Raw genomic sequence first — 53,328 nt, forward strand, 5'->3', positions numbered from 1 at the left:
TTCCTGATGACTGTCACAAACGTGACCGCCATCAACAGGGACGTCACAGATGATACACGAACCCATTTGCTAAGAAAATACAGGGCCACCCTTTAACGGTTGTCGAAACGCGCTGGCGTGTTAGCCGACCAACGCGTCGACGACCGAGACGGCCGCGACGAACGCGCCGAAGCCGACCCCGAAAACGAACGCCGCAGGGATGATTCCAGCCAGCGTTGCTCGGAAGAGTGTGGTTCGGTGAACGACCGCCAGACCGAGTATCAACAGCCCCGTCGCGTACACGCCACAGATCGCTGCGACCCCTGGAACCGGTATCCATGCGAACACACACGGTGCGCTCGCGTAGCCGATGACCTGGACCGTCTCGCTGACACCGGCGCGGTCGTCGACGAGCAGCATCAACAACACCGTCTGGATGGCCGCGGCGAGATGAAGCGCAGCTGGCGCGGCGACGATCGCGGTCACCAAGAGAACGAAAATCACGGTCAGCGCCACACTTTCGCCCAACAGCGGAATCCGGTCGTCGCCGAGCAGTCGCGTCGGCTGGACCGCCAGCAGGCCACCGATGTAGATCAGGGCGACCAGAATCGCGAAACTCAGCCCCGGTGCCTGATCGCCCGGTGCGACCCCGTTGGCGAAAAACCGCCGGGGGCGGATGAGGACTTCTCCCCACGCGCGCACGAGCCCACTCGGTCCGCGATCACGGCCGCCGCGAGGCGTCTCAACCCACGTTGTCACGGTCGACTGGAGGGCCGGATGTCGTATCAGCGTTACTATCGACCGGCAATGGCCCCGTTACTCCGACTCACGATGCTGAGCGATTCGGTGCAGCGCGTCTGCAATCGCCTCGACGGCGGCGACGAACCGGTACAGGAAGTACAACAGCACAATCAGGAGCCCAAACCAGAGACCAAACAGGAGGTCCTGGGCGATAATCACCGCGTAGTTTAGCACGAGAACGTAAAAGACGCTGATTCCGAGAAGCCAGGTACGAGACAGCGGTTTGCGTGACCAACCGGGCATAGATGGGTATCCAATACTGTCAACAAAAATGTGTCTGTTATTCCAAGCCGAGAGTCCACGGATATTTACCTCGAGCTGGCTCCCGGTTCAGTATGGAGGAACAACTCCGTGCTGGGATTGCGATTTACAATGCCGGGGCCACTCATGCGGCTCACGATGCGTGGGAGGAGACGTGGCTCGACCGCCAGAAAGGCACCGATGACGAGCGGTTCCTCCACGGCTTGATCCAGTTTACCGCGGCCATCTACCACGCCCAGAATCGAAACTGGACGGGAGCGGTTGGCCTCGCTGACAGTGGTAGGAAGTATCTAACCGAGTTACCTTCGACCTACCGGGGCGTCGACCTCACGACCGTCCAAAGCTATCTCGAACGACTCGAAGTCGACCCCGAGCGCATCGAACGCGCCTCACCACCCGCACTCAGTTATGACGGGACACCGCTTGCAGCAGCCGATCTGGAACTCGCTGGAATCACCACGGCTGCGTCTGTACTCGCCGAGGAGTTCAAGGCCTACGACGAGGCAGTCATCGAGAATGCCATCACGTACGCCCTTGAGGAAGCGACCGAAAGTCAGACACAGTTTATTAGCCTGCTGACGACGTTCGTCGACGAGTCGACTCACCGCGCAATTGTCTACGACCGATTGGCTGCACAGATCGAGCGTCGACAGCAACAAGAACGCGACGTAGAAGGGCTGTTCGAGAAGCGAGATGATAGCTGAACGGTTGGAGCACCGATTGCGTCACCAATGGCACCAGTAGATATGGCTACTGGAAAGGAGAAAGGAACTACCTCAGTACTTCGGCTCCGCACCGGTCGTCTCGTAGATCGTCTCCATCAGCTCGTCGCGCTGGCGCTGCCACGTGTCGAGCGCAGCCGGTGTCGACGGATACCGCTCGTAATGCGCAATGAGCTTTTCGGCCAGCTGTTTGACTTTATAAAAGTCGAGAATCTGACGCCAGTAGCCGAACGAATCGATGGCGGTTCGCGCAGCCAGTAGCGGTCCCATCGACGTTTTTCCTGTGTATAGGGCCTCAGCCAATTTTTCGCCAGGCAGCGCGGCGAGCAAGCCCATCAGATCGTCGATGTCGACCGCGGTCGAGAGGATGTTGTAGACGTCGAGTCCCGCATATCGGGAACCGAAGTGGTCCATCACGCGCTCGTTGTAGTGCCAGAGCGCTTCCTCGCTTACGTCACCTTGTTCAATCGCTTTGACTGCTTGCTCGGCGGCATACTGTCCAGCATATGCGGCTCCAGCGATCCCGCCACCAGTAGTCGGATTGACGTGGGCGGCGGCGTCGCCAACGGCCATGTAGCCCGGAGCGACCGCCGAATCGTACACCCGGCGGGTCGGGAGGGCCGCGCCGAGTTTGTCGGTCACCTCGGCGTTCTCGAACTCTTCTCGATCTTTGAGGTCCTCCTTGAGATCTTCGATCATCTGCATCGGCTCTTCGTTCATCTGGAAGCCGAGCCCGGCGTTGATCGTCGTCGACGTGCGCGGGAAGTACCACAGATAGCCCGCCGCACGTTTGGTCGGTTTAAATACGAGCGCGTCGTCCCACTCGACTTCTTCGTCGACTTCGACGATCTCACGGTAGGCCGAACAGAACTGCGAGTACCGCACGTTGGTGTCGAAGGTCGTTCCCTCGAAGTCGACTTTGTCCTGCAACAGCGAGAGCGACCCCGCGCCGTCGATGACGATCTGAGCGTCGTACTCGACGTTCTCACCCTTCGATCTGCCAACCACACCGGTAACGGTGCCGTCGTCGTCCTGGATGACGTCCTGGACGACGGTGTCGTAGTGGAACTCGACGCCCGATTCCTCTGCGCCTTCGATGAGGAGTCGACCGTACTCCCAGCGGTCGATGACCGCGAGTTCGCCGGGAACCGGAATTTCGAGGACCGTGTCGTGGCTTGGGATCTCGAAGCGGCCGTGGTCGACGTCGGTGTTCGTGAACGCGGGCTCGATTTTGGATTTCGGGATCGCGCTCGGGAACTCGTTTGCCCCTTTAAGCGCGTCGCCGCAGGCGATGTGACCGGCTTCCTCGGCGTCCTTCCGCTCGATGATGACGACATCGAGGCCAGCGTTGGCGGCGGTCGCCGCGGCATAACAGCCGGACGTTCCCGCACCGACGACGGCGATGTCGTACTCGTGGGTAGTCATTGGTCGAATTCCATGCTCCGTGGCGAAAACTCTTTATCTCGAAATCAGTCGTCTCCTATCCGACGTATATCTGGTAGCGAACACACTGATTGCCGTGGGCTCCGTCCAGTCGGCATGGACCGCACCGAGCGACGACAGGCGTGGGAGGAACTGTCGGCGACGTACGCCGACCGGCGCGACCCGACCGGAACGGACGCCGACCTGATCGACGACCTGCTGGCGGCGCTACCACCGAAACCGGTAGTCCTCGATGTGGGGTGTGGCGACGGCGCGCGGACGCTGGCCAACCTCCCGGCCGGAAGCATCGGCCTCGATTTCGCCCGCCAGGGGCTCTTGCTAGCGGCCGAGACCGTCCCCGCGGCCCGGCTGGTGCAGGCCGATATGCTGTCGCTCCCACTCACCGAGGGGTCGGTCGACGGGATTACGGCCTACCACGCGGTGTTCCACGTGCCGCGGGACCGTCATCCGGCCGTCTACCGGGAGTTCGCTCGTGTCCTAGAGCCGGGCGGTAGGCTGCTGATGACGCTTCCGTCGGGGCGGTTTCAGACCGTCCGCCGTGGCTGGATGGGCGGGGAGATGTTCTTCTCCGCGCCGGGTCGACAGGAAACACTCGACCAACTCCACGAGGCCGGATTTGCCGACCTGCGGACCGAAACCGCAACCGATCCGCTGGGCTCCAGCAGCGAGTTCGTCTTTGCAACACTGGTCGAACCGAGATCCTAAGGGATTCCGCCCTCGATCGGTCCGAATCCGCTTTGCAGACCGGTCGACGTGATCCTCGATTCCACCGCGTTTGAGTTGGGACGGACAGCCAGTCGGCCGGCTCGAACATGTTTGTGTGAGTGTCTTTCGACAAGGTATTTAGTTCCAGTCACCCTAACGGGTAACTGCAAATGGTATCAACTGGAGACGCTGCCCCGGACATTTCGGCCACAGTCGGAACGAGCGACCACGAACCCTTCGAGCTCTCGGAGCACCTCGGCGACGGGCCGGTCGTGCTGGCGTTTTTCCCCGGCGCGTTCACCCCGCCGTGTTCCAACGAGATGATCGCCCTCGAAGACCACCTTGGGCGCTTCGAGGAGGCGGGTGCGACCGTCTTCGGCATCAGCGCCGACTCGCCGTTCTCCCAGGGCGCGTTCCGCGAGGAACACGGCCTCTCGTTCGATCTCGTCAGCGACATGGGTGGCGACGCCATCCGCGCCTACGACCTGGAAATGGAAATTCCCGACCTCGGGCTCTACGGCATCGCCAACCGGGCCGCGTTCGTCCTCGACGACGAGGGCACCGTGGTCTACAGTTGGGTCGCCGACGATCCCACGAACGAGCCGGACTACGACGAACTCGTCGAAGCGGCTCAGAACGCCTGAGGCCCCGTTCCGTTCTTTTTACACGCCGTCGACCGCCGACTCGATCGCGTCGGTCGCCACCTCGACCAGTCGGTCGACGTCCTCGCTTTCCGCATAGAGCCGGACGTACGGCTCGGTACCCGAAGGACGGACGAGCAGCCACGAGCCGTCGTCGAAGGCGAGCCGAACCCCGTGGTCGAGCGAGACGCTGGCCTCGGGGAACTGCTCGGGAAGCGACGTTTCGAGTTCGTCCATCGCGGTCCGTTTTCGGTCGTCCGGACAGTCGACGCTCACTTTGCGATAGGGCCGTTCGGTGATCGGCTCCCGAAGCCCCGACAGTCCCTCGGCGGCGGCCAGCCGTGTGAGGACCGCCGCGCTAGCGATGCCGTCGATCCAGCCGCCGAACGCGGGGTGGATGTGTTTCCAAGGCTCGGCGGCGAAGACTACGGGTGCCTCGGCCGCCGCGATCCTCTCGTGGAGGCTGCCGAGCCGCACACGTTTGACACGGCCACCCGCAGCCTGTACCTGCTCGTCGATCCGCGCCGAAGCGTTCGGCGTCGTCACCACGACCGGTTCGGTGTGATCGGCGTCCCTTTGGGTGGTGTATCGGCGGGTATAGTGGGCTGCAAGGATCGCGAGGACGGTATCCTCGTGGACGATTTCGCCGTCAGCGTCGACTATCACGATGCGGTCGGCGTCGCCGTCGTGGGCGATGCCGAGATCGAACGCGCCGTCGGCCAAAAGCGTCCGGAACTCCGCGAGCGTCTCGGGGGTCGGTTTGGACGGTCGGGCCGGGAAATGGCCGTCGACGGTCGCGTTGACAGCGACCACCGAGGCCCCCAACTCGCGGAGCACTTGCGGGGTCGCCACCGACGCCATGCCCGTCCCGCAGTCGACGGCCACCCGGAGGCCGTCGGGATCGGCTCCAACTCGTTGACTGTACTCGACGACCGCCTCGCGGTAGGTCGCAAGTGGGTGGCTCCGGGTCGGGGTCCTCCACTGGTCCCATGCTGTCGGCGGCGTGGGGTCCTCGACGTACTGTTCGATGATCGCCTCCTGTTCGCTGTCGAACTCCGAGCCGTCGGAAAAGAGCTTGATGCCGTTGTCGGTCGGTGGGTTGTGCGAGGCGGTGAGCATCACGCCGTGTCGACCGCGCGAGGCGAACGCCAGCGTTGGCGTTGGGACCTGTCCGATCCGAACGGGGGTACAGCCCGACGCGGCGACCCCGGCCTCGACGGCCGCTGCGAGTGCCGGGCCGCTGGTTCGGCCATCGCGGCCGACGACGATTTCCGGTGTCGACATCGATCGGGTTTCACTGACGAGTTGCCCGAGTGCCCGTCCGACCGCGAGTGCGACCGCGGGAGTGACGCGGTCGACGACGCTCCCCCGGATGCCCGCCGTTCCGAAACTAACCATACGCTACACAAGCGAGCGTCCCTTTAGAAACCGCTGGTCGACCGCACGCACCGGATCAGCGTGCTGATCGTTTATTTGGGAGGCGACCGAACCCGACAGCGATGACCGAGACCAACACCGAATTCGAGCGTGTCCGTGCACACGTGTTCGTCAGTGGCCGGGTTCAGGGAGTCTATTATCGCGCCAGTACGCGCGAGAAAGCCCGCGAAGTCGGCGTCGACGGGTGGGTGAAAAACCGATCGGACGGCCGGGTCGAAGCTGTCTTCGAGGGGGCCCAACAGGCCGTCGACGCCATGATCGAGTGGTGTCATACCGGTTCCAGTGCAGCCAACGTCGACTCTGTCGACGTGACGACCGAACCACCCGAGGATCTGGCAGGTTTCGAAATTCGACTCTAGCGATCGCTCGATGCTGTAACTGCGGGGATAACCAAAGAGGAGGGACGAAGTGACAGGGGGTGGGTGCCCAAAGGCGAGTCTGGTGTGTCGTGAACTGAACTGTCGACGTACGAACGTCACGCCTCTGGGCGGTCCATCCGGCCCACGAGCCACACAGAACGGATGGACCAGTGGATAGTGTAGACAGCCGTGACATGCGGATGTTGAATGTACGTCAAACCGAATCCGTCACTGCCCTATTCTCACCTCCGAAGTTGTCATTGTACGCCTCTATGGAGTAATGACACATATAGTTAATCCTAATATCCCACCTAGTGAGTGTTAAGAAATATATTTGTTAGTAAAGTGGTCGATTATTGATTTTTGAGACGAGTCGGCCACACGATTAGCACCACTCGCCGACGCAATAAGCGAAGCCAACAGAGAGACGGGAGCGACAACTGAACGCAGGTGGAAGATGCCGTGGCTCAGTTCGAGTTGATAAGACTAGAATGAACGAATGAACGAGTCGAGGTGGCCCCGAGACCTCGACCCGTCTCAATCAGGTCCGACCAGACCTGACAGCGAGTGGGATGGGCGCGGCAGTCTCTTGCCGACGGTGACGAGAAAAGCGTCCATGCGTCGGCATCTGGCATTAGTCGCTAAGAGGGATAAATGCACCGTCCACCGGCTGCCATCACCCACTTACTGCAGTCTCAAACACTGCTCACTCACGGCGGTCTTCGAGCGCCGGAAACCGCCCCCGAACCTCGTCGACCAGTTCAGGGTCGACGGTGGCGGTACACACCGCGGGTTCGGCGCCCGTGCTACAACAGGTGGTTCCCCACGGATCGTACACCGTCGACCGGCCACAGAGTGTCGACTCGGCGTCGGGGAACGTTCCCGACCCGTTCGTAGTCGCCACATAACAGAGGTTCTCGATGGCCCGCGCCCGCCCGAGCGTTTTCCAGTGTTCGACGCGCGGGTAGGGCCACGCGCTCGGAACGACGATCAGTTCGGCACCGCGGTCGACCAGCCGCCGGTAGAGTTCGGGAAACCGTAGATCGTAACAGGTCGTTATGCCGACGGTGAGTCCCTCGAAGTCGACCGTCGGAAGTCGCTCGCCGGGCTCCAACAGCCTGGACTCAGCCGAGTCGTAGCCGAACAGGTGGTGTTTCCGATACACCGCGCGCTGGCTGCCATCACGGTCAAAAAAGACGGCGGTGTTCGCATACCCCGTCTCGCTGGGAACCTCGTAGCCCGCGGCGGCGCTGGCCGCGAGGTCTTCAACGGTCGTTCCGGCGACCAGTCCCACGTCGTTGTTGGCGGCCAGCGAGGCGAGACGATCGAACAGCGGGTCGTCGAGTCCCACAGCGTGCGTCGCGTACTCGTCGAAGGCGAAAAAGCCGACTACGAACTGTTCGGGCAGAACGACCAGATCACTTCCCTCTGCGGCGGCCGCCGAAACGGCGGTTTCCGCCCGCGAGAGGTTTTCCTCGACTGCGCCGGGTTCGATCTCGATCTGGGCGAGCGCGAGTTTCATCTCAGGGGTCCGATTCGATATCCGCGCGGAGTGCGTCCTCGAGGTTGTCGATCTCGCGGTCGAGGTTTCGCTTGAAAAAGCGTTCGACGCCGGGCAGTCGACCGTCGACGATGAACTCGTTGGCCAGTGTACAGCCGCCATCGGTTTCCGTGATGGTGTGTTCTCCGGTTACGTTCAGTGCCTTCGAACGGCCCGAAAACTTCACGCGATGGGGCGGCTCTCGAACCACGTCTTGGGTTTTGACCTGAACCGTCGAGTTGACGAGTGGAATCGGCAGTTTGACGTGCCAGATCGCCCGGTTGTCACCGCGGAGCTCGTAGGAGTCGACGACGCTGATCGCGCCGGCTCGTTTTTCGGGGTCGGCAATGAACTCCCAGATGCGGTCGCCGGGAACATCGAACTCGAAGGTCCGTGAGACACGGACAGTCATTAGTACGGAATCGGCATGCAGAAGCAAAAAGGCCACCGAAGCAGGCGAACGCGAATCGTTACTGCGGTGTGACTCGCCACGTCGTCGACTTCGCGCGGCTCCACTTTTCGATCTGGACATCGTCGGACTTCTCTGCGAGCTGCGGCAGCCGGACACCGACCTGCTTTGCGGAGAGCCCAATGGCCTCGGCGATGGTTTTCGCCCGGAAGTAGCGCTCACCACGCGAGACGCTATCGCGGAGATACGCGACGATCCGCTGTTCCTCGTCGGTGTAGGTAGTCATTGGTCACGTATAGGGCTGTGACGGGCTTAACAATTGCGTCCCATGACTGCCGACAGAACAGTCTGCCCGCGAGACTGTCTACTCGTAAAGGTGAATCGCGACTACACAGAGGCTCGCCGTTATCATTGCGGCTGCAAAGCCCCACGCTCGAAGCAGCTGTGTCGAGCCTGCAAACATGACGAGCGCGCCCACGACTGCGAGCACGCCAACGGCCATCGAGATCCCGATCGCTTTGTCGGAGTCGACTGATCCGGTTTCCATGCAGGAGGGTTCGACGGTGGACACTTAATGGTATTCGTCCGCACGTGACGGTCGACGCGAGAGAAAACAAAAAAGTCGGTCGACTACCGGATTTCGACGTGTTCGGACTCCTCGTCGAGCGCGAGGTTGGCGGCGATCTCGGCGTTCCGCATGGCGTACTCGGCGGTCTGTTGGAGGCTGACGAGCACTTCGCGGATGCGAAGCAGTTCCGTGTTCGAGAGCTCGGGAAGGTCTTCGAGAATCTCCTGTTCGCGGTCGGCGATCTCGTAGAACATGTAGCGGCACTTGATCGTCAGATCGTAATCCCGCTCGACGACTGCCCGCACCGCCAGCGCTGTCATCTCGTCGACTTGGTCGGTGAACTCACGGATGCGGCGCATCGTCGAACTGTCGATGTCGAGTTCGTCACCGCCAGCATCGATGACGATCTCGGCGATATCCTCGGCGTTGTCCGCGGTGAGTTCGAGGTTTTTGGCGACCGACCGGTAGCCGATCAGTGGGAAACTCGAATCCAACCCCACCGCGCGACAGAGATTGGGGTTCTGGTAGGCCGTAAAGATCAGCCGAAGCAAGAGGACGAAGATCTTGTTCGCCTGTCGCTCGCGGTTGAGCGCCCGCTGGGCGAGGTCGGTGTTGCCGTGGGCCAAGGCCTTGATAGCTTCGCCGCGCATCGTGCTACCGGTGTTTTCGAGTCGTTCGAGCAGGTTGTCGAGCGTGAAATCCTCGGGGTCGACCGAACACCGGATCGCAATGGACTCGGGTGTTTCTTCGATCACGCCGAGGCCCATGAGTTGGGTTTCGGCTTTATATACCGCGTTGATGTGTTCGGAGTCGAGCGCGCCCGATTCCTTTCTGACGTGGATGACGCGTCGACCGAGCACGTACTGGGCAACGATCGCGCGTTCGAGCGCGCCAGCATCGAGGTTGTCGGCGTGGATGATCGCCTCGCTTTCCTCGGTGCTTGCGGACTCGGGCAGAACGGTGAGGGTGCCCTTCCCACCCATCCGAATCGATACCTCGTCACCCTTCTCGACGTTGTGTTCTTTGGCCCACTGGGCTGGCAGCGTCATCGCCAGCGTCGACGGACCCAACCGTTGGACTTTCCGCGTTTCCATACCCTTTCTGAGCTTCGTATCTCCTTAATCTTGTCTATACTCTTGGTATCTGTGTGGCAAAATGCAGAAGACATGTACATCTGTGAAATATCGGTATGTGATTGAGTACCGATAGCCGACACCCGAGCGCTACACGATTTTCATCATCCGCCGTTCGAACCGGCCGACCCTGACTTTTCGCCACCCGCGAAGTTCCTCGTCGAGTTCGGGGTCGTCGGTGTCGACACGAAGCACCGAAATTCCATCGAGTTTGGCGCGTGAAGCAACGATCTCGACCGAACAGCGGCGGATCACGGCGGGCGAGAGCTGTGGGTTCCCCCGGCCGAAAACGAACCCCTGGCCGCCGATCGGCGAGACGACAATGACGTTGTCGTCGCCCAGCGCGTCGAGAATCTCGGATTCGCTGGCGTCCAACGCCACCACCTCGCCATCGCGCCAGACGTCGACGCCGATCGGCGACCCATCGAACCCCAGCGCCGATTTGATCGCGCCGACCGTCGAGCCAGGGCCGAGCACGTACGTGCGAGACGGGTCGACGCCGTCGGCGATGCCCGCGGCCAGCGAGTCGACCGTGCCGCCGCCGAGCTGTTTCGACGACTGGAGCTCGTCGGTCACCGGCACCCACGCGACCGCCCGGAGCTCCGGACTGACTTCGCCCGCTCGGTAGTCGTCCTCGTCGATATCCATCACCTCGCGTCGCTCGGTTCGGTCGAACGAGACGACGATGTCGGCACAATCCTCGGGCGAAACGGCAAACACCGACGAGTAGACTTTGACGCCCGCGGGCACACCGAGCATCGGGATTTCGGTTCCGTCGAGCGCCTCGGCCACGTCGGCCGCAGTCCCATCGCCACCGACGAACACGACGAGGTCGACCGACTCGCTGCAGAACGTCTCGACGGCGACCATCGTATCGTCGGCTGTCGTGGTCGATCGTTCGTCCGGTTCATAAACAACAGTCGGCTCGAAGCCAGCGGCCCGAACCACCGAGTCACCCAGCGGTTCACCAGCGGTCAGGAGGTCAGTCTCGGGTGCGAGTTCGGCCAGTCGGTCGAGCGCGCGGCGAGCGCGGTCTGGGGCTCGCGGAGTCGCCCCGCGGCTGCGGGCTTCGTCGACCTTCCCGTCGGTGCCTTTGAGACCGACACGACCACCCATTCCGGCGATCGGGTTGACGACGAAACCGATTCGCATAGCTACTCACAGGTTCGGGGACGGAAAAACACGGCGACACGTTCGAGACGACGTTGGGCCGACTACTTGGGGCCGCCGTCAGTGAGGGTGCGTCGACGACTGAGGATATCGGTTGCGTAGCCTTCGACCTCGTCGACGTGTGGGCGGTTTCCGGACCGGATCTCGGAACAGAGCTGGTCGGCGAGGCGAGTCACGTCCAACCCGGTACCCTCGGTGGCGACCCGGCGGAACGTCGGCCTGTACATCGGTGCGACTCGTTCGCCCACCTGATCGAGCGAGGCGTTGGTGACACACTGGACCTGTTTGACGGCTTCTTCGGGACGCATACACAGTGGGCTACGATGGCCCTGTATAAGTATTTACTCGGATTCGAAACTGAGTAAATAATAGCAGTACTTGCGAGATCGTTGTCTGATTTTCACCGGGACAACCGAGGCCAATAGGGAATAATCGGGGGCTATAGGTGAAATCAGTGTTCACTACGTGTGTGACCACTACTAACGACCGACGGGTAGCCGTCGCCGAGCGCGCCGCAACCGCCGGCGCGGAGCTTGCCTTCGAGCAGTTTCGAACCGGAATCGCTGCCGAATCCAAGTCCTCGGAGACGGATCTCGTCACTGAGGCCGACCGAGAAGCGCAAAAACGCGTGATCGAGGTCATTCGGACCGAGTTCCCCGACGACACGATCGTCGGCGAGGAGGACGACGCCCGCAAAACCGTCCCCGAAGAGGGTGCTGTCTGGATTATCGACCCAATCGACGGCACCAACAATTTCGTCGACGGGATCCGCATCTGGGGGACTGCGGTCGCGGCCGTCGTCGACGCCACACCGATTGCCGCGGCGGTCGTCCTCCCGGCGCTCGGCGATACGTATACGGCCGACGAGAGTGCCGCCTACCGCAACGGCACCGAGATCAGCGTCAGCGAGACTAAAACGGCGAAGCTGTCGACGGTCGCGCCGACACTCTGGTGGGAGACCGACAACCGCGAGGCGTACGCCGCGGCGACCCGCGAGATCGTCCACCGGTTCGACGATATGCGACGGTTTGGCTCCGCACAGGCCACGCTGGCGCTGGTCGCCGACGGCTCAATCGACGGCGCGCTCAGCGATCTCGCGGCGTATCCGTGGGACAGCGTCGCCGGCGTCCACCTGGTCCGACAGGCCGGTGGCACCGTGACCGACGTCGACGGCGAGCGGTGGCGACACGATTCGACCGGGCTCGTGGTCTCGAACGGCGCGATTCACGAGGCCGTACAGGCGGCGACCGACGGCATCGTCGATCGGTAGCAGCGACCAGCCAGGAGACCGGAACGCTCAATTTGCCGACCACCACATGCAATAGCAATGGCAACCGTCTCCGAGCGGCTCGATACCTCCCCCGAACGGCTGTGGATCGGTAGCGTTGGCACCCTCATCTTCGCTACTGTCGTCGGCTCGCTACTGTTTCGTGACCTGGTCTACGGGCGGTTTCTTTGGCAGTATTTCTGGGGGCCGGTCGTCGCCGACGGCAACGGGGCGACCTGCGCGATCCGGTCGGGCGGTGCGGTCGAGTTCGGCGGAAGCGAAACTTGTGCCCAGGCCGAAGCCGCCGGCGAGATCGTCGCCTATCCGGGCTACACGGTCGTCTCCGAGATCGGCTACATCGTCATCCTGCTGTTCACACTGTTCGGCGTGCTTCTCCTGCTGCGTCGGCTCGATCTCGGGACCGACCGTAAGTTCTTTTACGCGCTGTTTCCGTTCATGCTGTTCGGCGGGGCGCTCCGGACGATCGAGGACGCCGGGGTTGCGGCGGTCCGAGCCGGTGCAGAGCCACTGGTCGCCTTTCCCGCCAGCGCGCTGATCATCAGCCCGTTCATCTATTTCACGATGTTCGGACTCACGCTGGCTGCCGTGCTCGTCAGCGTCCGACTCGAATCGGCGGGCTACGTCGACGGCTACGAGTATCCGCTCGCAGCAATCGGGACCGCGCTCGTCGTTGGCTCGGTGGGGTACCTCACGTATCTCGGAGCAACGACGGATTACGTTTCGATCTACCCGCAGGTGCTGGCTGTCACGCTCCTCGGAGCGACCCTCTCGGCGCTGGTCACCTGGAAACTCGTCGGCGCGAGCTACCCGGAACTCAACGTCGGAACCGGGGTTATCGGTGGCGTCGTCATCTGGGCGCACGCCGTCGACGGGATGGCGAACGTCGTCGGCCTCGACTGGATGCCGGCGCTTGGGGCGGGCAATAACCTCGTGCCAAAACACCCGGTCAACGGCGCGATCGTCGAGTACACCGGCCGGTGGCTTCCCGAATCGATTCTTGCGGTGACCGGCGACGCCTGGCCCTTCCTGGTGGTGAAACTCGCGGCGGCAACGTTTCTCGTCTGGATATTCAACGAAGAGCTGTTCGACGAGTCACCACGGTACACGATCCTGTTGCTCGTGGCAGTGGTCGCGGTCGGCCTCGGACCGGGAACCAGAGATATGCTGCGAGCAACGTTCGGTATATAACTAGTCGGTGACTACTCGTCGGTCTTGCCGTTCGAGTCGACCGTGATCACCGTACAGTCGAGTTTTTGACGGAGATACGAGCCGATGTCCGGATCCGACAGGAGTTTGCGGACCATTCGTTGCCACCTGGTGGCCTGTTTTGAGCCGATAACAACGACGTCTGCTTTTTCGGCGGCGATCTCTTCGAGAATGGTCTCTTCGACCAAAAACCCCTTGCGGACGACGTATCGGACCCCATCGAGCTGGCCGTATTCGGTTTCAATCGCGCGTTTGAGATCAGTTCGGCTGACGTGGTTGCTGTCATGATACAGGTCGACGTGGAGCACCGAGAGTTCGGCCCCGCGGTCGTTGCTGATGCGGATCGCTTCGGAGAGTGTCGCCTTCGAGTGAGCGGTGAGTGGATAGCGGACCGGGACCACGACAAGGGTCATCGAATTCAATTCACCTGGCGGCGGCAAAGAGGCTATCGTTCTGTACGCACAGGAAGTCAAATCGATATAACACGGAGATCGAGGTCACCGAAAACTCGGGTTACAGCGATCGTATTAACGACCTATTCGAGCTCGAAGGCGACTTCGACTTCCGCCTGATACTCTCGGTCGTCGACGGTCGCGAGCTCAACACCGAGCTCTTCGACTTCGATCCAGTGGACGTTATCGAGTGTCGCTTCGGCGCGGTCGATCGCGTTGTCTACGGCGCTATCGAAACTCTCGGTGCTTTTGCCGATCAGGGTTACCTTCTTATGTACCATCGCACCTCTCGGTTCGACGTACTCCCTCAAAAAACGACCGCCAGGAGGAGTCGACGAGTCGGGTGGCCTACGCTGACGCGAGCGTGGTATCGGGGTGGACGACCTCAAACTCGTTGTTGTCGTCGTCCTCGATACCGATAATCGCCCAGTCGTACGGCGGTTTGGTTGACCGAAGATACTCACGTAACGCCCCTGTACACGGCATCCACGTGACGAAACATCGAAGCTGCGGGCCGTCGTCGGATTCGTCTCCGAGAATAGCCTCGGGCTCGGTGGCGTCGTCTGCACACAGCGGTGTCACACGGACTCGCCGCCACTTTCGTTCGGCGATGAACTCAGTTCCCTCTTCACTGAGGGCGTAGCCGAGCCGTCTGAACACGGTTCTGGCCTCTTCGGTCGGTGGTATGGTAACAGGGGCCATCCGGTTGAGCGTACGTCATCACCCATGATAAATGTTGCCACACTATAACACTAAAAAGGGGTTACTCGTGGGCTGCGTCCCATTCATCGGGTTTGCGGACGTTCGGACACTGATTGCAGACGATCCGGCCCATCGTGTCCATCGCGTTGTCGACCGTCCCACAGACGCTACAGTAGTACCCCCAGCGTTCGGTCGCTTCCTGGTTCGCGTAGACGGCATAAAACGGGCCTTCGGCCCCCCGTTCGGTGTCGCTCCGGTCGACATAGAGCGTTCCGTCCGACTCGACAGTCAATGGTTCGAGATCCATACTAGCCGAACGGCCGCAGATGGTAAATGTGTGGTCCCTACGTCCGGAAACTCTCGCCACAGCCGCATTCGGAGACGATGTTCGGGTTTTCGACGTGGAACCCGGCGGCTTGGAGGCCGTCTTCGTATTCGAGTCGACTGCCGCCGATGTAGTTGATACTTGCAGGGTCGACGAACACGCGAAGCCCGTGATGGACCGTCACCGTGTCGTCGGCTTCGGGTTCGGTGTCAAACCGCATTCCATACGACAGTCCCGCACAGCCGCCTTGTTGGACGAACAGCCGAAGCCCACCAATGTCTTGATCCATTCCTTCGCTGTCCATTAGCGCGAGCGCCTTTTGTGCGGCCAGCTCGGAAACCTCTACGGCGGGCTCCGGTCGTCCGTCGACGGTTTCCGTACTCATACGTGCATCTCTGTCGTGGAGCTTGTTAACTGTGACGACGAGATGTAATCAAAACCAGTTCCAATCTGGGAATACAGAGAGAGGTAGTCGACCCCTACTCGTTTGAGAGTCATTGCTTTAGACAGTAGTCGACTCCTACTCTGATGAGAACCGTCGCCGAACACTTTCGGCGTGGGCCTCCAACCCCTCGGCGTCGGCGAGCGTCGTGATCGTCTTCGAGAGATCCTCGAGACTCGCCTCGTCGAGCCGTTGGACCGTCGTCGACCGGACGAATGAGTCGACTGAGAGGCCGCCAAAGCGCTTGGCCCCGCCGTTCGTCGGCAGGACGTGGTTCGTGCCCGAGGCGTAATCGCCTGCGGCGACCGGCGTGTACGGACCCAAAAAGACGCTTCCCGCGGAGTCGATCCGATCGAGCAGCGCCTCGTCGTCGGCAGCCTGAATCGAGAGATGTTCGGCGGCGTACTCCTCGGCGAACAGCACTGCTTCGGACATCGATCGCGCGAGTAGGACACCACTAGCGTCGTTAGTCAATGCCTTCTCGATAGTGTCACTTCGCTCGCGGTCCTCGATCTGCTGGTCGACGGCCGCGCTGATCGCCTCGGCGGTCGCCTCGTCGTCGGTCACCGCAACGACCGAGGAACTGGGGTCGTGTTCGGCCTGTGCGACGAGATCGCTGGCAACGAACGCAGGATCGGCCGTCTCGTCACAGACGACCAGCACCTCGCTCGGACCGGCCAGAAAGTCGATTTCAACCGTACCCTGGACAGTGGCTTTGGCTGCAGTCACCCACTTATTGCCCGGCCCGACGATCTTGTCGACCGAGTTGACCGTCTCGGTTCCGTAGGCCAACGCGGCGACTGCCTGTGCGCCACCGACCGCATAGATGGCGTCCGCACCTGCTTCGTGGGCGGCCGCAAGCGTGACAGGATTCATTGGATCCGCCGGCGGGGTAGCGACCGCGACGTGGTCGACGCCCGCGATTTTGGCGGGAATCACGCCCATTAGGACGCTCGATGGATAGGCCGCAGTGCCGCCGGGAGCGTAGACGCCGACGCGCTCGATCGGGCGGTAGCGTCGGCCCAACTCGCGGCCGTCGAACGACTGTCGCCAGTCGTCGGGGATTTGGTGTTCGTGAAACTCGCGGATGTTGTTGGCGGCCGTTTCGATCGCGGCGATAATCTCGTCGTCGACCTCCTCGTGGGCACGCTCGGCGAGATCGGTTACGTCGAGATTGCCGACCTCGACGTTGTCGAACTCGGCTGATAGCTGGCGGAGGGCGACATCTCCTTCCTCGCGGACACGGCCGATGATCTGCTCGGCATCGCTTCTGGCCGACTCGATCCCCGCGTCGCGCTCGAAGAAAGCGACGCGCTCGTCGGGCGAGAGATCCGCAATAACTCGGTAGCTCATGGCTCGGCTTCGACTGGCTGGTGAAAAACCGTTTCCATCCGGGTGGCAGTAGCTGATTCCTTAGGCGCTGTAGCCCTCGCCGTCGACCGGGCCCGCGAACGTGGTGTAGAGGAACTTGAAGTACCACAACACGAGCAGCAAGACGGGAAGTCCCAAGATCGTGGTGAGGTTGAGCGCGAGCGGTGAGACGATGGCGGCCTCGATGGTCAGCCCGCTCGCGGGGTAGATCGTCGGGTACAGCAGCGTAGCGACGAGCCCGACCAAGAGGAACGAGAGCCCGAACGTCGACCCGAACCACAGGTGGTGTCGACCCGTTCGGGCGGCCGCGATTCCGCCGACGCCGAAGACGACACTGGCGAGAACAATCGCGACTGCCGGTATCGTCACCAGGAGTGTGCGAACATCCGTGGGATTGAGCCAGTAAACGACACCGAGAAGTACGACAACGCCACCGAGATAGGCGATTGTCGAGATCGTACCGTATCGGACCATGTCGTCGGCCAGCGAGCCGCTCGTTTTGCCGGCGATAAACGCCGCCCCGCTCGTCAGACAGAGTGCAACCAGTCCGACGCCGGTCAGGAGGCTTGGAAGGCTGAGAACGGCCGTTCCGAAGGTCCAACTGCCGACGAGCATCCCGAGCAGCAGTGGGGTGACCGTACTTCCGAAAACGAACAGTTGGTCACAGCGCCGGTGCCACTCGGGTTCCTCGCGCTGTTCACGAAGTTCGGGAGCAACCCCTCGAAGGAGCAGCACCATCACGATCGCAATAGCCAACAGATACCGCTCGCTCAACAGCCGTGAGTAGATCGCAGGGAACGCCGCCAACAGGGTGGTCCCGAAGGCGACGAGCCACACCTCGTTGGCGTCCCAGATCGGCCCGAACGCCGACAGAAGCGTTTCGCGGTCGTGTTCGTCGCGAGTCGCGTACAGCATGCCAATCCCGAAATCCATCCCATCGAGCGCGACGTACATCGCCAGCGTGAACATGACAACCCCGAACCAGACGGTCGGCAGCGAGTCGACCAAATAGCTATCGACCGGAATGAGGAGCGGCTCAGTCATCGCCGCCCACCCATGGGATCTGCGGTCGACCGGACTCCTCGCGCTCGCGGACACCCATCCGTTCGAGCTCGCCCTCGATCATCCACTTGAGAACGAAGCCGAAGGCGATCATGAGGACGATGTAGAGAACGACGAATGCGACGAGCGTTCCCGTCGCTTCAGCACCCGTAAGGGTCGTCGAAACCGCATCACTGGTTTTGAGCTCGTCTTGGATCACCCAAGGCTGTCGACCGATCTCGGTGACGTACCAGCCGGTCAACAGGGCCACGAATCCGAGTGGGCTCGCGAGCATCATCGCCTGTAAATGGCGGGTACTCTCGCCGAGTTTGCCCTTTCGCAGGAGGTTCCCACCCCAGAAGGCGAGGCCGATAAAGAGGAATCCAAGACCGACCATCGCGCGGAACGACCAGAAAACCAACGCGACGGGTGGGTTCTCGTCGTACTCGTGTAAGCCGGTGACTTCCGCGTTGAAATCACCGCCGCTCGCGAGGAACGAGCCAACAGCCGGAAGGCTGATCGTAAACAGGTTGTCCGTCCGTGGATCGGTCAACGCATCGAAACTTTTCGGGATCGCAATCAGGTGGAGGTCGGCCTGGCCGGTATCGTAGTGGGCCTCCATCGCGGCGAATTTTTGTTCTTGCGTTTCGGCAACGTGTCGACCGTAGGCGTCACCGTGGATCGCCTGAAACGGAGCCGTAACGAGCAGTAGCACGACCGCGACACGCAGCGCCGTGTTCCATGCCTCCGACTCACGGTTTCGCCATACGAAGTAGGCCGCGATGCCAGCGACCATGAGCGTGACAGAGATCACCGAGGCGTTAATCATGTGGACGTACATCCACGGCATCCGTGGTGTGAGAAAGGCAGCAACCGGATCGGTTAGTTGAGCGATCTCCATGCCGTTTCGCTCGATCATCTCGTAGCCCTGGGGCGTCTGCATCCAGCCGTTGACGACGAGAATCCAAAAGCCCGAGAGCCACGCGCCTGCACCGGTGAGTATCGACGAGAGGATGTACGTTCGGTCGGAGACCTTCTCACGACCGAACAGCAGCACGCCGAGGAAAACCGCTTCGAGGAAGAAGGCCATTTTGGCCTCGAACGCCAGCGGCCCACCGATTAGCTCGCCAGCGACCTCGGAGAACACCGGGAAGTTCGTCCCGAACTGAAAACTCATCGGAATGCCAGTGACCGTCCCCATCACGAAGCCGACCGCGAACACCTTGATCCAAAACTCTCTGAGTTTGGTGTACTCGGGATTGTCACTGGTGACGTCTTTCCACGTGAAGTAGGCAATAAACGGTGCCAGCCCGATCGAGAGCGCTGCAAACAGGATGTGAACCGTTATCGTCCAACCGAACTGGACCCTGCTTGCCAGCTCTGGTGACAACATCAGACCGGTTTGTGCGACCTCGAACACGTTTGTGACGAGAACATCAGGGACAGGAATCATATAGTTCTGTACTCATCACGAATATGGGTTCTTCAGCCATATAGATTTAGATCCGATTCCCATAAACTGAGAATAGTTGTGGGTGAAAAATGATACACTATCAGTAATTGAAATGGAGAACACCGCGCTCGCAGTCGGCGTGCGATGTGACTGTGGTACCGATGAGTATCTCCAGGAAGGTACTGCGTTTTCAAACGAATTCTCGCGGCGGTCAACTCCGAAACCGAGACGGTTTATCTCTGACACTCAGTCGTCGCTTCCGATCTCCGTGTCCGCGTTACCGTCGACGCTGGTGTCGACGCTGACTGGATCGGCCAGGCCGTGGACGAGTGCGGTTTCGGTTTCGGTATCGAACAGGTGGAGCTGCGATTTATCGAACACGACCGAGAGAGCCTCGTTTTCGGCCACCTCTGTGCCCGGGTCGACGTTCATCAGGATCTGGCCGCTGGCACTGGGGTCTTCCATATCGACCGTTTCACCCTTGCTGGTGACGAGATAGACGAAGATCTCGTTGCCCATCGGCTCGATGACGTCGGTGTAGGCCTCGATCGTCCGAGTCACGTCGCCAACGGCCTCGTCGACCGGAATCACGTGTTCCGGTCGCACGCCGAGTATCACCTCTTGGCCGGGTGAGACCCCAATCAACTCGGGGTCGAACTCGACGTCGCCGTGGCCCGAGTCCGAGCGGAATCCATCCGAAGTTATTTCGCCCCGAATGAAGTTCATCGCGGGCGACCCGATGAACCCAGCCACAAAGCGGTTGGCTGGCTCGTGGTAACACTCCAGTGGGGGGTCGATCTGTTGGAGTCTGCCGTCGTTGAGGACGGTGATCCGATCCGACATCGTCATCGCCTGGGCCTGGTCGTGGGTGACGTAGACGATTGTGGTGTCCAGCTTGTTGTGGATGCGCTGGAGTTGGGTCCGCATGTGGACCCGTAGCTCGGCGTCGAGATTCGCAAGCGGTTCGTCCATCAGGAACACGTCGGGTTCTCGGACGATGGCGCGGGCGATCGCAACGCGCTGGCGCTGGCCGCCGGACATCTCGGTGGGCATCCGGTCGAGCATCCCCGAAAGCTGGACGGTGTCGGCGGCCTCCTCGACGCGCCGATCCATTTCGTCTTTGTCGACCTTGCGCAGCTGGAGGCCGAACGAGATGTTGTCGTAGACGTTCTTGTGGGGGAACAGCGCGATGTTTTGGAACACCATCGCGATTCCCCGATCCTTCGGCGGGAGGTTGGTTACGTCGCGACCGCCGATCTCGACAGTGCCACTGGTAGGTTTTGTCAACCCTGCGATCATCTCGATCGTGGTCGACTTCCCGCAGCCCGAGGGGCCGACGAGCGTGACGAACTCGCCGTCTCGGATCTTGAGGTTCATGTTTTCTACCGCTACATCGCTGCCGTACTCTTTTCTAATTGCATCTAGTGTGATGGTTGCCATTATTCTTTCAGTGCTCCGGAAGTGAGTCCGCTGACGATCTTTTCTTGGGCGATGACGACCAGGATCGCCACGGGAACGACCGCGACGATGCTAGCCGCCGCCATCAGGTCGTACCGGACCTGGAACTGCGACTGGTAGGAGATGATGCCGTCGACGATCGGGGCCCAGTCGCGGGCCTCGGTGCCGGTCATCAAAAACGAGAAGAAGAACTCGTTGTAGACCGCAATGAACGTCAAAATTCCTGCCGTGGCAACACCCGGCGCCGAAAGCGGGACGATGACGCGGAACAGCGCGCCGAGCCGCGTGGTGCCCTCGATCCGGGCGGCGTCTTCGAGGCCGTCGGGGATCTGGCTGTAGAACGTCGTCAGGATGAAGATCGCCAGCGGCATGAAGATCGCACTCAGCGGGATGACGACGCCGCCGGGGGTGCTGTAGAGTTCCGGCGGCGTGAGTCCCAGGAAGGCGATCTGCTCGGTGAAGAGCTGGAACAGTGGGATGAAGAAGGCCGCCGGTGGGAAGAAGCTGATCACCAGGACGGTCAACAGCAGCGTCCGCTTGCCCCGGAACTCGAGTCGACCGAAGGCGTAGCCCGCGAGACTGGCGATCAGGAGGACGAAGACCGTCGTCAGCGTCGCAAACACGAAGCTGTTGAACAGGTAGAGATGCAGGGGGATCTGCTGGAAGATCTCGACGAACGAACTGGGGTCGAAGCCGGTCGGAAGCAAGCCGACGCCCTCGGTAACCCGGCCGCTGTCGGAGAGGGCGATCATCAACAGCCAGTAGAGCGGGAACAAGGTGGTAAACAGGAAGAAGATCACCACCACGAAGAACATCGCGCGGTAGACCTTCTTCGGGTTCTCGATGGCGCTGTCGACCCAGTCTGTCAGCGGGCCACGCCGTTCGTCTTTCTGTTGGGATTGTTGACTCATTGGTAACTCCCCTTCGGACTGAGTTTGAGGGCGACAAGATAGACCAGAATCACGAGCGCGATGATCGTCGCCGTGAGGAACGCGACTGTCGCGGCCGAGGCGTAGGCCTGCGTGATACCGAACATGGTGTCGACCACGAGACACGAGAGTGACGGAACCGTGCCACAGCCCGCTCCTGAGGCTTCGATGATCCCGTAGATCCGCATCGCGTCGATGGTGCGGAACAGCATGGCGACCATCAGCGCCGGAAAAATGAGGGGCAAGGTGATGTGGCGGAACCGTTGCCACGGCGTCGCGCCCGCGACTTCGGCGACGTCGTAGAGGCTCTTGTCGATGCTCTGCATCCCCGCGAGGATCAACAGCGCCATGAACGCCGAGGTCTTCCAGATGTCGGCGACCGTGACGATGGCGAACGCGTCGGTGCTGCTGGTCAGCGGGTTCGAACTGAACAGGCCGATCGACTGCAGCGGTTCGGACAGGAAGCCGACCGAGGGGTTGAACAGCAGGAAAAACAGCATTCCCTGAATGACGATGGGGATCGCCCACGGGAGGATGATCGCCACGCGAACCCAGCGTCGACCGCGGTACTCCTTGGACATGATGTAGGCCTGTCCGAAGCCGATCAGCGTCTCGAAGACGACGCTGATCACCGCGAACGCCAGTGTGACCAGCAGTGCCTGCCGGAAGAACGGGGTGCCACCAGTGAAATCGATCAGCGGTCGGGAGAGCAGGGGGTTCTGGTTGGTGAGAACGTCGACGTAGTTGGCGAGGCCGACGAACTCGCCGGTTTTGGCCGCCTCGAAGAGGTTGTCGGCGTACAGCGACACCCGGAACGTGCGCCACAGCGGCCACAGCGCGATCGCCGTCAACACCAGAAACGCCGGTGTAAGCAGGAGGTAGGCGTAGGCCTGCTCGCTGAGGCCTTCCATCCAGTTGAGGGTGCGGGAAATCGGGTTCCAGTCGACTCCCTGCTGTTGCTGTTGCTGTTGTTGTTCAGTCGCCATGGTCGACTCCTGTGGAATCCGGGGGATGTGTGGTATGGTGGGTTATCATGGTTAGATCGTCTCCAGATCGATGAACGCGGTTTCCAGCTCCGCCATCGCGTCTTCGGGCTCTTTTCGGCCCTGGAGGGCGTCGTTGATCTCTTGGTAGGCCTGCTGGGACTGCTGGGACCACACCGGCGTCACCGGGCGGGCGACGGCGGAGTCGCCAGCCAGTCGCAGCGTCTCGGTGAACTCGCCGTACGAGGGGTGGTCACCGGCCAGGCTCTCGACGTAGTCGGGTTCGTGGGGGAGAAACCCCGGCCCGTTGAGCTGTTCGGCCTGGACCGGTTCGGAGTGGAAGGCCCGCACGACTTCCAGGGTCGACTCCATGTCGGCAGTGTTGGGGTTGACGCCGACGAGCCAGCCGCCCAGCGCGGCGATGGAGCCGCCGAGTTCGGGGTAGGCGGCCTCCTCCTCGGGAACGCCGTAGGGCATCGGCATCACGCCCAACTCCTGGTCATCGCTGAACCCATCTGCGGCCAGCCCGATGGTGTACACCCAGTTTCGCATCGCCACGGCGTTGGAGTCGCCGACGAACGCGCCGTCGGTCTGCTGTTCGGTCCAGCCGAACACCTCGGTGGGCGAACACTGGGTGATGTCCTGGCTCGCCGCGTCGCTGCCGGTAACCAGATCCCGGCCGACGTTGAGCGCCTCGATCACCGGCTCCTCGCTGACGGTCACCGGCCGGTCGCCGACGGGGCCGAACAGGGTGTCCAATCCCCCAAAATAGGCCCCGCCGTAGCCGGACATGAGTTCGTTGAACGTACAACACGACAGCCCGGAGTAGCTGTCTGCCTGCCAAACGTAGCCGTACTCGACATCCGACTGCTCGTGGACCTCGGCGACCGCGGCGCTCCAGGTCTCCCAGGAGGGCGGGTCGGTCGACCAGCGGTCGAACTCGCTGTCGGAGTAGCCCGCCTCCCGGAACAGGTCCTTGCGGTACTGCATCGTCGGGAAGTCCGGGAAGAAGGGCAACGCCCACATCTCGCCGGTGTCGGGGTGGCTGCCGGTTTCGACGAGCATCTCGAAGCTGTCCGAGCGAACTTGGTCGATAAACGAGCTGTCGAGTTCGGCTTCGAGGTTGACGATGCTCTCGCGGACGATAAACGGAATCGTCCACCCGTTGTCCATCACGAAGATGTCCGGGGAATCTTGTTGAGCATCGAGCAGCGTGACGATCTCTTCGGCCCGTGCGCCCGTTTCCTCAGGCCCGGCAGTGATTTCAATACTGATCTCCTCAGGAACGCCAGCGTCATGGAACGCCGCCGGGTCGAAGGTCTGTGCGATGGCCTGGTTGCCGAGAATCTCGACACCCGCCGTTTCGCCCGACGCATAACAGCCCGCCAGTGAAGCCATCCCGGCCGTTCCGGCTGCCTGGATGAATCGGCGTCGGGATACTGACCTCGTAGGTGACGTTCGGCCATTTATTTTTTCCTTTACCATTGTGAATAGATGTCTAGCATGATTAATAATAAAAATTATTGCTGTCAGTTTCACAGTCGTCTCTCATTCTATGGTCATCGGGACAGTCATCCCATTTTCGACCGGTTCAGCAGATATCAACGAACACGACAAGAGCCGCACACGACCGCTATCGAATCGAAGAGTGAGACCGATACGGCGAGGAATACACACCGAAAACAGTACGATATGTCAGCTGCCGACGAACGGGTGAGGCGGCGGCCCACCAGCGAGGCCAGCAATTAGTTCTCGGCACTCACAGGCTGGTCTGTCGGTGTGTCGTATTTCGTCCGGAACTCACCGATAAGCTGACCCATTTTGGCGTACCAATCGTTGAGCATGCGCTGCATATCGTCGGCGATCTCGTCAGGGTCGGTCGGTCGGAACACGTGGTAGTAGCCACCCTGCTCGTAGTTGACCTGTTCTTTCTGGACGAAACCGCTGGTGATCAGCCGCTGGATCGAGCGGTAGGCCGTCGACCGTTCGCGGTCGACTTTCTCGGCGATCTCGTCGACCGTCAGCGGCTCGCTCGCTTCGGTGAGAACGCCGAAGATCTCCTTATCGAGGTTCTTTAAGCCATGAATACACTCCAAGAGCCCTTCGCACTTCATGTCCTGTTTGAGATACTCGCTCATCGAGTCTGCCATGATATAGACTCTTACTCCGCCACGAAACAAAAGTGTTTGTAAGATGTGTACAATACTGCCCCAACCGGACGGGTCGGTCTCGAAAACGGGGCGTCAGTCGGCAGTGGTGGACTGTCGACGCTTCGTCGCGCGCAAGGAAACAAGCGTCGTGTAGAGGATGGCTCCCGCGACGACGACAGCCGCACCGATGACGAGGACGAGTCCGACCGTTTCGAGCAGTTCGCTCCCAATCGCCGAGCCGATCTCGCCGACGGCGACCGCGACTGCGCCGGCCAGGAGCATCCCGCCGAAGTAGATCTTGATCCCGTCGCTGTCGACGATGGCGGTCGCCGCGGAGCCGATCCGTGCGCCCAGCGCGCTCCCAAAGAGGAGCGGGGCGACGATTCCGAGGTCGACGCCGCCGCCCTGTCCGTAGAGGTAGCTGCCGATGCCACCCGAGAAGACGATCTCGAACAGATCGGTCCCGACGGCGACGGGGACCGGGACGCCGATAGCGTAGATCATCGCGGGCATGCGGATGAAGCCGCCGCCGACGCCGAGAAAGCCCGACAGCAGGCCGGTCGAGAAGGCGACCGCAGTGATCACCCACAGCGAGACCTTGACGTCGCCGCGGAGGGTGACCATCGGAGGGATACGAACGGTCTGCTGGATGGTTCTGGCGATCTCAGGAATCTCGTACTCGCTGAGGTCTTTGTCGACAGCTTCGTGGTCGATTCCGCCGCCGTCGCCCGACAGGGCTTCACGAGTCACCAGCAGGCCGATCGCGCCGAGCAGGAAGACGTAGGCGACGCTGATGACGCCGCCCGCGAGCCCGAGGTCTTCGAGGTAGTAGACGCTCACTCGGCCGACCTCGATACCGACGGTGGTCCCGGCGATCATGATCGCGCCGAGTTTGTAGTCGACCTGCCCCAGATCGTGGTGTTTCAGCGTGGCGATGACGGCGGTCCCGAAGACGAACGCCATCCCGGAGCCGACCGCGACCGAGGCGTCGTAGCCCAGCATCAACAGCGCGGGCGTCACGAGGAACGACCCACCCATCCCGAAGAAGCCGAACAGCACCCCGACGACGAGCCCGAAGCCGACGAACAGCGCGACCAACTCGGGTGAGGTGCCGAGAAACGCGAGACTACTGGCCGACACGTGTTTCACCTCCGACAAGGAGTTTCATCAGGCGAGGGCCCACCAGTTGTTCGACCCAGCCATAGCCGACATACAGAGCGATCGCTTCGAAGAGAATCGCCCCGATCAAGAGAGCAGTCTGTGGGTCCCAGGTTGGAACTTCTAACCCAACCATTGTCCAGTGCTCCTTGTACCGAGGGTAGTATTTCGTTGAGTACACATTTTTGTTCAGTTGTATCTAGCACTGATGAGCGTATAACGGTTTTGTCTATATTGCACAATACTATATTTCCGTAACCCCCCGACAACCATGGATAACCTATCGGTTGGTTTCGACGGATAGATCCGCCAATATAACGCTGATCAGGTCTTTGTTCGACAGAAGGTCGACTACGCATGGGGAATGATTACGCGACGTTGGTCACTGACCAGACACGAGAAGGGGCAACTAATATACCCACTACCACACAAGACTATACTATGCGACTCCTGTATGCGACCGATCTGTCGGCGGCCAGTGAGGCAGCGATCCACGACGAGACCTGTCTGGCGTGTCTGGGTCGGATCGGCGTCGACGAGATTCAGCTGGTGACGGTCGTCCCCTCGAACGTCCACGCGGGAATGCCGGGTTTCGACTACGAGAAACGCCGGAGACGAGCGCTTGCGGGGTACGAGCGCGTGCTCACGGAGGCGGGGTTCGACGTCGACTCCCACGTGGTCCGGGGGACGCCACACCGGCGGATCAACGGGATCGCCGAGACGATTCAGGCCGACATGGTGATGGTTGGCTCCCGGGGCAAGAGCCCACTGGAAAACCGGCTGGTCGGCTCGACGGCCCGCAATCTCGCACGCTCGGCGAACCGTCCCCTGCTTGTCAACCGGATCGAACGCGAGGTCGCCGACCCCGATCCGACCCGGAGCCACCTCTTTCGGCGCGTACTGTACGCGACCGACTTCTCCGAGAACGCCGACCGGGCCTTCGAGTCGTTTTCGTATCTCCGGGGAGCCACCCACGCGGCGACGCTCGTCCACGTCCGAAAACCCAAAGGCGAGGAACTCGGCGAGCCACCGGCGGAGGTTCAAGATCGCCTCGACGAACTGGTCGACCAGCTCGAAGCGTGGGATATCGAAACCCAAGTCGACGTTCGCAGCGGCGATCCCGCGACCGAGATTCTGGACGCCGAGGCGAAACACGAACCGACGACGATCCTGCTGGGCTCCCGTGGCAAGAGTCGCCTCCGTCGACTCCTGCTCGGCAGCGTCTCCGAGCGGATCGTCGCCGAGGCCGCCGGAAACGTGCTATTGGTCCCGCCCACGAACTACCGATAGCGGAATCGAGTTTGGACAGTATTGCGCATACTACCCAAACCTATTTGCCCCTCCGGACCCTACCGGATGGTGATGAGTAGTCAATCCGAGGCCGTTCCGGCCGAACCGATCCAACTGGGCAACGTGGCTGAGTTCGACGAGGTTGTCGAAACCTACGACGTGGTGCTCGTCGACTTCTATGCCGACTGGTGTGGGCCGTGTCAGATGATGGAGCCGACGATCGACGCGCTGGCTGCCGAAACCGATGCCGCAGTCCTCAAAGTCGACGTCGACCGGTTTCAGGGGCTTGCAGGCGAGTATCAGGTTCAGGGAATCCCGACGCTGTTGGTGTTCGTCGACGGCGAACTCGCCGAGCGGATGGTCGGCGCACAAACCGGTGAGACGCTCTCGAAAACGATCAGTGCCTACCAATAAGTAGCGTTAGTACCGATGTCTCTGTGTTCAGCCCGACGAGCAAGCCAGTGTACCCTATGAAACCACGAGATCTACGGGCAGATGTTCCGGCGTTCGAGGAGTCGAGCTATCTGAACTTTGGGGCCCACGGCCCTAGCCCACGGCACGTCGTCGAGGCCGCCGCGTCGGCGCTCGCCGACCACGAGTACAGTTCTGGAGTCGACGACCCCTACACGACGGCGTTCGATGCAGCCGATCGCGCACGCGAAACGATCGCCGAGTTCATCGGCGCGAACGCCGACGAGATCGCGCTGACCGAGTCGACGACTGACGGTATTAATCGGATTGCAGGCGCGGTCGACTGGCAGCCCGGTGACGTGGTAGTCAGAACGGATCTCGAACACCCTGCCGGGATCTTGCCGTGGAAACGGCTCGAACGCGAGGGAATCGAGGTCCGTGTTCTCGAAACCCGAACGGGAAGAATCGATCTCGACGAGTTTGCCGACGCCGTTGCAGACGCACGCCTCGTCTGTTTCAGCGCACTTACCTGGACACACGGTACCCGGGTGCCAGTGAGCCAACTGGTCGACATCGCCGCCGACGCGGGGGCGTTGACCTTGGTCGACGCGGTTCAAGTGCCGGGCCAGCAGGCGATGGACGTCCACGCGTGGGGTGCTGACGCGGTCGCGGCGGCGAGCCACAAGTGGCTTTTGGGGCCGTGGGGCGCGGGCTTCCTGTATGTGAGCAGTGAGGCCGCCGCGGACCTGCGGCCGCGATCGGTCGGCTACCGGAGCGTCGAGGAGCCGACGGCTGACGAGATCACATATAAACCGGGCGCGCGGCGGTTCGAGATCGGCACCACGTCGCCGGCACCGCACGCCGGACTGGAGGCAGCTATCGAAACCATCGAGAAGATCGGCCTCGACGCTATCGAAACGCGAATCGAACGGCTCACTGATCGGCTCAAGACGGGCGTCGACGATGATCGACTTCTGAGCCCGCAGAGATACGAGTCGGGACTCGTCACCATCGCGGTCGACGATCCCGAATCGGTGGTCGAGCGGTTCGCCAACGACCGAATCGTCATCCGATCACTCCCGTACCCCGAGGCGATCCGCGTGTCGGTACACGCAGTCTCGACCGAGGCCGAAATCAATTCGGTCGTCGACCGACTGGAGGGCCAGTATGAGTGAACAAGTCCGCGTCTGGCTGGTCGAACGCACGTACTCGGACGACGAGCAGAACCTCATCATCCTCACGTACGCGAGTCCGGATGGCACGCGGGACCTCCGCAAAGAACGGGCGCTGACGAGTTTCGGTGATCACCGCGAGACACAGGTCAGCCTCACCGTCGACGAGTCTGACCTCGGGTTCGTCGACGACCCCGAGATACGCGAGCGGTACGCGGCCGAAACCGAACGGATGCGGGCCGAACACGATCCGGACGACAGCCTATAACGAACTACTACAGACAGCAATGGGATTTCATACATTTGACGCAGACAAGGCAGGACGACTCGAAGATGCAGCCAGACGCTACCAGTCGGTTTCGCGGGAGGAATTCCTCGGTGCGATCGCGCCGACCGGTGAGGAGTCCCTCGCGGATCTCGGCAGCGGGACAGGATTTTATACCGACGACGTTGCCCCTTACGTTGAGCGGGTGTACGCCGTCGACATTCAACCCGAGATGCACGAGTTCTACCGTGACAAGGGCGTTCCCTCGAACGTCGACCTCGTGACGGCTGGAATCGACGACCTTCCCTTCGAGAACGGCGAACTCGACGGCGCGTTTTCGACGATGACCTATCACGAGTTCGCAGGTGACGACGCCCTCGCGGAACTGGCACGGGTGATCCGGCAGGGTGGGCGGCTCGTGATCTTCGACTGGGCGGGGGACGGCGAAGGGCGGCGTGGGCCACCGGTCGACGAACGATACACCGCATCAGAGGCGTCGACCGCGCTTGAAGCCGCAGGGTTTGAGATCGTCGAAAAACGAACCAGACCCGATACGTTCGTGATCGTGGCTCGGCGGGAGTAGTCGCCGACTACTTTTATCTCAGTTATATACTCAGTCGACCGACCGAAGCGTTGAGTTCAGAACGACCAGGAGGCTGCTCGTGGCCATTGCGACGGCTGCGAAAAGTGGATTCAAGAGTCCAGTGGCCGCCAGCGGGATCGCAACCCCGTTGTAAACGAACGCCCACGCGAGGTTCTGTCTGATTCGACTCCGGGTCTTGGTGGCGATCCGGAAGATGGTCGGGACGGCCGCGAGGTCGCCGTCGACAACAATCACATCGCCCGCGTCGGTCGCCAGTTTCGTTCCGGTGGCCAGCGCAATCCCGAGATCCGCCGCGGCCAGCGCGGGGGCGTCGTTGCTGCCGTCGCCGACCATCGCTACGCGCCCCTTCGACTGGAGCCGCCGGATTGTCTCGGCTTTTGCTTCGGGCGGCACGCCAGCGAAGACGTGGTCGACACTCGAGTGGGCCTCGAACCGGCGGGTCGCCTCGCTGTCGTCGCCCGTCAGCACGACGATCTCGCGGTCGGCGTCCGCAAGGGCCTCGACGGTCGACTCCCAGTCGGCCTTGGGCTGGTCGCCGACGCCGATCACACCCCGAATCTCCTCGTTCCAGCCCACCACGACCGCCACCTCGCCCACATCCGTCAGTCGGTCGACCGATGGGCGGTGGTCGGCGGGATCGTCCCACCCCTCGAACAACGATGGATGGCCGACGAGCACCTCGCGGCCGTCGACCGTGCCGCGAACGCCCCGGTCGAGGGTGTCGACGGCGTCGACCGACGCGGCAGGCTGCAGTTGGCCGCCGTCGGTCAGTCCGTCGGCTGATCCGCCGTCGGTCGACGCCGTGGCGACGATGGCGTCGGCGATCGGATGCGCCGAGGCGCGTTCGACCGCCGCGGCCGTCGACAGCAGGTCGTCCGGATCGTCGGCTGCGACCTCAGTGACCCGCATCTCGCCGGTAGTCAGCGTCCCCGTCTTGTCGAGGGCGATCACGTCGACGTCGCCGCCGGTCTCGAAGAGGTCGTTCGAAGCGACGACTAGCCCGTGTTTGGCGGCCGTTCCGATCCCCTGGGCGACTGCCAGCGGCGTCGCCAACCCCAGCGCGCAGGGACAGGAGGCGATCACGACTGTCAGCCCGACCAGGAGGGCAGCGGTTGGCGAGCCGCCCGAAACGAGCGTCCAGGACGCCGCCGCCGCGCCGACTGTCAGGACCAGCGGGACGAAGATCGTCGCCAGCTTGTCGGCAAACCGCTGGGCTCCGGGCGAGCCGCTCTGGATCTCCCACAGCAGGTCGACGATCCGGTCGAGGGTGCTTTCGGCCGCCTCTCCGGCCCGAATCGTCAGCGGCTGGTCGGTGACCACGGTTCCGCCCCGGACCGCGTCGCCCGGCCGCTTGGTTCGAGGCAGCGATTCGCCGGTCACCAGCGCCTCGTCGACCGCGGCGACGCCCGAGGCGACCGCGCCGTCGACCGGGATTCGCTCGCCCGGCCGCACGAGCAACACGTCGCCCGGTTCGATCTCCGAGACCGAGATCACCGAACCGTCGGGCCGTCGGGCGTCGTCGACCTGAATCGCGGTCAGATCCGACAGCAGATCCGACGCCCGGCGCTTGATCGTCGACTCGTAGTAGGTCCCGACCGTGACGACGAGGACGATGGCGACGGTCACGTCGAAATAGAGGTCCGTTCGGCCGAGCAGCATAGCCAGCGTGCTGTAGCTGTAGGAGCCGAGCGCCGCCACCGAGACGAGCAGGTCCATGTTGGGTTGGCCCGCCCGGAGGCTGACGTAGGCCCCCCGGAGGATCGGATACCCCGTATAAAAGAGCACAATGGAAGTCAACAACCAGATCTGTGCGAAGAGATAGAGGCCATCGAGGCCGCCGAGGTCGACCAGCGGCTCGATGTCGAAGTACGTAGGGTATAAAAACAGGACGTACCACAGCATCGTCATCATGCCGAACAGCCCGCCGCCGATCAGGAATTTGACGACCTCGGTGTCCGCGGACGCCGGCTCCTCGTTGACCCCCCGCTCGGTGGCCTCGTAACCATAGCCCGAGACGATGTCGGGCAACGACTCGGGGGCGACGACTTCGGGATCGTAGTGAATCCGCATGGTGTCGGTCGCGTAGCTCGCCTCGACCGCGGCGATCCCCTCGTGGTTCGTGGCCGTCGACTCCAGGAAGGCTTCGCAGGTCGCACAGTGCATCCCCGAGACGTCCAGATACTGCTGGTCGCAGCCCGCCAGATCGGCCTCGGCGGGAGACTCCGAGCGAAGACGGTCGGCAGCCGCCTCGACGTCGAGTTCGTCGACGGCAGTCTCGTCGAGGGTTCGGGCGACTTCCAGACAGCCCCGACAGCAGTAGACGCCGTCGACGTGATCGTCGGTTATCGGTGGTGAGGGTGTGGGGAGATCACAGAGCGTGCAGTCGGTCATCAGTATGGTCCGTAATGTCGACGGCGGCTCATCCCGTCAGGCGTGGCTCGAATGACCATGACCAGCGTCGTCGACCGGGCTGAAGGCGAGATACAGCGAGGTGGCGATGATGACGACGTTGAGCAACGAGACACTTACGATCGGGTCCAAAACCAGCGCGTAGTAGCCTACTGCCGGGAGCGCGCCTAGACTCAGGAGGCTCGCAGTACGTGGTGATACCATTTGGTCGAAATACGTCAGTCATCCGCTTAGTATCTCGTTCGGATTCCCAGCCAGTGGGAATCCACGGGCTGATTTTATCATATGTGTACCAATTGCAGCCAACAATGTCCGGAGAGAACACAGTACGGGAAATCGGACACGAAGAGTTCGATCCGAAAGGAACGCTGGCGTTGATACTGATTTACTTCGGGATCCTCACCGTGATGTGGATCTTCATGTACTTCGTCGAGTTCCTCGGCAACGACCTGACGGTACTCGCCTAATCCTACTTCCGCGGTTTAGCAGATCGGCGTTCTGGGCTTGTTTTCGCCTGTTACAGAGAGAAGGTCTCTCCGTGGCGTCAGTGGCGTTTCAACAAAGGTAGGTTCCCACACTGGCTTTACGATGAAGTGAGTCCACTCGGTAACATCTCCCTGGTTTGTCGATGGAAACCGGGAGACTGCACCGCTCTCTAAAGAAACCGTGCTACTCGTTCAGGCTGAACCGCGGAAGTAGGACTAAGATGAACATTCACAGCTACGAGAAGCTCTGGCTGGTGTTGGGGATGGTAATGATCATCGGCTTCATCAGTACGGTCGTCTACGGGGCGACCGCGGTCGGCGTCGAGATGGTCAACGACGAGGGCGGGACGATCGACTCCACCGCCCTCGACGAGGACGACCGGTTCAACGAGCCGCGAGTCGAGGAAGTCGGCGAGAACGAGTACGAAGCCTACGTCATCGCCCGGCAGTTCAACTTCGAGCCCGATCCGATCGAGGTTCCGGCCAACAGCACGCTTACCATCTACGTGACCGCGCCGGATGTGATCCACGGCTTCGAGGTCGTCGGCACGAACGCCAACACGATGGTGATCCCCGGCGAGGTCTCAAAGCTCACCGTCGAGCTGAACGAACCGAAAGAGTACGGCATCGTCTGCAACGAGTACTGCGGCAACGGCCACCACACGATGGAGGGCAAACTGGAGGTCGTCCCGGAAGACGAGTTCGAGGAGGGTGACGAGGATGAGTGAGCAACTGACGGGCGCGCCGACGTTCCTCGATGAGTATCCACAGGAGGCTGCGGTGGTCCGGGCGGCGCTCTGGAGTTCGTTTATCGCACTCGCACTAGGTGCGGTCTTCGGGGTGATTCAGGCGCTCCACCGCACAGACATCTTACGAGTGATCGAGTCGGCGGACTACTACACCGTGTTGACCGCCCACGGCGTGCTAATGGTGGTTTCCTTTACGATCTTCTTCCTCGTCGGCCTCTTTACGTGGGCGATCGTCCGGAGCTTCGACCGGAGCGTCGAGTCCATCCGCTACACGTGGACGTGGTACGGGCTGATGGTCGTCGGGACGCTGATGGCAGTCGTCGCCATCCTCGGCGGCTTCGTCGAGAGCAGCGACATCAGCGCCGACGTGCTGTTTACGTTCTACGCGCCGATGCAGGCCCACCCGCTGTTCTACGGCGGGCTGGCGATCTTCGTCATCGGGACGTGGCTCGCGGGGGCCGACTGGTTCTGGTCGTGGCGCGCCTGGAAGGCAGAGAATCCCGACGAGCGCATTCCACTGCAGGCGTTCATGGTACTGACGACGATGCTGATGTGGTACATCGCCACGATCGGCATCGCCATCGCGGTCGTCGGCTTCCTCCTGCCGTGGTCGCTGGGGATATTCGACGAGATCAACCCACTGCTGACCCGGACGCTGTTTTGGTTCTGGGGCCACCCAGTCGTCTACTTCTGGCTCATGCCTGCCTACCTGCTGTGGTACACCGTCCTGCCGACAGTCGCTGGCGGTCGACTGTTCAGCGACCCCCTCGCACGGGTCGTCTTCGTCCTCTTTTTGCTGCTTTCGACGCCGGTCGGCATCCACCACCAGTACGTCGACCCCGGTATCTCGGAAGGGTTCAAGGCGATTGCGATGACCAACACGATGTTCCTGCTGCTGCCGAGCCTGCTGACGGCCTTTACGGTCGTCGCCAGCGTCGAACACGGTGCACGACAGCGCGGCGGTACTGGGTTGTTTGGCTGGCTGCGAGCGCTGCCGTGGCGTGATCCCGCCTTTACTGGGATGATGCTGGCAGGACTGATGTTCGCCGCCGGAGGATTCAGCGGAATGATCAACGCCGGGATGAACATCAACTACCTCATCCACAACACGCTGTGGGTGCCGGGGCACTTCCATCTCACCGTCGGCACCGCGGTCGCGCTGACGATGATGGCGGGGACCTACTGGCTGTGGCCCCAGCTCACAAACCGGCAACTGTACAGTCGACCGATCGGCCTGGCGCAGGTCGTCATCTGGTTCGTCGGCATGGGCCTGATGTCGAACACGATGCACGTCCAGGGGCTGTTCGGCGTCCCGCGGCGGACCGCCGAACCCCAGTACGAGGGCTTCGAGTTCGTCGCCTCCTTCGGCTCGATCACCGAACTCAACGTTCAGCTCGCCCTTGGCGGCACGCTACTGTTCATCTCGACGCTGCTGTTCGTCTCGAACATCGCGCTCAGCGAGGGCACGCCCAAACTGAGCGGTATTGGCACGCACCTCTCGGAGCCACTGTCGGGACCACAGGACTCTCCGGAGATCCTCGACAACCTGAAACTCTGGTTCGCTATCGCCTTCGTGCTCGTGATTCTGGCCTACATGCTGCCGCTGGCGAGCATCGTCGACCGCGGCGGGGTTCTCGGGCCGGGCGTCGAACCCGTCCCCATGCTCGTCGAGCCGCTACGGGTCGCCGCCCAGCCGCTTGTCGTCGCCGTCGAGCCGACGGCCCACCGAATCGTCGCCGCAGTCGGGAGCGTGATACTATGAAACGCGCCACGCAGGGCGGCATCCTAGTCGGCTGCGGCGTGCTGTTCGTCATCGTCTGGGAGATCCGCAGCGCGCTGGGGCTGCTGGCGGGAGTAGACACTAATCCCGGTGTCTACATGCTGCTAACGCTTGGCGTCGTCGGACTCACCGCGTTCGCCCTCGCCATCGGACTGATTGGCCTGCGTCCCGACCCGTCGACGGACGAAGACGCCTCATGAGCCACTCGCTCATCATCGGGGCTTCGACCATGCTCCGAGAGCAGCTCGACGGCTCGACGTCGACGGTCGCCCTCGTGGGTGCTGGTCTCGTCGTCGGAATCTACGCAGTGGCCACGAGCGCGTATCTCGCTGCCAGTCAGCCGATCATCACCGACCTCCGGGCGTTCGTCTACCCGCCGGTTTGGATGGCGGTGGCCGTGGGCGCGGCGCTCTGGGTCGACCGGACGGTTCGCCACCGACCGCGGCCGTGGCTCGGGCGGACGGTCGGGGTCGCCTACGTCCTCGGCCTCTCGTGGCTCGGCGGGCTGGTCGGTGTCAGTTCGGGGATGACCGCCGCCCGCGTGGTGTGGACGCTACCCGGCTGGGGACCGATCGTTGTCTACGACAACGGACTGCTCAGCCTCTCGGTCGTCCCGTTCGAACTCGTCGCCTACCTCGCGCTGGGCCACATCGTCGCGGTGCTGGTCGCCGCCTCCAGCCGCTCGGCGGGCCTCGCGGCCCTCGGGGTGGCCTCGTGTGTGAGCTGTACGGCTCCGCTGTTGGTGGCCGTCGGCGGCCTGCTTGGCGGCACGCAGGTGACGTCGATGGCGGCCTCGGCCGGCTACGACATCGCTACCGTCGTCTTAGTCGCTACCTTCGGCCTGCTCGTCCGGGCGGCGAGTCGATTCGCATCCGTCAAGGGAAGTCGAAGCCCACAATCCACCGACACCCAACCGAGGAACTAGCCGTGAGCCTCGGCGTCTTTTTCCTGATCGGGCTGCTCGGCGGCGCACACTGTCTCGGTATGTGTGGCCCGCTGGTGTCGACGTACGCCGAGCGCATGAGCGCCCAGTCGGGGACGCGCGAGGACCGACTCTCGATGTGGATGGTCCGCCAACACGGGCTGTTCAACCTCGGCCGGATGGTGAGCTACGCGCTCATCGGCGGACTGTTCGGACTGGCCGGATCGCTGGTCTTCATTTCGGTCCAGCAGGTGTCGACGTTCTACCGCGAACTCAACGTGATCGTTGGTTTCACCGTCGGAGTGCTCATCATCGCTGCTGGCCTCTCCTACCTCTTTCGTGGCCACGTTCCCTCGCTGCCGGGTGAATCCGTCTTCGGGCGGGTGACACGCGGGGTCCAGCGTCGACTCACCGCGCGGGTCGACGCCTACGTTGGCGGACCGAAGATCGTGGGGCTCGGCGCGATCCACGGCCTGCTGCCGTGTCCGTTGCTGTATCCCGCCTTTCTCTACGCGTTCGCCCAGGCCTCACCGGTTGATGGCGTCGTCTCGCTGGCTGCCCTCGGAGTCGGTACCGTCCCCTCGCTGTTCGTCTACGGGACGCTGTTTCAGTCGCTGTCGACACGAACACGGGTACGGGTCCACCGCGTGCTCGGGCTCGTGTTCATCCTGCTGGGCTACATTCCCCTCCAACATGCGCTGATGTTGCTGGGGATTCACCTGCCGCATCCACCGATTCCGTTCTATCAGCCGCTGTAACCTAGGGGATTCCCATGCAGTGAAAACGCCCATCCACTGATATATGATCTGAAGTAGACGCTCCGTGTATGACACAGGAGATCGAACCCGAAACGGAAGCCGCAGAGTCTTCGGAGACCGTCTTCGTCGTCATCGGACTCGCATTGGTCGCGCTGTCGGCAGTCGTCGCTGCTGTGGTCGTCTGGTACATGGTCGACGTGGCGGCACTGATCGATGCTGTGAACCCGGCAGCGATCGCCACCCTCGTCTTTTCGCTGGTTGTAGCCGTCGCCGCCAGCCGTAGCTCACGGTTCACCACTCGATTAATGAAGAAAAACCGGTCGGGCCAGTGATCAGTCTTTCCCGGACTGCGTCCGGCCGAGGGCCTTAGCGATCGCCAACAGATAGCCGAGGCCGCGGCGGAGCTCGGGATCGAAGATCGCTTTTATCAGGCCAACTGGTCCGACCGCGACCGTCTCCGAGCGTTCGGCGGCGGCGACACTGTCGAGCAGCGCGAGCAGACCGTCGCGGGTGTCCTCCTTGGCCGCGGTATCGGCCACCTCACCGAGCGCCGAGCCGGTTTCGGCCATCGACCGCACCATCTCGTCGGTCATCGCGCTCGTCCCGAGGTCGACCACATCGAGCAGTTCATTGACCGCGTCGAGTCGCCGGACGAACGCCGCGACCGCCTCGGGATTCTCCGCGATGGCGGCTTCGAGATCGGTGCTGTCGGCCATTTCTGTGGCTTCGCCGTCGACGACGTTTTCGCTGTCGGTCATCTCAGATCAACCCCCGTGCGGTGAGCCAGTAGGACTCGTTGTAGGCCAGTTTCGACCAGTGGAGCAGCCGCGAGGGTGTCGCGGGCGACGGTGGATTCTCGTAGTCGAACTCCACGAACGAGCCCGCGTCCATCCCGGTCTCGATGAAGCAGATGGTTTTGCCGTCGTAGGCCGCCGTCGGGGTCTGGCCGCGGATCTCGCTGGCGAGCCTCTGGCCCACAACTGCCGCCTGGTAGTGGGCGACGCTGCCCGCCTTCGGCACGCCAGTCGATGCGGCATCGCCCAGCGCGTAGACGTGCTCGGCAGCCTCGGCTTCGAGGCTGTGTTTGTCCACGTCGACCCAGCCCCGATCGCCGAGGCCAGCATCTTCTATCAGGTCGACCCCGCGGTGTGGCGGGATCGACACGAGCAGGTCGTAGTCGAGTTCGGCCCCCTCCATCGAGGTGAGGGTTTTGGCGTCGGGGTCGACCGAATCGGGGTTGAAGAACGTCTCGACGGCGATCTCGCGCTCGTCGAGCAGCGGCTGGGCCCACTCGGCGATGTTCGGATTGCCGTGGACGCGGTTGATCGGGTAGGTATAGGTGATCTCGATGTCGTCTCGGAGCCCTCGGTTGCGGAACCAGTCGTCGGCCATGAAGACGAACTCCAGGGGCGCGGCCGGACACATGTGCGGGCTGCCGATCACGCTGAGGACGAGGTGACCTTCGGTGAATTCGAGGAGCTCCTCGCGGAGTGCCAGCGAGCCCGCCTCGCTGTAGTAGTCGTGGCCGCCCTCGGCGAGGCCGGGGACCTCCTCAGGCGCGAGCGTCGACCCCGTCGCCACCACGAGGTAGTCGTAGCGCAGCGGCGTCGATCGCCCGCGTGTCCGAAGCTGCTGGGCGTCGGTGTCGATCCCGGTGACGCGATCCTCGTGGATCTCGATACGATTGTCGACCAGCTCTCGAAGGGGCCGTCGACCGTCTTCGGGCTCCCGCAGGCCGAAGGGAACGTAGAGCCACACCGGTTTGTAGACCTGGTCCGGCCCGTCGTTGATCAACGTGACCCGTACCTCGCCGCTGTCGATCTCCTCGTCGAGCCGGTCGGCCAGATCGTTCGCCAGCACCGAGCCGCCAGTGCCGCCGCCGACGATGATGATCTCCTCGGTCATGTTTTCTCCACGTAGATCTCGTGGTGCTCGTCGCCCTCTTCGACTGCAACGAGGTCGTTTCCGGCTTGGTCGACCCACTCGGGAACATCCGTGAGCGAGCGGTCGCTGTCGCTCAACAACAGGACCACGTCACCGGGGTCGACATCCCGAATCGCGCCGATAAGGTCCATCAGCGGCCCCGGGCAGGCCGACCCGCGTGCGTCGACCGTCTTCGTTGGCTCGATATCTAGTTGGGTCATGGGTACAGATAGATATTCGTACACCAAGGCATTAATATTGTGTGTCAGTTCCAATATTATGAGAACACATAGTTCGGCAACTGAATATCCGGCCGTGTCCTCTTTGTCGACATATACGGATTTCTCACCGATATCCGATCCAACTCCGCTAATAGTAGTGTACTTAAAATACATAACTATGCAAATCTTTTTGGGTTCAGCCGGTAATATTCGGGTATGGAATCAAATGTCGGTGGTCTCGACCGAACTGCACGCCTCGTCGGCGGGCTACTGGTGGCTCTCGTCGGGCTGGCGTCGCTTGCTGGCCTCGTCCCGCTGGGGTCGGCAGTGGGCGCTGGCCTCGCCGTCGTCGGCGCGATCCTGCTCGGGACCGGCCTCTCCCGGCAGTGTCTGGCCTACCGGCTATTCGGCGTCGACACCTGCAAACGGGCGTAGCTGAACGGTCGCAGTCGGCTTTTTATAAATATAGAGGAACGGTCGGTCGACTAGTGTCCTACCCATCAAATCGGCTCCGACCTACGGCACGAGGCGCATCACGCCGTAGCCGAGGACGAACGCGAGGGCGAACGAGCCGATCCACGCACCGAGTGTGAGGCCTATTTTCCGTCGGCTGATCGCGTCGCTCCCGCCGACGGCCGCGCCCGCGCCGACGATCGCGCTGACCATGATCTGATTGAACGAGACCGGGATTCCGTAGAGGACGGCGATCTGGGCGAGCACGAACGAAGGGAACAGCGCGGCGATCGACCGCCGCGGACCCAGCGAGGCGTAGTCCTGTGAGACGGCCTTGATCATCTGGGAGGCCCCGGTCCAAGAGCCGACCAACAGCCCCACGCCGCCGCCCACCGCCAGCGCCGAGACCCCGATCGCCGTCCCCTCGACCAGCGGGACCAGCGGGCCGACCGCCAGCCCAACCTGACTTGCCCCTGCCGAGAACGCGACCAGCCCGCCGAGGACGAGCAGAAAGCGCCGGAGGCCGCCCAGCCCGTTGCGGGCGATGTCGACCCGGACCGCCAACCCGACGATGACTGCGGCGACGAGCGAGATGCCCAGTTCACTGGCGAGGCCTGGAGCGAACCGTTCGGCGAGGACGGTCGACACAGAGGCCAGCCGGTCGCCCGATGCGAGCAGCGCGAACTCGATGTTGACGACGATCGCGCCGACAGCCGCGGCAAGGATCGGGACGCTGTCGCGTTCGTCGACCGACTGCCGGGGCAGCACACTCGCGATCCCATAGGCGACACCGCTGCCGACGAACGGCGTCAGGAGCCACATCGTTCCGATCTCGGTGTACTTCGCCCACGCGGGGTCGCCGCCGAGCGCGAGCCCCGCGCCGATGACCGTCCCGGTGACGGTGAAGGCCGTCGCAATGGGGTAGCCGGTAACGATGCCGATCGCCATCAGTCCGGCGGCGGTCACCAGCACCACGATCACCGCGGCGGTAGGCAAGGTGAGCCCGACAACGAGATCGCTGCCGACGGCCTCCGAGACGCTCGCGCCCTGTAGGGCAGCTCCCAAAAACCCGAGAATTCCGACGATGAACGCTGCCCGCATCACCGAGATGGCGTTCGCGCCGACCGCCGGGGCGAAGGGTGTCGCACCGCTCGACCCTGCGCCGATCGCCCACGCCATGAACGCGCTGGCCAGCAGGGCGGCACCGAACGGGAGCCAAAACTCGATCACGACGTGTACTCTGCAACGACCGCGGGCAAGCGCTCGTAGACGGCGGCGTTCCAGTCGAGGGCCTGCACCGTCGTGTACTCGTCGACCGCGTGGACCGTGTCGGTCCCGAAGGCGAACTCGACGGTCGGAATCCCGGCGTGCCGGAATTTTTTCGCGTCGCCGCCGCCGGTCGCGCTTCGCCGGTAAATCCAGTCGTCGGCCACTTCGGCGGCCGTTTCGGTGACTGCCCGGACCAGCGGACTGTCGACCGGCTCGTAGCTACCGACTGACCACCGAACGTTGGCGATCGAAACCGCCGGGTGGTCGTCGAGACACTCACGGATGTCCGCGAGAACGGTTGCGGTGTCGACGCCCGCCGTCAGCCGGATATCGAGTTCGGCCCGTGCCGCACTCGGAACCGTGTTGACCGCCTCGCCGCCCTCGATTCGTCCGAGATTGATCGTCGGATAGACGAAGAGGCTCTCGGCTTCCGACTGCCCCAGCGTCGGCTCGTAGTAGTCGGCCGACTCGGCGATGATCGGCCGCAACGCCTCGTCGACCGGCAACTCTCGAAGCGAGAGCCGCCGCCGAAGGTATTCGATGGCCGCCCAGAGCCGGTCGATCGCGTTCTTCCCGGCCATCGGCCGCGAGCCGTGGGCGGCGACCCCCTCGGCCGCCAGCGTGAGCCAGATACTGCCGCGGTCGGCGACCGTGACCGAATGCTGGCCCGCCGAGCAGGTCGTCTCGCCGATCACACAGGCCGCAGGGTCGAACTCGTCGAGGACGCCGCTGTCGACGAGGGTCGAAACGCCAGCCGCACCGCCGGTTTCCTCGTCGCTCACGATGGCGAACACGACCGTGACCGGCGGCTCGCGGTCGGCGGTGGCGAACCGCTCGGCAGTGTAGAGAATCGCCGCCAGCGGCCCCTTCATGTCGGTCGCCCCGCGGCCGTAGAGCCGGTCGTCGACGCGCTCGCCGAGCGGATCGTACGTCCACTCGGCGGGGTCGAACGGCACGGTGTCCATGTGACCGTTGTACATGAGCGTCCGGTCACGCTCGCCGGGTATCGTCGCCACGAGGTTCGGCTTGGCCGGATCGGTCGTGACCCGACGGACCTCGATACCGTGATCCAGAAAGGACGTCTCGATCCATGCGGCCAACTCGCGGGTGTCGCCCGGCGGGTTCTGGGTGTCGACCGCCAGCAACTCGCCGGCGATGTCGAGCAGCCGGTCGGTCGACGGGTCGCCGGTGGATGACTCGTAATTCATGGGAGGGTGCCTCAAATGGAGTGGTCAGTCGTCGCTCGGGACAGCTGCGGGTTCGCTCGCGGACTCGCTGCGCCAGAGACCCTGTGCGTACGCGCCGAGGAACATGCCCGCCAGCGCATACAGGATAGGCCAGTTGCCGACCCCGAGGCTGGCGTAGGCCGCCCCCGGACAGATGCCAGAGAGCCCCCAGCCGACGCCGAAGATCGACCCACCGAGCAGGACGTTTCTGTCGAAGGACTTGAGTCGACGCGCGTAGCGTCGACCCGTCAAGGGTGCGCTCCCACCGGTGGCCGATAGCGACCAGAACGCCAGCCCGGCGACGATCGAGCCGCCGAACATGACGAACAGCAGGCCGAAATCCTCAAACGTGAGAAAATCGATGACGACCTCCGGCCGCGCCATGTGGCTGAAGCCAAGGCCGAAGCCGAAGATCAGCCCGCCGACAGCGATCAGCGGCATGAACAACGGGTGTCGATTCACGGCGTCACCCCCAGTGCGGCGACGATGTTGGCGGTGACGATGGCGACAAGCAGGAACGTCACCACGCCCACCAGCGAGGTACGGGAGACCGAGCCGACCCCACAGATCCCGTGGCCGGAGGTACAGCCCTTGCCGATCCGGGTGCCGATCCCGACGAGAACCCCGCCGACGAACAGTCGCCACGGTGCGACCTCGGTGATCCATACTCCGCCCTGATAGATCAGCGCGTAGATCGCCGCGCCAGCGACGATGCTAAGCGTGAAGACGACCCGCCAGTCACGGGAGGCCCGATACTGCTGGAAGCGCGAGCGGTCAGACACGTAGGAGAGCGTCGACTCCAGGAACGTGCTCGCGCCCGCCGTGATCCCGGTGCCGAGGTAAATGACGGCCGTTCCCAGGCCAACGAGTAGCCCGCCGATCGCATACCGGGAGATCCCGTTGGGAAACAGCGTCTCGATCGTTCCGGCTCCGAGGAGGTCGGTGATCATTGGGAGTTCTTAGTCACCGCTAGTCAAGGCGTTTTGGCTGGCCGCGCAGTTGTTCGGGCCGAGTTCAAGCGTGAACGCCTCCTCGTCGTCGGGGTCCTGAAGCCCCAGATTCGTTTCGATGATGTCGACGTAGTTGGCCGGTCGGGGCGGCATGTCGGCGAGGATGGTCTCAACGAAGTCGGCTTCGTTCATCGAGAGGGCGTCCATTCGGTCGACCAAGTCGCCGAGCGGCGCGGTGTAGGTCCCGTCGGCTGCTGGCTCGGCTGCGTCGCTGTAGTGGGCTCCACCGATCAGCGTCTCGTCGTCCTGTTCGAGGACGCGGTACTGCAGCGAGTCGTAGAGCACACGGGCGGCCTCCGGCGCGCCCTCGTCGCCGTCTTCGAGATCCGGCCGGGCAACGCTCTCGATGAACAGGCCGTCGCCCGTGGCAAGCAGCGAGCCGTCGACCAGATACGAGGTCATGCCCGTGGTGTGGCCCGGCGTGAACACCGTCTCGATGGTCGCCGAGCCCACGTGGAACTCGTCGCCATCCTCGGCCAGCGTCATCTCGTCGGCGTAGGTGACCCCGCGGTCGACTGCGGCCTTGGGAATCACACCCTCGACGCCCTCGGCGGCGAGTTCGCGGAGGCCGCTGATGTGGTCGGCGTGGATGTGGGTGTCGAGCGCGTATTTCAGGTCGACGCCCAGCTCGGCGGCGTCGTCGAGGTAGCGGTCGGTAAAGGCCCGTAGTGGGTCGATGATCGCGGCCTCGCCGTCGTCGTAGACGAAGTAGCCCAGACAGCCCGAGGAGGGTCGCTGGTACTGGATGAGCGTCCCCGTGCCCGCGTACTCGGTGACCTCGTGGGCCTCGTAGATGGAGGCCCAGCCGTTCATCCCGTCTTCGAGGTGGTCGACGTCGTAGCCGCGGTCGGCGAGTGCGCCCGCGACGTACTCGCTGGCTCCGCCTTTGGCACAGAGCACGGTGATGTGTTCATCGTCCGGGATTTTGGCGAGCACCGTGTCGTCGATCTCCTCGTCGAGGAACTCGAAGTACGGAATGTTGATTGTCTCGACGCGCTCGCCGTCGACGCGCCACTCCTCGTAGTCGCTTTCCATCCGTGAATCGAGGATCGTCACCGACTCACCCGCGTCGATTCGGGCTTTCAGCGACTCCGGGGAAATCGATTCGACGTCTGATTCGGGGGTCGGGAACCCCATTTCATCTGCGTCCATATACACCCCCATTTTACCACGGAATCGACTTAAGAGTTTGCATAGTAATTCTAAATTTGTGCAATACTATATCGGTCCTTGAGGTTGAAAACTCGATATTGCCTTGTGAAGCTGGTATTTAGAGCCCACACACGTCAGCGCCCGGTCGAGAGTAGTTCACTTCGACCACAACAATAAACACACTTATATTGATTGGCCCTATATTGTGTAGTAGGCCCAATACAGGGAACCAGATCATGAGCACGGAAACACCAACCACGACGGTCGATGTGAAAGGACAGAACTGCCCGATGCCAGTCATCAAGACGAAGGGAGCCTTCGACGGGCTCGCAGCTGGCGAGACCCTCGTGGTCGTCGCTACCGACTCCGGCAGCCTCAGCGACATCAAGGGGTGGGCCGAGTCGACGACCGACGCCGAACTCCTCGATCAGGAGGAGGCGACCGAGGGCGGCGAGGACATCTACAAACACTACATCAAAAAGGTCGAGTAAGATGAGTACGGACGTCACCGCCGGATCGGACGCCGACCCCTCGCCGGACGACGTGGCCGAGCTGCAGGTCCGTATCGAAGCGCTCGAAACCGAGCTCTCCGAGCTACGCAATGCGGTCGAAAACGGCCCGAAAAAGATGGTCATCATCGCCACCAAGGGGACGCTGGATATGGCCTACCCGCCGCTGATTCTGGCGTCGACCGCCGCCGCTTTCGGCTACGACGTGACGGTGTTTCACACGTTCTGGGGGCTCGAAATCCTCCACGAAGAAAAGTCGAAGCACCTCAAGCTGAGTTCGGTCGGCAATCCGAACATGCCAGTTCCCAACGTCATCGCAGCCCTGCCGGGGATGGACCGCATGACCACCCGGATGATGCGCAACAAAATCGCCGACAACGAAGTCGCCTCAATCGAAGAGCTGATCCAGGTGTCGCTCGACAGCGGCGTCGACCTGCAGGCTTGCCAGATGACGATCGACCTGCTGGGCTACGACGAATCGGAGTTCTATGACGGCGTCACCACTGGGGTCGGTGCGGCCTCAGCGTTCCAAGAGATGGTCGAAGCGGACATTCAGCTGCTCGTCTGAGCAGCAGGACGGTATCACGCGTAACGGTCCCTTTTGTCGATTCCTGTAGCCATCTCCGTGCCCAACAGGATACTGTCGACGTGAGTCATCCTCGCGACGAAATAGAGCTATTGAACTCGCAACCGACATCGTTGCCATGTCATCAACCACAACACTGCTCCGGCGGCTTCTCATCGTGGGTCTTGCACTTGTTCTCGTTCCGTTCGCGATGATGCTCCTTATGGGCCCGATCGTCGGTATCTGGGGTGGAAGCCATATGTGGACCGGTGGGATGCTCCCCGGGACAGGGCCGAACTGGGTGTGGCCGTTGCTGTGGTTGGTTCTTGTCGGCGGCATTGGCTACCTGCTATACACCCTTCTCCGCGGCTCCGACGACCAGCCGGATTCGGCTAACGAGGAGTTGCGTGCGGCCTACGCCCGGGGTGAGCTTTCGGACGAGGAGTTCGAGCGTCGACGGGAGCGACTGCGACGAGATGATTGAGGAGGGGATCAAGCCAGCAACAGAACCGCCAGCGCCATCGCCACGAGCGCAACCAACACGAACACACTGCGGCTGATCCCCAACCGGAGTTGGACTGGTTGGTCGTCGCTCCCGTAGCCGAACCGCTGGACGGTCGACTGTGGATCAGTCCCGACTCGTTTGGCCGCCGCGACCGTTCGCATGACCGCGCGGTCGACCGCCGCCCAAAGTTCGGTGACACCCACGACGAGCCCACGGCCGCCGTAGAACATCGCCGGGTTGTAGATCGCGTCGATATCGGGCATCCGACCCAGTTTCGACAGCGGCTTTTTGACGAGCGCAAAGCCGATCAGTCCGAGCACACCAAGGATCACGCCCTCGACGACGTGGGAGACGGTGTAGGTCGTATAGACCTCCTCGACGACCTCGGGGTCGGTGACGTCGAACGGCAGCAGGGCGAACAGCGAGGCGTCGGAGATGCCGTAGAAGACACAGAGCACCGCGACGAGCACCATCGCGATGGTCTGGCCCGCGTTGGCGTCGTCGACCTCCCGGTCGGATGGCCCGTGGAAGAAGGCGTAGTAGCCGAACTTGATGAACGACATGAACGTCCCGATCCCCCCGAGCAGCAACATCCATTCGAGCGTGTGGAACTCACCGATCGGCAGCGGACCCGCTCCGAAGGTGTAGTGTGCGCCGTCGATGATGATCCCCTTGCTCACGAAGCCGTTGAAGTAGGGAAAGCCAGCAATCGACAGCGCGGCCACCGTGAACGCCACGGCCGTAATCGGCATCTGGCGGGCCAGCCCGCCGAGCTTTTTGAGGTTCTCCTCGCCGGTCCGGTAGACGATGACGCCCGCGGTCATGAACAGCAATCCCTTGTAGAGAATGTTGTTGAAGACGTGGGCAAACGCCCCTGCTTGGGCGAGGCTCGTCCCGATCCCGACCCCGGCGATCATGTAGCCGACCTGCGACTGAATGTGATACGACAGCAGTCGACGCATGTCGTTCTGTAACAGCGCGTAGGTCGCCCCGAAGATGGCCATCGCCCCGCCCATGTAGGCGATGGCCATATGGCCGTCAGGGAACGCCCGGTACATGCCGTAGACGCCGGTTTTGGTCGTAAAGACACAGAGGAAGACGCTGGCGGCGATGTGCGGCCGTGGGTAGGTATCCGGTAACCACGTGTGGAGGCCAATAAAGCCGACATTAACGCCGATCCCGATTGCGGCGAGCGCGGCGGGCAGCCCAGCCGAGATTCCGGCTACCTCGGGGCCACCAGGGACCGAGGCAAACAGGAAGGTGCCTTTGTCGACGAACGTCTGGAGGATCGCGGCCATCAGCAGCGTGCCGCCGATCCCGTGGAAGATCGCATAGCGGTAGCCTGCCCGCACCGCCTTCCCGCGGTAGTGCCAGACTAACAGCGTGCTGGTGACCGCCATCAGCTCCCAAAAGAAGATCAGCGTCAGCCAATCACCCGCGAAGACAGCCCCGAAGCTTGTTGCGACGTACGATAGCGCGAAGCCGGTCTGGACGCTCTCAGCTTCGCTCGCGTACGAGTAGAGGACCGCAACGACGCCAGTCACGGCGAAGATGATCCCCATCAGGCGGGAGAACTCGTCGACGTTGAACAGGACGGCATCGAAGCCGAGGAACGCGGTTTCCAGATGTGCTCCATCCGGAACGAGCCACATCCACGCCAGCGTCACCGCCGACGCACCGATACCGAGGGCGTGGCCCGCTTTTCGCGGCAGTAGCGCAACGAGAACCGCGACCGCCAACAGGGCGACCCCCGGCGGGATCGCGGTCAGTGTCGTCGTCATCAGATCATCACCCCCGGCAGGTTACCGACGATCGTCTCGACGATCTGCAGGAAAACGACCGTGTGGGGGACGATCCCCAACAACAGCGAGAGAACCGCCGCGGTCAGGATGGGCCCGAGCATGAACCACGTGCTCTCGCCGCCGCGCCAGTCGCGTGTCTCCCAGCCACCTGGCGGCGGTCCGCCGTGGTGGTGGGTCTCATCGTGGCGCTTGTCGACGTGATCGACGTGCGAGGGATCGGGAATCCGTTTGACGGCCTGTTTCGGCCCCTCACTATCGGTTTCTTTTGAGGGGTTCGTCGAGTCACCGTCGACGCTCGAATCCGTGTCCTCACGCCGCCCGCCGTCGGCTCGGAGGCTCTCGCGGCCGCCGAACGGCCCTTCGAGCAGCGGTTTTTGATCGTGGTCTTTCGCCGACTCGAAAAAGGCCTGGTAGACGATGGGCCAGAAGTAGGCGATGTTGAGGACGCCCGAGACCAGCAGGACGGCGGCGAAGACGCCGTTGCCGCCGTCGAACGCGCCGATGACGATGTACCACTTGCTGACGAAGCCAGCGACGAGCGGAATGCCAGCCATCCCCGCGGCGGCAACACCGAAGGCGGTCATGGTGAGCGGCATCCGTCGACCGATGCCGGCCATGTCGCTGATATTGTCGGTGTGGGTCTCGACGTGGATGATTCCCGCACAGAAGAACAGCGTGAGCTTCATAAAGGCGTGGGCAGGGATGTGGAGCAGCCCTCCTATGAGGGCGTTACCCTCCAGCAGTGCGAGTCCGAGCACGATATACGAGAGCTGGCTGATCGTTGAGTAGGCCAGCCTACGCTTGAGGTTGTCCTGTCGCAGGGCGATAATACTCGCAACCGTCAATGTGATCGCGGCGATGATCGCGATCGGCAGGGCCATCCCGAGGTCGCCGAACGCCGCCGGGCCGAGATCGGCCAGCGTCGTAGGGCCGAACACGTCGAGGATGACGCGAGCGACCCCGAAGACGCCGCTTTTGACGACCGCGACCGCGTGGAGCAGCCCCGAGACCGGCGTCGGAGCGACCATCGCCGACGGCAGCCACTGGTGGAGCGGCATCAGTCCGGCCTTGACGCCGAAGCCGAGCGCCAGCACGATGAACGCCACCGAGGCGAGCGACGGATCGGCGTTTGCGAGTGCCGGAATGCCGCCCGCAGTGAAGTCGACGGTTGCGCTGTCGGCTCCGGGTGCCAGACTCGTCAGCCAGTATACCAGTACCGTCCCTGCAAGGACCAGCACGCCGCCACCGAAGAAGGTGTAGGCGAGGTACTTCCGGCCTGCGGCGCGGGCCTCCGGCGTCTCGTCGTGGGCGACAAGCGGGTAGGTCGCTACCGAGAGGACTTCGTAGAAGACGAAGATCGTCAGCAGGTTCCCCGAGAAGGCGATGCCGACCGCCGAGGCGACCGAGACAGCAAACGAGGCGAAGTATCTGGTCTGGTTATGCTCCTCAAGGCCGCGCATATAACCGATGCTGTAGAAGCTGGTAACGATCCACAGCAGGCTGGCGAGGGACGCAAACAGGACCCCGAGGGGATCAGCGCGGAGGACGAAGTCGACGCCCGGCAGCACGGTCCCGAGATTGGTAACGTACACGTCGCCAGCAAGCACGCCAGGCACCATGCTGGCGATAAAGCCGAACATCGAGACCGACGCGAGGATCGTCCAAGCTTCGCGGATGTTGGGTCGGCGCCCCGAGGCTAGAATGAGCGCGGCGGCGACGAACGAGACGGCGACGGCGGCCAGCGGACGAATAGCTGTGATTTCACTCATTGGAAGACCCTCCCGAAGACAGGGTCAAGCATCGCACCGAACAGGTCGACCGAGGCGAACAGTGCGACCGTCGAGACCGCGAGCACGGCGACGACCACGATTCGCTCGACGGCGACCGGGCCGCCCCGCCGGCCGTCGAACCGATCATCAGTGGCACGGCCCTCGTCGGCAGGAGGGTCGTCGTCAGCACCACGGCGGCTGTCGGCATCATGGCCACCGTCATCAGCATCGCGGCCACCGTCGGCAACGGGCGGTTCGGTGGCCACCTGCTCGTCTGCCTCGGAGGCCGACTCGTGTTCGTGGGTCGGGTCGGTCGACGAGTAGAAGTAGAGCCGCTCGATGAGTCGGGCGACGTAGGTCAGCGTCAGCAGCGTACTAACGAGGATCACGACCGCAACGGCCCACGAGCCCTCTTGGACCGCGCCGAGCGCGATGAACCACTTGCCGAGAATGCCGACCGACGGCGGAATGCCGACCAGCGCGAGACCGGCGACCGCCATCGCACCGGCGGTGACCGGCGCACGTTTGGCGAGTCCGGCGTAGTCATCTATTGTCCGCGCGCCGTAGGCTGTCGACAGGATGCCGGCCGACATGAACAGGGTCGCTTTCAGCAGGCCGTGGCCGACCAGATGGATGACCGCCCCGAAAAGGGCCGTCTGGCTAGTCAGACCGATGGCGGCGACAACCATCCCGAACTGGGCGACCGACGAGTAGGCGAACACGCGCTTGATCTCGGTCTGCATCGCTGCCAAAAGGCTGCCAACGACGATACTGATCGAGGCGAGAATCACCACGCCCTCCGAAATCAGCGGATTCGCCGCGAAGAAGTCAACCGTGTAGACGTCGAACGAGATGCGGATCAGTGCGTACGCGGCGGTCGTCGAGACGAGCGCCGAGATGTAGGCGCTCACCGTGTCCGGCGCGTGGGTGTAGGCGTCGGGCTGCCAGGTATGCAGCGGGAACAATGCGATCTTGAGCATGAAGCCGACGAGCATGAAGCCGAACGAGGCCTGGACAAGCGGATCAGTGTAGCCCACCTCGGCGAGCGTCGACTGGAGATCGAGCATGTTCAGCGTGCCCGTCGCCACGAGCGCGTAGCCAACGCCGATCAGGTACAAGGAGGCTCCCACGGTCCCCAAAAAGAGGTATTTCAGTGCGCCGTAGGCCGCCTCGCCGGTGTGGTCGCTGGCGACCAGCGCGTAGGTAATGAGCCCGACGATCTCGAGAAACACGAACAGGTTGAACAGGTCGCCGGTGAGCGCCATCCCGAACAGCCCACCCATGAGCAGGAGCAGCCCGCTGTAGAAGGCGTTGCTCTGGGGGCCGGTAGAGCGGCTGTAGACGAGCACGGCGACCGAGACGACGCCGATCAACAACGCGATCACCGCCGACAGCCCATCGCCGACGAGTTCGATACCGTACGGTGCTGGATAGCCAGCCATCTCGTGGATGAGTCGCTGGCCATCCGGTGTCTCGGCGGTGTAGATCTCCCACGACAGCAGCGCTGCCATGACCGTCGACGCGAGCGAGCCGACGAACGCGATCGGCCAGCCAGCGCGTTCGAACCGAAGGCCCAACAGCAGCGGGAACACCGCCAACAGCAGCGGAACGGTGACCAACAGCGCGAGCAGATCACTCATCGTTGATCACCTCCCGAAGCGCGTCGGCCCGAAGCGTGCCGTACTCGCTGTACAGGCGGATCGTCAGCGCGAGACCGACCGCAGTCAAGCTGATGCCGACCACAATCGCGGTCAACACGATCACCTGTGGCAATGGGCTGACAAAGGGCCCACTGCCTTCGAGAATGGTCGCACGGCCGCCAACGCGGTAGGCCGAGGTGATGAAGAACAGGAAAATCCCTGTCTGAAACATATTCAGCCCGATGACTTTCTTGACGAGGTTTTGGTTCGCGATGAGCATATACAGGCCAGTCGTCGACAACAGCACGAACAGCACGTAGGCGTGGCGCGTTGTCACCAGTGAAACGAGATCGGTCATTGGTCGGTGCCTCCCGTGGGGATGTCAGCGCCGTCTGCGAGCGTTTCGTCCGAGGGTTCGTCGACTCGTGGTGGTTCGTCAGCTGGTGGGGTGTAGCCGCCTGCGAGAGCGAAAAACAGCCCCATCAGGATCCCCGAGACAATGAAGGCGATGCCGAAGATCTCGACGCCCTCCATGCCGTACTTGACGAACTCGTAGTCGGCAAGCCCCAGTGCATCTCCGAGCAGTGGTTCGTACGCCGTATATTCGAGGAAGCTGCCGCCGAGCAACAGCGGCCCGAAGCCGATCGCACCGAACAACAGCACACCGGCCGTACCGAGTCCGACGACCGTGCTGTTGGCGAGCCACTGACGCGTCGACTCGATGCCGAACGCGAAGGCGATCATCAACACGACTGAGGCGATGATCGCTCCGCCCTGGAAGCCACCACCAGGGGTGTCCGCGCCGTGGAAGGTAATAAACAGGCCGTAGGTCATCACGAACGGAATAACGACTTTGACCGTCGTCATGATGACCTGGCTTTCGGTGTACACCGGCCGCTGTCTGAGCGTGCCGCCGCCGTCGACGCGGCTGGTCTCGCGGTCGTCGCTCACGTGGTGAACACCTCCCGGCCGAGCACCAGCAGGCTCGCGACGCCAGCGGCGAAGACGACGACCGCCTCGCCGAACGTATCGAACCCGCGGTAGGCCGCCAACACCGAGGTGACGGCGTTTTTGACGCCGGTTTCGTCGTAGGCGTTCTCAAGATAGTAGCCAGTGACCTCCGCGTTCGCGAGAATCGGCGAGTTTGGATCGCCCACCGCAGGGAATGACAGCAGCGAACCACCGACAACGAGTGCGAACAGCCCGCAGACTGCCAGCGCTGGCCAGTCGACCGGTTCGAACAGCCGGTCGGTCGCCGGGCGTGTCGTTTTGGCAATCGTCAACAACAGGAGGACGGTCGTTACGCCAGCGCCGATGGCGGCCTCCGTCAGTCCGACGTCGGGCGCGCGGTACACCGTATAAATAAGCGCGAGACCGAGGCTATAGGCCGCGAAGACGACGATCGCTGCCAGCACGTCGCGGAACAGTGCGGTGAGTACGGCGGTGATGAGCACGAACACGAACAGCGCGATCTCGATCGGCGTGATACCAACACTCTGGATGACCACGGTCGAGGAGGTCATCGGCGCTCGTCCCCCACGGTCCACGGCTCGATGCCCTCCTCGTAGGCCGCCCGCGCGATAGCGTGGGCAGCGGTCGGGTTCGTCACGAAGATGAACACGAGCAGGAGCACGGTTTTGATCGTCGCGGTCTCCCAACCGAGCGTCAGCGCGACACCCGCGAGGCCGAAGCCCGCGCCGAGCGTGTCGGCCTGCGAGGCCGTGTGGGCCCGCGAGAAAACGTCCGGCAGGCGGATAACGCCCACCGCCGAGACGAATGTGAAGAACAGCCCCACGAGGAGACAAAAGACGATGAGGGCGATCCGGATCTGTTCGATCATATGACACCCCCTCGTTCGACGGTGAACTTCGAGATGGCTATCGACATTAGGAAGTTCAACAGCGCGTACACCAGCGCGATGTCGAGGAACCACGGCTCGTCGAGCGCCGCGCCGAGCAGTGCGAGGATGATGACCGTGTTCGTTCCCAGCACGTTCACTGCCAGCACGCGGTCCTGATTGGTCGGCCCCTTGACCGCCCGGTACAACATGAGCACCGCGAGACTGACGAACAGCGCGGCAACCGAGACGAGAAACGCGCTGACGGTAACGCCACCGACGATGGTAGTTTCAACGAAGCTCATTGTTCATCACCGTCTCGTAGCTCATCACCGTCTTGGAGATCCGCCGGCGTCTCGTCGACGTCGGGGCGCGGAGACGGTTCCGATGACCCTGGCTGCTGGAGCACCTCGGTGTCACCACGTTCGCGTGGCGTGGGTACGCGGACGGCCTCGCGGCCATAGAAAACGAACCGA

Annotated in this window: 68 protein-coding genes (2 of these 68 only partly in view); 22 read left to right on the plus strand and 46 right to left on the minus strand. The window is 62.6% G+C overall.

What is annotated here, in order from left to right; translation table 11 throughout:
* The 3 genes in view from O2S87_RS00265 to O2S87_RS00275 are tightly spaced (at most 57 nt apart) and all read right to left on the minus strand, a layout consistent with a single transcriptional unit that may run on beyond the window.
* A protein-coding gene (locus tag O2S87_RS00265) for a DHH family phosphoesterase (RefSeq protein WP_475406788.1) crosses the window boundary here: on the minus strand, window positions 1–66 show its beginning. The gene continues 2,115 nt to the left of window position 1, outside the view; only the first 66 of its 2,181 coding nucleotides appear in the window; its start codon is at window positions 64–66; its stop codon lies beyond the left edge, outside the window.
* Between the two features lie 54 nt (window positions 67–120).
* Entirely contained in the window at window positions 121–738 is a 618-nt protein-coding gene (locus tag O2S87_RS00270; protein ID WP_475406789.1) for a YIP1 family protein, read from the minus strand.
* Between the two features lie 57 nt (window positions 739–795).
* Window positions 796–1,023, minus strand: a complete 228-nt coding sequence (locus O2S87_RS00275; protein WP_475406790.1) for a DUF8066 domain-containing protein — start codon at window positions 1,021–1,023, stop codon at window positions 796–798.
* Window positions 1,024–1,115: 92 nt separating this feature from the next.
* Between O2S87_RS00275 and O2S87_RS00280 the strand changes: the two genes are divergently transcribed.
* Complete coding sequence (locus tag O2S87_RS00280; protein WP_475406791.1) at window positions 1,116–1,745, plus strand: DUF309 domain-containing protein; 630 nt, start codon at window positions 1,116–1,118, stop codon at window positions 1,743–1,745.
* A gap of 72 nt (window positions 1,746–1,817) precedes the next feature.
* Here the strand turns inward: O2S87_RS00280 and O2S87_RS00285 are convergent, their stop codons facing one another.
* A complete protein-coding gene (locus tag O2S87_RS00285; protein WP_475406792.1) occupies window positions 1,818–3,188 on the minus strand; it encodes a geranylgeranyl reductase family protein in 1,371 nt (456 codons plus the stop codon).
* 114 nt (window positions 3,189–3,302) lie between these two features.
* Between O2S87_RS00285 and O2S87_RS00290 the strand changes: the two genes are divergently transcribed.
* Together O2S87_RS00290 and O2S87_RS00295 are read left to right on the plus strand one after the other, a co-directional pair.
* Window positions 3,303–3,911: a class I SAM-dependent methyltransferase gene (locus O2S87_RS00290; protein ID WP_475406793.1), complete on the plus strand. Its 609-nt coding sequence runs from the start codon at window positions 3,303–3,305 to the stop codon at window positions 3,909–3,911.
* Between the two features lie 170 nt (window positions 3,912–4,081).
* Window positions 4,082–4,555 (plus strand): redoxin domain-containing protein, encoded by a 474-nt coding sequence (locus O2S87_RS00295; RefSeq protein WP_475406794.1) that lies wholly within the window; start codon window positions 4,082–4,084, stop codon window positions 4,553–4,555.
* Window positions 4,556–4,573: 18 nt separating this feature from the next.
* Here the strand turns inward: O2S87_RS00295 and O2S87_RS00300 are convergent, their stop codons facing one another.
* A complete protein-coding gene (locus tag O2S87_RS00300; protein WP_475406795.1) occupies window positions 4,574–5,950 on the minus strand; it encodes a phosphohexomutase domain-containing protein in 1,377 nt (458 codons plus the stop codon).
* Between the two features lie 101 nt (window positions 5,951–6,051).
* Here O2S87_RS00300 and O2S87_RS00305 point away from each other — a divergent pair, with 101 nt between their 5' ends.
* Window positions 6,052–6,348, plus strand: coding sequence for an acylphosphatase (locus O2S87_RS00305; protein WP_475406796.1), 297 nt, complete (start codon window positions 6,052–6,054; stop codon window positions 6,346–6,348).
* A gap of 706 nt (window positions 6,349–7,054) precedes the next feature.
* Here O2S87_RS00305 and O2S87_RS00310 read toward each other — a convergent pair.
* The 7 genes from O2S87_RS00310 to O2S87_RS00340 form a co-directional block, all read right to left on the minus strand.
* A complete protein-coding gene (locus O2S87_RS00310; protein WP_475406797.1) occupies window positions 7,055–7,870 on the minus strand; it encodes a carbon-nitrogen family hydrolase in 816 nt (271 codons plus the stop codon).
* 1 nt (window position 7,871) lies between these two features.
* Window positions 7,872–8,300 carry a CoxG family protein gene (locus tag O2S87_RS00315; RefSeq protein WP_475406798.1) on the minus strand — a complete coding sequence of 143 codons (429 nt, stop codon included), beginning with the start codon at window positions 8,298–8,300 and terminating at the stop codon, window positions 7,872–7,874.
* Between the two features lie 58 nt (window positions 8,301–8,358).
* A complete protein-coding gene (locus tag O2S87_RS00320) occupies window positions 8,359–8,583 on the minus strand; it encodes a DUF7123 family protein (RefSeq protein ID WP_475406799.1) in 225 nt (74 codons plus the stop codon).
* A 78-nt stretch (window positions 8,584–8,661) separates the two neighbouring features.
* Complete coding sequence (locus O2S87_RS00325) at window positions 8,662–8,844, minus strand: DUF7525 family protein (RefSeq protein WP_475406800.1); 183 nt, start codon at window positions 8,842–8,844, stop codon at window positions 8,662–8,664.
* Between the two features lie 83 nt (window positions 8,845–8,927).
* Window positions 8,928–9,959 (minus strand): PhoU domain-containing protein, encoded by a 1,032-nt coding sequence (locus tag O2S87_RS00330; protein WP_475406801.1) that lies wholly within the window; start codon window positions 9,957–9,959, stop codon window positions 8,928–8,930.
* A gap of 129 nt (window positions 9,960–10,088) precedes the next feature.
* On the minus strand, window positions 10,089–11,150 hold the full coding sequence (locus tag O2S87_RS00335) for an ATP-NAD kinase family protein (protein WP_475406802.1): 1,062 nt from the start codon (window positions 11,148–11,150) through the stop codon (window positions 10,089–10,091).
* 62 nt (window positions 11,151–11,212) lie between these two features.
* Entirely contained in the window at window positions 11,213–11,476 is a 264-nt protein-coding gene (locus O2S87_RS00340) for a hypothetical protein (RefSeq protein WP_475406803.1), read from the minus strand.
* A 161-nt stretch (window positions 11,477–11,637) separates the two neighbouring features.
* Between O2S87_RS00340 and O2S87_RS00345 the strand changes: the two genes are divergently transcribed.
* A complete protein-coding gene (locus O2S87_RS00345) occupies window positions 11,638–12,438 on the plus strand; it encodes an inositol monophosphatase family protein (protein ID WP_475406804.1) in 801 nt (266 codons plus the stop codon).
* Window positions 12,439–12,495: 57 nt separating this feature from the next.
* Window positions 12,496–13,644 carry a DUF63 family protein gene (locus O2S87_RS00350; RefSeq protein WP_475406805.1) on the plus strand — a complete coding sequence of 383 codons (1,149 nt, stop codon included), beginning with the start codon at window positions 12,496–12,498 and terminating at the stop codon, window positions 13,642–13,644.
* Between the two features lie 11 nt (window positions 13,645–13,655).
* Here the strand turns inward: O2S87_RS00350 and O2S87_RS00355 are convergent, their stop codons facing one another.
* The 15 genes from O2S87_RS00355 to O2S87_RS00425 form a co-directional block, all read right to left on the minus strand.
* Complete coding sequence (locus O2S87_RS00355) at window positions 13,656–14,075, minus strand: universal stress protein (RefSeq protein ID WP_475406806.1); 420 nt, start codon at window positions 14,073–14,075, stop codon at window positions 13,656–13,658.
* 122 nt (window positions 14,076–14,197) lie between these two features.
* A complete protein-coding gene (locus O2S87_RS00360) occupies window positions 14,198–14,395 on the minus strand; it encodes a dodecin (protein WP_475406807.1) in 198 nt (65 codons plus the stop codon).
* 67 nt (window positions 14,396–14,462) lie between these two features.
* Window positions 14,463–14,816: a DUF7116 family protein gene (locus O2S87_RS00365; RefSeq protein WP_475406808.1), complete on the minus strand. Its 354-nt coding sequence runs from the start codon at window positions 14,814–14,816 to the stop codon at window positions 14,463–14,465.
* A gap of 61 nt (window positions 14,817–14,877) precedes the next feature.
* Window positions 14,878–15,123 (minus strand): DUF5816 domain-containing protein, encoded by a 246-nt coding sequence (locus O2S87_RS00370; protein ID WP_475406809.1) that lies wholly within the window; start codon window positions 15,121–15,123, stop codon window positions 14,878–14,880.
* Between the two features lie 37 nt (window positions 15,124–15,160).
* Entirely contained in the window at window positions 15,161–15,526 is a 366-nt protein-coding gene (locus O2S87_RS00375; protein ID WP_475406810.1) for a HesB/IscA family protein, read from the minus strand.
* Between the two features lie 135 nt (window positions 15,527–15,661).
* Entirely contained in the window at window positions 15,662–16,936 is a 1,275-nt protein-coding gene (gene hisD / locus O2S87_RS00380; RefSeq protein ID WP_475406811.1) for a histidinol dehydrogenase, read from the minus strand.
* A 60-nt stretch (window positions 16,937–16,996) separates the two neighbouring features.
* Window positions 16,997–17,998 (minus strand): cytochrome d ubiquinol oxidase subunit II, encoded by a 1,002-nt coding sequence (locus O2S87_RS00385; protein ID WP_475406812.1) that lies wholly within the window; start codon window positions 17,996–17,998, stop codon window positions 16,997–16,999.
* On the minus strand, window positions 17,991–19,388 hold the full coding sequence (locus O2S87_RS00390) for a cytochrome ubiquinol oxidase subunit I (RefSeq protein WP_475406900.1): 1,398 nt from the start codon (window positions 19,386–19,388) through the stop codon (window positions 17,991–17,993). Before O2S87_RS00390 ends, O2S87_RS00385 begins: the two co-directional genes overlap by 8 nt.
* Window positions 19,389–19,694: 306 nt before the next feature.
* Window positions 19,695–20,888, minus strand: a complete 1,194-nt coding sequence (locus tag O2S87_RS00395; protein ID WP_475406813.1) for an ABC transporter ATP-binding protein — start codon at window positions 20,886–20,888, stop codon at window positions 19,695–19,697.
* A complete protein-coding gene (locus O2S87_RS00400; RefSeq protein ID WP_475406814.1) occupies window positions 20,888–21,817 on the minus strand; it encodes a carbohydrate ABC transporter permease in 930 nt (309 codons plus the stop codon). Before O2S87_RS00400 ends, O2S87_RS00395 begins: the two co-directional genes overlap by 1 nt.
* Entirely contained in the window at window positions 21,814–22,821 is a 1,008-nt protein-coding gene (locus O2S87_RS00405; RefSeq protein WP_475406815.1) for a carbohydrate ABC transporter permease, read from the minus strand. The genes O2S87_RS00400 and O2S87_RS00405 overlap by 4 nt, the downstream gene beginning before the upstream one ends.
* Before the next feature lie 51 nt (window positions 22,822–22,872).
* Window positions 22,873–24,303, minus strand: a complete 1,431-nt coding sequence (locus tag O2S87_RS00410) for an extracellular solute-binding protein (protein ID WP_475406816.1) — start codon at window positions 24,301–24,303, stop codon at window positions 22,873–22,875.
* A gap of 260 nt (window positions 24,304–24,563) precedes the next feature.
* Window positions 24,564–24,968, minus strand: coding sequence for a helix-turn-helix domain-containing protein (locus O2S87_RS00415; RefSeq protein WP_475406817.1), 405 nt, complete (start codon window positions 24,966–24,968; stop codon window positions 24,564–24,566).
* 93 nt (window positions 24,969–25,061) lie between these two features.
* The gene (locus tag O2S87_RS00420; RefSeq protein WP_475406818.1) at window positions 25,062–26,108 is read right to left on the minus strand and encodes a sulfite exporter TauE/SafE family protein; all 1,047 of its coding nucleotides are present in this window, start codon (window positions 26,106–26,108) and stop codon (window positions 25,062–25,064) included.
* Window positions 26,095–26,262, minus strand: a complete 168-nt coding sequence (locus O2S87_RS00425) for a DUF7512 family protein (protein ID WP_475406819.1) — start codon at window positions 26,260–26,262, stop codon at window positions 26,095–26,097. The genes O2S87_RS00420 and O2S87_RS00425 overlap by 14 nt, the downstream gene beginning before the upstream one ends.
* Before the next feature lie 305 nt (window positions 26,263–26,567).
* Here O2S87_RS00425 and O2S87_RS00430 point away from each other — a divergent pair, with 305 nt between their 5' ends.
* The 5 genes from O2S87_RS00430 (at window position 26,568) to O2S87_RS00450 (ending at window position 29,847) form a co-directional block, all read left to right on the plus strand.
* Window positions 26,568–27,416, plus strand: coding sequence for a universal stress protein (locus O2S87_RS00430; RefSeq protein ID WP_475406820.1), 849 nt, complete (start codon window positions 26,568–26,570; stop codon window positions 27,414–27,416).
* 72 nt (window positions 27,417–27,488) lie between these two features.
* Complete coding sequence (gene trxA / locus O2S87_RS00435) at window positions 27,489–27,830, plus strand: thioredoxin (RefSeq protein ID WP_475406821.1); 342 nt, start codon at window positions 27,489–27,491, stop codon at window positions 27,828–27,830.
* Between the two features lie 56 nt (window positions 27,831–27,886).
* Window positions 27,887–29,002 carry an aminotransferase class V-fold PLP-dependent enzyme gene (locus tag O2S87_RS00440; protein WP_475406822.1) on the plus strand — a complete coding sequence of 372 codons (1,116 nt, stop codon included), beginning with the start codon at window positions 27,887–27,889 and terminating at the stop codon, window positions 29,000–29,002.
* A complete protein-coding gene (locus O2S87_RS00445; RefSeq protein WP_475406823.1) occupies window positions 28,995–29,267 on the plus strand; it encodes a DUF7967 family protein in 273 nt (90 codons plus the stop codon). Before O2S87_RS00440 ends, O2S87_RS00445 begins: the two co-directional genes overlap by 8 nt.
* 19 nt (window positions 29,268–29,286) lie before the next feature.
* Window positions 29,287–29,847, plus strand: a complete 561-nt coding sequence (locus O2S87_RS00450) for a class I SAM-dependent methyltransferase (protein ID WP_475406824.1) — start codon at window positions 29,287–29,289, stop codon at window positions 29,845–29,847.
* Between the two features lie 30 nt (window positions 29,848–29,877).
* On the opposite strand, the gene O2S87_RS00455 is transcribed toward O2S87_RS00450, so the two are convergent.
* Both O2S87_RS00455 and O2S87_RS00460 read right to left on the minus strand, forming a co-directional pair.
* On the minus strand, window positions 29,878–32,259 hold the full coding sequence (locus O2S87_RS00455) for a heavy metal translocating P-type ATPase (RefSeq protein WP_475406825.1): 2,382 nt from the start codon (window positions 32,257–32,259) through the stop codon (window positions 29,878–29,880).
* A gap of 36 nt (window positions 32,260–32,295) precedes the next feature.
* Window positions 32,296–32,481: a DUF8131 family protein gene (locus O2S87_RS00460; RefSeq protein WP_475406826.1), complete on the minus strand. Its 186-nt coding sequence runs from the start codon at window positions 32,479–32,481 to the stop codon at window positions 32,296–32,298.
* Between the two features lie 104 nt (window positions 32,482–32,585).
* Between O2S87_RS00460 and O2S87_RS00465 the strand changes: the two genes are divergently transcribed.
* The 7 genes from O2S87_RS00465 (at window position 32,586) to O2S87_RS00495 (ending at window position 37,303) form a co-directional block, all read left to right on the plus strand.
* Entirely contained in the window at window positions 32,586–32,744 is a 159-nt protein-coding gene (locus tag O2S87_RS00465) for a cytochrome oxidase (RefSeq protein WP_475406827.1), read from the plus strand.
* 239 nt (window positions 32,745–32,983) lie between these two features.
* Window positions 32,984–33,490, plus strand: a complete 507-nt coding sequence (locus tag O2S87_RS00470; RefSeq protein ID WP_475406828.1) for a cytochrome c oxidase subunit II — start codon at window positions 32,984–32,986, stop codon at window positions 33,488–33,490.
* Window positions 33,483–35,273: a b(o/a)3-type cytochrome-c oxidase subunit 1 gene (locus O2S87_RS00475; RefSeq protein ID WP_475406829.1), complete on the plus strand. Its 1,791-nt coding sequence runs from the start codon at window positions 33,483–33,485 to the stop codon at window positions 35,271–35,273. The genes O2S87_RS00470 and O2S87_RS00475 overlap by 8 nt, the downstream gene beginning before the upstream one ends.
* Window positions 35,270–35,491 carry a hypothetical protein gene (locus O2S87_RS00480; RefSeq protein WP_475406830.1) on the plus strand — a complete coding sequence of 74 codons (222 nt, stop codon included), beginning with the start codon at window positions 35,270–35,272 and terminating at the stop codon, window positions 35,489–35,491. The genes O2S87_RS00475 and O2S87_RS00480 overlap by 4 nt, the downstream gene beginning before the upstream one ends.
* Window positions 35,488–36,216 carry a DUF7546 family protein gene (locus tag O2S87_RS00485; RefSeq protein WP_475406831.1) on the plus strand — a complete coding sequence of 243 codons (729 nt, stop codon included), beginning with the start codon at window positions 35,488–35,490 and terminating at the stop codon, window positions 36,214–36,216. Before O2S87_RS00480 ends, O2S87_RS00485 begins: the two co-directional genes overlap by 4 nt.
* A 2-nt stretch (window positions 36,217–36,218) precedes the next feature.
* Window positions 36,219–36,971 (plus strand): sulfite exporter TauE/SafE family protein, encoded by a 753-nt coding sequence (locus O2S87_RS00490; RefSeq protein WP_475406832.1) that lies wholly within the window; start codon window positions 36,219–36,221, stop codon window positions 36,969–36,971.
* A 68-nt stretch (window positions 36,972–37,039) separates the two neighbouring features.
* Window positions 37,040–37,303: a hypothetical protein gene (locus O2S87_RS00495; RefSeq protein WP_475406833.1), complete on the plus strand. Its 264-nt coding sequence runs from the start codon at window positions 37,040–37,042 to the stop codon at window positions 37,301–37,303.
* Here the strand turns inward: O2S87_RS00495 and O2S87_RS00500 are convergent, their stop codons facing one another.
* The 3 genes from O2S87_RS00500 to O2S87_RS00510 are packed head-to-tail and all read right to left on the minus strand — an operon-like array spanning window position 37,304 to window position 39,115.
* Entirely contained in the window at window positions 37,304–37,729 is a 426-nt protein-coding gene (locus tag O2S87_RS00500; protein WP_475406834.1) for a helical membrane plugin domain-containing protein, read from the minus strand.
* A gap of 1 nt (window position 37,730) precedes the next feature.
* Entirely contained in the window at window positions 37,731–38,876 is a 1,146-nt protein-coding gene (locus O2S87_RS00505) for an NAD(P)/FAD-dependent oxidoreductase (RefSeq protein WP_475406835.1), read from the minus strand.
* Complete coding sequence (locus O2S87_RS00510) at window positions 38,873–39,115, minus strand: sulfurtransferase TusA family protein (RefSeq protein ID WP_475406836.1); 243 nt, start codon at window positions 39,113–39,115, stop codon at window positions 38,873–38,875. Before O2S87_RS00510 ends, O2S87_RS00505 begins: the two co-directional genes overlap by 4 nt.
* A 216-nt stretch (window positions 39,116–39,331) precedes the next feature.
* Here O2S87_RS00510 and O2S87_RS00515 point away from each other — a divergent pair, with 216 nt between their 5' ends.
* Entirely contained in the window at window positions 39,332–39,550 is a 219-nt protein-coding gene (locus tag O2S87_RS00515) for a YgaP family membrane protein (protein WP_475406837.1), read from the plus strand.
* An 81-nt stretch (window positions 39,551–39,631) separates the two neighbouring features.
* On the opposite strand, the gene O2S87_RS00520 is transcribed toward O2S87_RS00515, so the two are convergent.
* Genes O2S87_RS00520 through O2S87_RS00540 form a run of 5 tightly spaced genes read right to left on the minus strand, consistent with a single transcriptional unit; the run spans window position 39,632 to window position 44,225 of the window.
* Window positions 39,632–40,747, minus strand: coding sequence for an inorganic phosphate transporter (locus O2S87_RS00520; RefSeq protein ID WP_475406901.1), 1,116 nt, complete (start codon window positions 40,745–40,747; stop codon window positions 39,632–39,634).
* A 47-nt stretch (window positions 40,748–40,794) separates the two neighbouring features.
* Window positions 40,795–42,045: a M20 family metallopeptidase gene (locus O2S87_RS00525; protein ID WP_475406838.1), complete on the minus strand. Its 1,251-nt coding sequence runs from the start codon at window positions 42,043–42,045 to the stop codon at window positions 40,795–40,797.
* 24 nt (window positions 42,046–42,069) lie between these two features.
* Complete coding sequence (locus tag O2S87_RS00530; RefSeq protein WP_475406902.1) at window positions 42,070–42,504, minus strand: YeeE/YedE family protein; 435 nt, start codon at window positions 42,502–42,504, stop codon at window positions 42,070–42,072.
* A gap of 17 nt (window positions 42,505–42,521) precedes the next feature.
* Entirely contained in the window at window positions 42,522–43,013 is a 492-nt protein-coding gene (locus tag O2S87_RS00535; protein WP_475406839.1) for a YeeE/YedE family protein, read from the minus strand.
* A gap of 9 nt (window positions 43,014–43,022) precedes the next feature.
* Entirely contained in the window at window positions 43,023–44,225 is a 1,203-nt protein-coding gene (locus O2S87_RS00540) for an MBL fold metallo-hydrolase (RefSeq protein WP_475406840.1), read from the minus strand.
* Window positions 44,226–44,461: 236 nt separating this feature from the next.
* Here O2S87_RS00540 and O2S87_RS00545 point away from each other — a divergent pair, with 236 nt between their 5' ends.
* The 3 genes from O2S87_RS00545 (at window position 44,462) to O2S87_RS00555 (ending at window position 45,783) form a co-directional block, all read left to right on the plus strand.
* Window positions 44,462–44,716: a sulfurtransferase TusA family protein gene (locus O2S87_RS00545; RefSeq protein WP_475406841.1), complete on the plus strand. Its 255-nt coding sequence runs from the start codon at window positions 44,462–44,464 to the stop codon at window positions 44,714–44,716.
* Window position 44,717: 1 nt separating this feature from the next.
* The gene (locus O2S87_RS00550; protein ID WP_475406842.1) at window positions 44,718–45,302 is read left to right on the plus strand and encodes a DsrE/DsrF/DrsH-like family protein; all 585 of its coding nucleotides are present in this window, start codon (window positions 44,718–44,720) and stop codon (window positions 45,300–45,302) included.
* A 136-nt stretch (window positions 45,303–45,438) separates the two neighbouring features.
* Complete coding sequence (locus O2S87_RS00555; protein WP_475406843.1) at window positions 45,439–45,783, plus strand: SHOCT domain-containing protein; 345 nt, start codon at window positions 45,439–45,441, stop codon at window positions 45,781–45,783.
* A gap of 8 nt (window positions 45,784–45,791) precedes the next feature.
* Here O2S87_RS00555 and O2S87_RS00560 read toward each other — a convergent pair whose 3' ends face one another.
* The 9 genes in view from O2S87_RS00560 to O2S87_RS00600 are tightly spaced (at most 32 nt apart) and all read right to left on the minus strand, a layout consistent with a single transcriptional unit that may run on beyond the window.
* A complete protein-coding gene (locus O2S87_RS00560; protein ID WP_475406844.1) occupies window positions 45,792–47,585 on the minus strand; it encodes a Na(+)/H(+) antiporter subunit D in 1,794 nt (597 codons plus the stop codon).
* Window positions 47,585–49,375: a cation:proton antiporter gene (locus O2S87_RS00565; RefSeq protein WP_475406845.1), complete on the minus strand. Its 1,791-nt coding sequence runs from the start codon at window positions 49,373–49,375 to the stop codon at window positions 47,585–47,587. Before O2S87_RS00565 ends, O2S87_RS00560 begins: the two co-directional genes overlap by 1 nt.
* On the minus strand, window positions 49,372–51,015 hold the full coding sequence (locus O2S87_RS00570) for a monovalent cation/H+ antiporter subunit D family protein (RefSeq protein WP_475406846.1): 1,644 nt from the start codon (window positions 51,013–51,015) through the stop codon (window positions 49,372–49,374). The genes O2S87_RS00565 and O2S87_RS00570 overlap by 4 nt, the downstream gene beginning before the upstream one ends.
* Window positions 51,008–51,373, minus strand: coding sequence for a cation:proton antiporter subunit C (locus O2S87_RS00575; protein WP_475406847.1), 366 nt, complete (start codon window positions 51,371–51,373; stop codon window positions 51,008–51,010). The genes O2S87_RS00570 and O2S87_RS00575 overlap by 8 nt, the downstream gene beginning before the upstream one ends.
* A complete protein-coding gene (locus O2S87_RS00580) occupies window positions 51,370–51,966 on the minus strand; it encodes an MnhB domain-containing protein (RefSeq protein WP_475406848.1) in 597 nt (198 codons plus the stop codon). The genes O2S87_RS00575 and O2S87_RS00580 overlap by 4 nt, the downstream gene beginning before the upstream one ends.
* On the minus strand, window positions 51,963–52,502 hold the full coding sequence (locus tag O2S87_RS00585) for a DUF4040 domain-containing protein (protein ID WP_475406903.1): 540 nt from the start codon (window positions 52,500–52,502) through the stop codon (window positions 51,963–51,965). The genes O2S87_RS00580 and O2S87_RS00585 overlap by 4 nt, the downstream gene beginning before the upstream one ends.
* A 32-nt stretch (window positions 52,503–52,534) precedes the next feature.
* Window positions 52,535–52,855 carry a monovalent cation/H(+) antiporter subunit G gene (gene mnhG / locus O2S87_RS00590; protein ID WP_475406849.1) on the minus strand — a complete coding sequence of 107 codons (321 nt, stop codon included), beginning with the start codon at window positions 52,853–52,855 and terminating at the stop codon, window positions 52,535–52,537.
* On the minus strand, window positions 52,852–53,157 hold the full coding sequence (locus tag O2S87_RS00595) for a cation:proton antiporter (RefSeq protein WP_475406850.1): 306 nt from the start codon (window positions 53,155–53,157) through the stop codon (window positions 52,852–52,854). Before O2S87_RS00595 ends, mnhG begins: the two co-directional genes overlap by 4 nt.
* Window positions 53,154–53,328, minus strand: partial view of a monovalent cation/H+ antiporter subunit E gene (locus O2S87_RS00600; protein ID WP_475406851.1) — the end only. 1,103 nt of this gene lie beyond the right edge of the window; the window shows 175 of its 1,278 coding nt (coding positions 1,104–1,278); its start codon lies beyond the right edge, outside the window; it ends in the stop codon at window positions 53,154–53,156. Before O2S87_RS00600 ends, O2S87_RS00595 begins: the two co-directional genes overlap by 4 nt.

The organism is Halohasta sp. A2, from assembly GCF_056175805.1.

Excerpts from the sequence above, each read along its gene's own strand:
- O2S87_RS00300 (WP_475406795.1), bottom strand. The coding sequence starts at position 5,950 with ATGGTTAGTTTCGGAACGGCGGGCATCCGGGGGAGCGTCGTCGACCGC.
- O2S87_RS00375 (WP_475406810.1), bottom strand. The coding sequence starts at position 15,526 with ATGAGTACGGAAACCGTCGACGGACGACCGGAGCCCGCCGTAGAGGTT.
- O2S87_RS00395 (WP_475406813.1), bottom strand. The coding sequence starts at position 20,888 with ATGGCAACCATCACACTAGATGCAATTAGAAAAGAGTACGGCAGCGAT.
- O2S87_RS00325 (WP_475406800.1), bottom strand. The coding sequence starts at position 8,844 with ATGGAAACCGGATCAGTCGACTCCGACAAAGCGATCGGGATCTCGATG.
- O2S87_RS00350 (WP_475406805.1), top strand. The coding sequence starts at position 12,496 with ATGGCAACCGTCTCCGAGCGGCTCGATACCTCCCCCGAACGGCTGTGG.
- O2S87_RS00520 (WP_475406901.1), bottom strand. The coding sequence starts at position 40,747 with ATGGCGTGGGCGATCGGCGCAGGGTCGAGCGGTGCGACACCCTTCGCC.
- O2S87_RS00315 (WP_475406798.1), bottom strand. The coding sequence starts at position 8,300 with ATGACTGTCCGTGTCTCACGGACCTTCGAGTTCGATGTTCCCGGCGAC.
- O2S87_RS00280 (WP_475406791.1), top strand. The coding sequence starts at position 1,116 with ATGGAGGAACAACTCCGTGCTGGGATTGCGATTTACAATGCCGGGGCC.
- O2S87_RS00320 (WP_475406799.1), bottom strand. The coding sequence starts at position 8,583 with ATGACTACCTACACCGACGAGGAACAGCGGATCGTCGCGTATCTCCGC.
- O2S87_RS00555 (WP_475406843.1), top strand. The coding sequence starts at position 45,439 with ATGTCATCAACCACAACACTGCTCCGGCGGCTTCTCATCGTGGGTCTT.
- O2S87_RS00335 (WP_475406802.1), bottom strand. The coding sequence starts at position 11,150 with ATGCGAATCGGTTTCGTCGTCAACCCGATCGCCGGAATGGGTGGTCGT.
- O2S87_RS00305 (WP_475406796.1), top strand. The coding sequence starts at position 6,052 with ATGACCGAGACCAACACCGAATTCGAGCGTGTCCGTGCACACGTGTTC.
- O2S87_RS00465 (WP_475406827.1), top strand. The coding sequence starts at position 32,586 with ATGTCCGGAGAGAACACAGTACGGGAAATCGGACACGAAGAGTTCGAT.
- O2S87_RS00470 (WP_475406828.1), top strand. The coding sequence starts at position 32,984 with ATGAACATTCACAGCTACGAGAAGCTCTGGCTGGTGTTGGGGATGGTA.
- hisD (WP_475406811.1), bottom strand. The coding sequence starts at position 16,936 with ATGAGCTACCGAGTTATTGCGGATCTCTCGCCCGACGAGCGCGTCGCT.
- O2S87_RS00440 (WP_475406822.1), top strand. The coding sequence starts at position 27,887 with ATGAAACCACGAGATCTACGGGCAGATGTTCCGGCGTTCGAGGAGTCG.
- O2S87_RS00540 (WP_475406840.1), bottom strand. The coding sequence starts at position 44,225 with ATGGACGCAGATGAAATGGGGTTCCCGACCCCCGAATCAGACGTCGAA.
- O2S87_RS00565 (WP_475406845.1), bottom strand. The coding sequence starts at position 49,375 with ATGAGTGAAATCACAGCTATTCGTCCGCTGGCCGCCGTCGCCGTCTCG.
- O2S87_RS00475 (WP_475406829.1), top strand. The coding sequence starts at position 33,483 with ATGAGTGAGCAACTGACGGGCGCGCCGACGTTCCTCGATGAGTATCCA.
- O2S87_RS00570 (WP_475406846.1), bottom strand. The coding sequence starts at position 51,015 with ATGAGTGATCTGCTCGCGCTGTTGGTCACCGTTCCGCTGCTGTTGGCG.
- O2S87_RS00390 (WP_475406900.1), bottom strand. The coding sequence starts at position 19,388 with ATGTTGTCACCAGAGCTGGCAAGCAGGGTCCAGTTCGGTTGGACGATA.
- O2S87_RS00370 (WP_475406809.1), bottom strand. The coding sequence starts at position 15,123 with ATGGATCTCGAACCATTGACTGTCGAGTCGGACGGAACGCTCTATGTC.
- O2S87_RS00400 (WP_475406814.1), bottom strand. The coding sequence starts at position 21,817 with ATGAGTCAACAATCCCAACAGAAAGACGAACGGCGTGGCCCGCTGACA.
- trxA (WP_475406821.1), top strand. The coding sequence starts at position 27,489 with ATGAGTAGTCAATCCGAGGCCGTTCCGGCCGAACCGATCCAACTGGGC.
- O2S87_RS00460 (WP_475406826.1), bottom strand. The coding sequence starts at position 32,481 with ATGGTATCACCACGTACTGCGAGCCTCCTGAGTCTAGGCGCGCTCCCG.
- O2S87_RS00505 (WP_475406835.1), bottom strand. The coding sequence starts at position 38,876 with ATGACCGAGGAGATCATCATCGTCGGCGGCGGCACTGGCGGCTCGGTG.
- O2S87_RS00535 (WP_475406839.1), bottom strand. The coding sequence starts at position 43,013 with ATGATCACCGACCTCCTCGGAGCCGGAACGATCGAGACGCTGTTTCCC.
- O2S87_RS00340 (WP_475406803.1), bottom strand. The coding sequence starts at position 11,476 with ATGCGTCCCGAAGAAGCCGTCAAACAGGTCCAGTGTGTCACCAACGCC.
- O2S87_RS00545 (WP_475406841.1), top strand. The coding sequence starts at position 44,462 with ATGAGCACGGAAACACCAACCACGACGGTCGATGTGAAAGGACAGAAC.
- O2S87_RS00450 (WP_475406824.1), top strand. The coding sequence starts at position 29,287 with ATGGGATTTCATACATTTGACGCAGACAAGGCAGGACGACTCGAAGAT.
- O2S87_RS00495 (WP_475406833.1), top strand. The coding sequence starts at position 37,040 with ATGACACAGGAGATCGAACCCGAAACGGAAGCCGCAGAGTCTTCGGAG.
- O2S87_RS00500 (WP_475406834.1), bottom strand. The coding sequence starts at position 37,729 with ATGACCGACAGCGAAAACGTCGTCGACGGCGAAGCCACAGAAATGGCC.
- O2S87_RS00515 (WP_475406837.1), top strand. The coding sequence starts at position 39,332 with ATGGAATCAAATGTCGGTGGTCTCGACCGAACTGCACGCCTCGTCGGC.
- O2S87_RS00355 (WP_475406806.1), bottom strand. The coding sequence starts at position 14,075 with ATGACCCTTGTCGTGGTCCCGGTCCGCTATCCACTCACCGCTCACTCG.
- O2S87_RS00445 (WP_475406823.1), top strand. The coding sequence starts at position 28,995 with ATGAGTGAACAAGTCCGCGTCTGGCTGGTCGAACGCACGTACTCGGAC.
- O2S87_RS00310 (WP_475406797.1), bottom strand. The coding sequence starts at position 7,870 with ATGAAACTCGCGCTCGCCCAGATCGAGATCGAACCCGGCGCAGTCGAG.
- O2S87_RS00295 (WP_475406794.1), top strand. The coding sequence starts at position 4,082 with ATGGTATCAACTGGAGACGCTGCCCCGGACATTTCGGCCACAGTCGGA.
- O2S87_RS00405 (WP_475406815.1), bottom strand. The coding sequence starts at position 22,821 with ATGGCGACTGAACAACAACAGCAACAGCAACAGCAGGGAGTCGACTGG.
- O2S87_RS00575 (WP_475406847.1), bottom strand. The coding sequence starts at position 51,373 with ATGACCGATCTCGTTTCACTGGTGACAACGCGCCACGCCTACGTGCTG.
- O2S87_RS00550 (WP_475406842.1), top strand. The coding sequence starts at position 44,718 with ATGAGTACGGACGTCACCGCCGGATCGGACGCCGACCCCTCGCCGGAC.
- O2S87_RS00415 (WP_475406817.1), bottom strand. The coding sequence starts at position 24,968 with ATGGCAGACTCGATGAGCGAGTATCTCAAACAGGACATGAAGTGCGAA.
- O2S87_RS00330 (WP_475406801.1), bottom strand. The coding sequence starts at position 9,959 with ATGGAAACGCGGAAAGTCCAACGGTTGGGTCCGTCGACGCTGGCGATG.
- O2S87_RS00290 (WP_475406793.1), top strand. The coding sequence starts at position 3,303 with ATGGACCGCACCGAGCGACGACAGGCGTGGGAGGAACTGTCGGCGACG.
- O2S87_RS00510 (WP_475406836.1), bottom strand. The coding sequence starts at position 39,115 with ATGACCCAACTAGATATCGAGCCAACGAAGACGGTCGACGCACGCGGG.
- O2S87_RS00595 (WP_475406850.1), bottom strand. The coding sequence starts at position 53,157 with ATGAGCTTCGTTGAAACTACCATCGTCGGTGGCGTTACCGTCAGCGCG.
- mnhG (WP_475406849.1), bottom strand. The coding sequence starts at position 52,855 with ATGATCGAACAGATCCGGATCGCCCTCATCGTCTTTTGTCTCCTCGTG.
- O2S87_RS00385 (WP_475406812.1), bottom strand. The coding sequence starts at position 17,998 with ATGACTGAGCCGCTCCTCATTCCGGTCGATAGCTATTTGGTCGACTCG.
- O2S87_RS00360 (WP_475406807.1), bottom strand. The coding sequence starts at position 14,395 with ATGGTACATAAGAAGGTAACCCTGATCGGCAAAAGCACCGAGAGTTTC.
- O2S87_RS00455 (WP_475406825.1), bottom strand. The coding sequence starts at position 32,259 with ATGACCGACTGCACGCTCTGTGATCTCCCCACACCCTCACCACCGATA.
- O2S87_RS00530 (WP_475406902.1), bottom strand. The coding sequence starts at position 42,504 with ATGCCGCTGATCGCTGTCGGCGGGCTGATCTTCGGCTTCGGCCTTGGC.
- O2S87_RS00480 (WP_475406830.1), top strand. The coding sequence starts at position 35,270 with ATGAAACGCGCCACGCAGGGCGGCATCCTAGTCGGCTGCGGCGTGCTG.
- O2S87_RS00485 (WP_475406831.1), top strand. The coding sequence starts at position 35,488 with ATGAGCCACTCGCTCATCATCGGGGCTTCGACCATGCTCCGAGAGCAG.
- O2S87_RS00365 (WP_475406808.1), bottom strand. The coding sequence starts at position 14,816 with ATGGCCCCTGTTACCATACCACCGACCGAAGAGGCCAGAACCGTGTTC.
- O2S87_RS00430 (WP_475406820.1), top strand. The coding sequence starts at position 26,568 with ATGCGACTCCTGTATGCGACCGATCTGTCGGCGGCCAGTGAGGCAGCG.
- O2S87_RS00275 (WP_475406790.1), bottom strand. The coding sequence starts at position 1,023 with ATGCCCGGTTGGTCACGCAAACCGCTGTCTCGTACCTGGCTTCTCGGA.
- O2S87_RS00410 (WP_475406816.1), bottom strand. The coding sequence starts at position 24,303 with ATGGTAAAGGAAAAAATAAATGGCCGAACGTCACCTACGAGGTCAGTA.
- O2S87_RS00425 (WP_475406819.1), bottom strand. The coding sequence starts at position 26,262 with ATGGTTGGGTTAGAAGTTCCAACCTGGGACCCACAGACTGCTCTCTTG.
- O2S87_RS00525 (WP_475406838.1), bottom strand. The coding sequence starts at position 42,045 with ATGAATTACGAGTCATCCACCGGCGACCCGTCGACCGACCGGCTGCTC.
- O2S87_RS00560 (WP_475406844.1), bottom strand. The coding sequence starts at position 47,585 with ATGACGACGACACTGACCGCGATCCCGCCGGGGGTCGCCCTGTTGGCG.
- O2S87_RS00285 (WP_475406792.1), bottom strand. The coding sequence starts at position 3,188 with ATGACTACCCACGAGTACGACATCGCCGTCGTCGGTGCGGGAACGTCC.